General features: G+C 69.7%; 46 protein-coding genes (2 of these 46 cut by a window edge). 5 read left to right on the top strand and 41 right to left on the bottom strand.

Features of this window, described 5'->3' with window-relative positions; translation table 11 throughout:
- The 17 genes from rpsH to AC4FS2_RS00650 form a co-directional block, all read right to left on the bottom strand.
- On the bottom strand, positions 1-21 hold the start of the coding sequence (gene rpsH / locus AC4FS2_RS00730; RefSeq protein ID WP_491154390.1) for a 30S ribosomal protein S8. Its footprint begins 378 nt before the window's first position; 21 of the gene's 399 nt are visible here — the first part of the coding sequence; the start codon lies at positions 19-21; the stop codon falls past the left edge of the window.
- Between the two features lie 74 nt (positions 22-95).
- The gene (gene rplE, locus AC4FS2_RS00725; protein WP_491154392.1) at positions 96-686 is read right to left on the bottom strand and encodes a 50S ribosomal protein L5; all 591 of its coding nucleotides are present in this window, start codon (positions 684-686) and stop codon (positions 96-98) included.
- A gap of 2 nt (positions 687-688) precedes the next feature.
- Entirely contained in the window at positions 689-1,048 is a 360-nt protein-coding gene (rplX, locus tag AC4FS2_RS00720) for a 50S ribosomal protein L24 (RefSeq protein WP_491154394.1), read from the bottom strand.
- Between the two features lie 2 nt (positions 1,049-1,050).
- Entirely contained in the window at positions 1,051-1,419 is a 369-nt protein-coding gene (gene rplN, locus AC4FS2_RS00715) for a 50S ribosomal protein L14 (protein ID WP_484510406.1), read from the bottom strand.
- Between the two features lie 4 nt (positions 1,420-1,423).
- A complete protein-coding gene (rpsQ, locus tag AC4FS2_RS00710) occupies positions 1,424-1,759 on the bottom strand; it encodes a 30S ribosomal protein S17 (protein ID WP_491154396.1) in 336 nt (111 codons plus the stop codon).
- Complete coding sequence (gene rpmC / locus AC4FS2_RS00705; protein ID WP_491154397.1) at positions 1,759-2,070, bottom strand: 50S ribosomal protein L29; 312 nt, start codon at positions 2,068-2,070, stop codon at positions 1,759-1,761. Before rpmC ends, rpsQ begins: the two co-directional genes overlap by 1 nt.
- Positions 2,070-2,489: a 50S ribosomal protein L16 gene (gene rplP, locus AC4FS2_RS00700; protein WP_400852303.1), complete on the bottom strand. Its 420-nt coding sequence runs from the start codon at positions 2,487-2,489 to the stop codon at positions 2,070-2,072. Before rplP ends, rpmC begins: the two co-directional genes overlap by 1 nt.
- Positions 2,489-3,259, bottom strand: a complete 771-nt coding sequence (rpsC, locus tag AC4FS2_RS00695; RefSeq protein ID WP_491154399.1) for a 30S ribosomal protein S3 — start codon at positions 3,257-3,259, stop codon at positions 2,489-2,491. Before rpsC ends, rplP begins: the two co-directional genes overlap by 1 nt.
- Positions 3,259-3,666 carry a 50S ribosomal protein L22 gene (gene rplV / locus AC4FS2_RS00690; RefSeq protein ID WP_491154401.1) on the bottom strand — a complete coding sequence of 136 codons (408 nt, stop codon included), beginning with the start codon at positions 3,664-3,666 and terminating at the stop codon, positions 3,259-3,261. Before rplV ends, rpsC begins: the two co-directional genes overlap by 1 nt.
- 26 nt (positions 3,667-3,692) lie before the next feature.
- On the bottom strand, positions 3,693-3,974 hold the full coding sequence (gene rpsS / locus AC4FS2_RS00685) for a 30S ribosomal protein S19 (RefSeq protein WP_147911206.1): 282 nt from the start codon (positions 3,972-3,974) through the stop codon (positions 3,693-3,695).
- A 13-nt stretch (positions 3,975-3,987) separates the two neighbouring features.
- Complete coding sequence (gene rplB, locus AC4FS2_RS00680) at positions 3,988-4,827, bottom strand: 50S ribosomal protein L2 (protein ID WP_491154403.1); 840 nt, start codon at positions 4,825-4,827, stop codon at positions 3,988-3,990.
- A gap of 25 nt (positions 4,828-4,852) precedes the next feature.
- Positions 4,853-5,149: a 50S ribosomal protein L23 gene (rplW, locus tag AC4FS2_RS00675; RefSeq protein WP_491154405.1), complete on the bottom strand. Its 297-nt coding sequence runs from the start codon at positions 5,147-5,149 to the stop codon at positions 4,853-4,855.
- The gene (gene rplD / locus AC4FS2_RS00670) at positions 5,146-5,811 is read right to left on the bottom strand and encodes a 50S ribosomal protein L4 (protein WP_491154407.1); all 666 of its coding nucleotides are present in this window, start codon (positions 5,809-5,811) and stop codon (positions 5,146-5,148) included. Before rplD ends, rplW begins: the two co-directional genes overlap by 4 nt.
- A 4-nt stretch (positions 5,812-5,815) precedes the next feature.
- Complete coding sequence (rplC, locus tag AC4FS2_RS00665) at positions 5,816-6,475, bottom strand: 50S ribosomal protein L3 (protein WP_491154409.1); 660 nt, start codon at positions 6,473-6,475, stop codon at positions 5,816-5,818.
- Positions 6,476-6,483: 8 nt separating this feature from the next.
- Positions 6,484-6,792 carry a 30S ribosomal protein S10 gene (gene rpsJ, locus AC4FS2_RS00660; protein WP_045246810.1) on the bottom strand — a complete coding sequence of 103 codons (309 nt, stop codon included), beginning with the start codon at positions 6,790-6,792 and terminating at the stop codon, positions 6,484-6,486.
- A gap of 384 nt (positions 6,793-7,176) precedes the next feature.
- Positions 7,177-14,670, bottom strand: a complete 7,494-nt coding sequence (locus AC4FS2_RS00655) for a hypothetical protein (RefSeq protein ID WP_491176069.1) — start codon at positions 14,668-14,670, stop codon at positions 7,177-7,179.
- Positions 14,671-14,861: 191 nt separating this feature from the next.
- Positions 14,862-15,506, bottom strand: coding sequence for a MerR family transcriptional regulator (locus AC4FS2_RS00650; protein ID WP_491176067.1), 645 nt, complete (start codon positions 15,504-15,506; stop codon positions 14,862-14,864).
- Between the two features lie 71 nt (positions 15,507-15,577).
- On the opposite strand from AC4FS2_RS00650, the gene AC4FS2_RS00645 reads away from it, so the two are divergent.
- Entirely contained in the window at positions 15,578-16,825 is a 1,248-nt protein-coding gene (locus AC4FS2_RS00645) for a YhgE/Pip domain-containing protein (protein WP_491154414.1), read from the top strand.
- A 55-nt stretch (positions 16,826-16,880) separates the two neighbouring features.
- Positions 16,881-17,165 (top strand): hypothetical protein, encoded by a 285-nt coding sequence (locus AC4FS2_RS00640; protein WP_491176065.1) that lies wholly within the window; start codon positions 16,881-16,883, stop codon positions 17,163-17,165.
- A 62-nt stretch (positions 17,166-17,227) separates the two neighbouring features.
- Here AC4FS2_RS00640 and AC4FS2_RS00635 read toward each other — a convergent pair whose 3' ends face one another.
- The 16 genes from AC4FS2_RS00635 to AC4FS2_RS00560 form a co-directional block, all read right to left on the bottom strand.
- Positions 17,228-17,443: a hypothetical protein gene (locus tag AC4FS2_RS00635; RefSeq protein ID WP_491154418.1), complete on the bottom strand. Its 216-nt coding sequence runs from the start codon at positions 17,441-17,443 to the stop codon at positions 17,228-17,230.
- Between the two features lie 124 nt (positions 17,444-17,567).
- Positions 17,568-18,107 (bottom strand): LPXTG cell wall anchor domain-containing protein, encoded by a 540-nt coding sequence (locus tag AC4FS2_RS00630; RefSeq protein WP_491154420.1) that lies wholly within the window; start codon positions 18,105-18,107, stop codon positions 17,568-17,570.
- 257 nt (positions 18,108-18,364) lie between these two features.
- Positions 18,365-19,558 (bottom strand): elongation factor Tu, encoded by a 1,194-nt coding sequence (gene tuf, locus AC4FS2_RS00625; RefSeq protein WP_491154422.1) that lies wholly within the window; start codon positions 19,556-19,558, stop codon positions 18,365-18,367.
- A gap of 159 nt (positions 19,559-19,717) precedes the next feature.
- Complete coding sequence (gene fusA / locus AC4FS2_RS00620) at positions 19,718-21,832, bottom strand: elongation factor G (RefSeq protein ID WP_491154424.1); 2,115 nt, start codon at positions 21,830-21,832, stop codon at positions 19,718-19,720.
- Between the two features lie 74 nt (positions 21,833-21,906).
- Positions 21,907-22,377: a 30S ribosomal protein S7 gene (gene rpsG, locus AC4FS2_RS00615; protein WP_150920673.1), complete on the bottom strand. Its 471-nt coding sequence runs from the start codon at positions 22,375-22,377 to the stop codon at positions 21,907-21,909.
- 5 nt (positions 22,378-22,382) lie between these two features.
- On the bottom strand, positions 22,383-22,751 hold the full coding sequence (gene rpsL / locus AC4FS2_RS00610; protein ID WP_484510388.1) for a 30S ribosomal protein S12: 369 nt from the start codon (positions 22,749-22,751) through the stop codon (positions 22,383-22,385).
- Positions 22,752-22,991: 240 nt separating this feature from the next.
- The gene (locus AC4FS2_RS00605) at positions 22,992-23,561 is read right to left on the bottom strand and encodes a hypothetical protein (RefSeq protein ID WP_491176063.1); all 570 of its coding nucleotides are present in this window, start codon (positions 23,559-23,561) and stop codon (positions 22,992-22,994) included.
- Positions 23,562-23,568: 7 nt separating this feature from the next.
- Complete coding sequence (locus tag AC4FS2_RS00600; protein WP_491176061.1) at positions 23,569-24,954, bottom strand: DUF5684 domain-containing protein; 1,386 nt, start codon at positions 24,952-24,954, stop codon at positions 23,569-23,571.
- On the bottom strand, positions 24,951-27,422 hold the full coding sequence (locus tag AC4FS2_RS00595) for a transglutaminase family protein (RefSeq protein ID WP_491176059.1): 2,472 nt from the start codon (positions 27,420-27,422) through the stop codon (positions 24,951-24,953). The genes AC4FS2_RS00600 and AC4FS2_RS00595 overlap by 4 nt, the downstream gene beginning before the upstream one ends.
- On the bottom strand, positions 27,419-28,792 hold the full coding sequence (locus tag AC4FS2_RS00590) for a DUF58 domain-containing protein (protein WP_491176056.1): 1,374 nt from the start codon (positions 28,790-28,792) through the stop codon (positions 27,419-27,421). Before AC4FS2_RS00590 ends, AC4FS2_RS00595 begins: the two co-directional genes overlap by 4 nt.
- Entirely contained in the window at positions 28,789-29,754 is a 966-nt protein-coding gene (locus tag AC4FS2_RS00585) for an AAA family ATPase (RefSeq protein ID WP_491176054.1), read from the bottom strand. Before AC4FS2_RS00585 ends, AC4FS2_RS00590 begins: the two co-directional genes overlap by 4 nt.
- Before the next feature lie 28 nt (positions 29,755-29,782).
- Positions 29,783-35,761, bottom strand: coding sequence for an Ig-like domain-containing protein (locus AC4FS2_RS00580; protein ID WP_491176052.1), 5,979 nt, complete (start codon positions 35,759-35,761; stop codon positions 29,783-29,785).
- The gene (locus AC4FS2_RS00575) at positions 35,761-36,894 is read right to left on the bottom strand and encodes a serine/threonine-protein kinase (protein ID WP_491176050.1); all 1,134 of its coding nucleotides are present in this window, start codon (positions 36,892-36,894) and stop codon (positions 35,761-35,763) included. Before AC4FS2_RS00575 ends, AC4FS2_RS00580 begins: the two co-directional genes overlap by 1 nt.
- A 127-nt stretch (positions 36,895-37,021) precedes the next feature.
- Entirely contained in the window at positions 37,022-37,684 is a 663-nt protein-coding gene (locus AC4FS2_RS00570) for a spermidine/putrescine ABC transporter substrate-binding protein (protein WP_491154440.1), read from the bottom strand.
- 29 nt (positions 37,685-37,713) lie between these two features.
- Positions 37,714-38,205 (bottom strand): DUF6121 family protein, encoded by a 492-nt coding sequence (locus AC4FS2_RS00565; RefSeq protein WP_491176048.1) that lies wholly within the window; start codon positions 38,203-38,205, stop codon positions 37,714-37,716.
- 2 nt (positions 38,206-38,207) lie between these two features.
- Positions 38,208-39,230: an ABC transporter gene (locus tag AC4FS2_RS00560; protein WP_491176046.1), complete on the bottom strand. Its 1,023-nt coding sequence runs from the start codon at positions 39,228-39,230 to the stop codon at positions 38,208-38,210.
- Positions 39,231-39,355: 125 nt separating this feature from the next.
- Between AC4FS2_RS00560 and AC4FS2_RS00555 the strand changes: the two genes are divergently transcribed.
- Positions 39,356-39,967, top strand: coding sequence for a hypothetical protein (locus tag AC4FS2_RS00555; protein ID WP_491176043.1), 612 nt, complete (start codon positions 39,356-39,358; stop codon positions 39,965-39,967).
- Between the two features lie 132 nt (positions 39,968-40,099).
- Here the strand turns inward: AC4FS2_RS00555 and AC4FS2_RS00550 are convergent, their stop codons facing one another.
- The 3 genes from AC4FS2_RS00550 to rpoB all read right to left on the bottom strand — a co-directional run bounded on the left by AC4FS2_RS00550 (position 40,100) and on the right by rpoB (position 48,231).
- Complete coding sequence (locus tag AC4FS2_RS00550; protein WP_491176041.1) at positions 40,100-40,693, bottom strand: hypothetical protein; 594 nt, start codon at positions 40,691-40,693, stop codon at positions 40,100-40,102.
- A 126-nt stretch (positions 40,694-40,819) separates the two neighbouring features.
- On the bottom strand, positions 40,820-44,695 hold the full coding sequence (gene rpoC, locus AC4FS2_RS00545; protein WP_491154448.1) for a DNA-directed RNA polymerase subunit beta': 3,876 nt from the start codon (positions 44,693-44,695) through the stop codon (positions 40,820-40,822).
- Positions 44,696-44,736: 41 nt separating this feature from the next.
- Positions 44,737-48,231, bottom strand: coding sequence for a DNA-directed RNA polymerase subunit beta (gene rpoB, locus AC4FS2_RS00540; RefSeq protein ID WP_491154449.1), 3,495 nt, complete (start codon positions 48,229-48,231; stop codon positions 44,737-44,739).
- Between the two features lie 302 nt (positions 48,232-48,533).
- Here rpoB and AC4FS2_RS00535 point away from each other — a divergent pair, with 302 nt between their 5' ends.
- Positions 48,534-51,173 carry a DUF4062 domain-containing protein gene (locus AC4FS2_RS00535; RefSeq protein ID WP_491154451.1) on the top strand — a complete coding sequence of 880 codons (2,640 nt, stop codon included), beginning with the start codon at positions 48,534-48,536 and terminating at the stop codon, positions 51,171-51,173.
- Between the two features lie 61 nt (positions 51,174-51,234).
- Here AC4FS2_RS00535 and AC4FS2_RS00530 read toward each other — a convergent pair whose 3' ends face one another.
- Positions 51,235-52,800 carry a 5-oxoprolinase subunit B/C family protein gene (locus tag AC4FS2_RS00530; RefSeq protein WP_491176039.1) on the bottom strand — a complete coding sequence of 522 codons (1,566 nt, stop codon included), beginning with the start codon at positions 52,798-52,800 and terminating at the stop codon, positions 51,235-51,237.
- Positions 52,794-53,549: a 5-oxoprolinase subunit PxpA gene (gene pxpA, locus AC4FS2_RS00525; protein ID WP_491176037.1), complete on the bottom strand. Its 756-nt coding sequence runs from the start codon at positions 53,547-53,549 to the stop codon at positions 52,794-52,796. Before pxpA ends, AC4FS2_RS00530 begins: the two co-directional genes overlap by 7 nt.
- A 165-nt stretch (positions 53,550-53,714) precedes the next feature.
- Between pxpA and AC4FS2_RS00520 the strand changes: the two genes are divergently transcribed.
- Complete coding sequence (locus AC4FS2_RS00520; protein WP_491176034.1) at positions 53,715-55,367, top strand: ABC transporter ATP-binding protein; 1,653 nt, start codon at positions 53,715-53,717, stop codon at positions 55,365-55,367.
- Between the two features lie 140 nt (positions 55,368-55,507).
- Here the strand turns inward: AC4FS2_RS00520 and AC4FS2_RS00515 are convergent, their stop codons facing one another.
- The 3 genes from AC4FS2_RS00515 to AC4FS2_RS00505 form a co-directional block, all read right to left on the bottom strand.
- Entirely contained in the window at positions 55,508-56,467 is a 960-nt protein-coding gene (locus AC4FS2_RS00515; protein ID WP_491154457.1) for an ABC transporter permease, read from the bottom strand.
- The gene (locus tag AC4FS2_RS00510; RefSeq protein ID WP_491154458.1) at positions 56,464-57,468 is read right to left on the bottom strand and encodes an ABC transporter permease; all 1,005 of its coding nucleotides are present in this window, start codon (positions 57,466-57,468) and stop codon (positions 56,464-56,466) included. The genes AC4FS2_RS00515 and AC4FS2_RS00510 overlap by 4 nt, the downstream gene beginning before the upstream one ends.
- 150 nt (positions 57,469-57,618) lie before the next feature.
- Positions 57,619-57,671, bottom strand: partial view of an ABC transporter substrate-binding protein gene (locus AC4FS2_RS00505; RefSeq protein WP_491176032.1) — the final stretch only. The gene runs 1,615 nt beyond the window's last position; only the last 53 of its 1,668 coding nucleotides appear in the window; the start codon falls outside the window, past its right edge — the gene reads right to left on this strand; its stop codon occupies positions 57,619-57,621.

Here is a 57,671-nt window from a genome sequence, read left to right as displayed (position 1 = left end):
GACCGGGTCTGTCATCGTCATGTGATGCTTCTTTCGATCATGAGGTTTCGGCTGCCGTTACGCGACAGACGACCTTCTATGAATGGGTGGGGGTCTTACGCCTGGGTGTCGGCCGAGCGGAACGGGAAGCCGAGCTGACGCAGCAGCGAGCGGCCTTCTTCGTCGGTCTTCGCGGTGGTGACGATCGTGATGTCGAAGCCGCGGACCCGATCGATCCGGTCCTGGTCGATCTCGTGGAACACTGCCTGCTCCTGGAGGCCGAACGTGTAGTTGCCGGTGCCGTCGAACTGGCGGTCCGACAGGCCCCGGAAGTCACGGATGCGGGGCAGCGCCAGGTTCACGAGCCGGTCGATGAACTCCCACGCGCGGTCACCACGGAGGGTGACGTGCGCGCCGATGGGCTGGCCCTCACGCAGCTTGAACTGCGCGATCGACTTGCGTGCCTTCGTGACGATCGGCTTCTGGCCGGTGATCTTGGTGAGGTCGTCGACCGCACCATCGATCACCTTGCTGTCGCGAGCGGCTTCACCGACGCCGGTGTTCACCACGACCTTGACCAGGCCGGGGATCTGCATGACGTTGGTGTACCCGAACTCTTCCTGCAGCTTCGGCTGAATCTCGTTCCGGTATTTCTGCTTCAGGCGGGGCTGGATCTTGCCAGCCGCCGCGGCAGTCGCGGTGCTCATATTCAGAGGTCCTTGCCTGACTTCTTCGCGAAGCGCACGCGAACCGTGCGCTTGACGCCATCCTTGACCTGCTCCTCGACACGGTGGCCGACGCGGGTCGGCTTCTTGGTCGAGGGGTCGACGAGGGCGACGTTGGAAATGTGGATGGGGGCCTCGAAGGTTTCGATGCCACCGGTCTTGGTGCCGCGCTGGGTCTGACCCACGCGCGTGTGCTTGGTGACGTAGTTCACGCCTTCGACGATCACGCGGTTCTGCTCGACGAGGACCTCGAGGACCTTGCCCTGCTTACCGCGATCTCCGCCGCGCTCGGGCTTGGAGCCCGAGATGACCTGAACCAGGTCGCCCTTCTTGATCTTCGCCATGATCAGATGACCTCCGGTGCGAGCGAGACGATCTTCATGAACTTCTTGTCACGAAGTTCACGACCGACCGGCCCGAAGATGCGGGTGCCGCGGGGCTCCCCGTCGCTCTTCAGGATCACGGCGGCGTTCTCGTCGAACTTGATGTAAGAGCCGTCGGGACGGCGGGTCTGCTTGACGACACGAACGACGACAGCCTTCACGACGTCGCCCTTCTTGACGTTGCCGCCGGGGATGGCGTCCTTGACCGTGGCGACGATGACGTCGCCCAGGCCCGCGTACCGGCGGTTGGAGCCGCCGAGCACACGGATGGTGAGCAGCTCCTTGGCGCCGGTGTTGTCGGCGACCTTGATTCGGGATTCGTTCTGAATCATGCGATCACTTGGCCTTTTCGAGAATCTCGACCAGGCGCCAGCGCTTGGTGGCGCTGAGCGGACGGGTCTCGTTGATGAGAACGAGGTCGCCGATGCCGGCCGCGTTCGCCTCGTCGTGCGCCTTCACCTTGGAGGTGCGGCGAATGACCTTGCCGTAAAGCGGGTGCTTCACGCGGTCTTCGACCTCGACGACGACGGTCTTGTCCATCTTGTCGCTCACGACGTAGCCACGACGGGCCTTGCGGTAACCACGGGCGTTGACGTCACGGACGTCGCGCTCGGAGCTCTCGTGACCGGCCTGCTCGGGGGCGACCTCAGCGGTCTTCTTGGTGGTGGCCATCACTCAGCCTCTTCCTTCACGGCCTCGTCAGCGGCGTCCGCCTTCTTGGCCTTGCTCTTCTTCGCCTTCGTGGTCTCGACAGGCGCGGGCGTTGCACGGATCCCGAGCTCACGCTCGCGGATCACGGTGTACAGACGCGCGATGTCGCGCTTGACCGCACGGATGCGGCCGTGGCTCTCGAGCTGCCCGGTGGCCGACTGGAAGCGCAGGTTGAACAGCTCTTCCTTGGCCTTGCGCAGCTCCTCCACGAGACGGGAGTCTTCGAACGTGTCGAGCTCGCTGGGTGCGAGCGTCTTGGTGCCGATCGCCATTACGCGTCGCCCTCCTCGCGCTTGATGATGCGTGCCTTCAGGGGCAGCTTGTGGATGGCACGGGTCAGCGCCTCACGAGCGAGTTCCTCGTTGACGCCCGCGACCTCGAACAGGACGCGGCCCGGCTTGACATTGGCGACCCACCACTCCGGCGAACCCTTACCGGAACCCATGCGGGTTTCGGCGGGCTTCTTGGTGAGGGGTCGGTCGGGGTAGATGTTGATCCACACCTTGCCGCCGCGCTTGATGTGACGGGTCATCGCGATACGAGCGGACTCGATCTGACGGTTGGTCACGTACGCGGGGGTGAGGGCCTGGATGCCGAACTCGCCGAACGAGACCTTCGTGCCACCGGTGGCCTGACCCGAGCGTCCCGGGTGGTGCTGCTTACGGAACTTGACCTTGCGGGGGATGAGCATTACGCCGGCGCTCCTTCTGCCACGGGGGCCTCGTTGCGGGGTGCCCGCGGCGGACGGCGGTCGCCACGGTCGCCACGGTCGTCACGACCGCGGGACTTCGGCGCGCTGGCCTGCTCGCGTGCGAGCTCCTTGTTGGTGAGATCGCCCTTGTAGATCCAGACCTTCACGCCGATGCGGCCGAAGGTGGTCTTCGCCTCGTAGAAGCCGTAGTCGATGTTCGCGCGAAGCGTGTGCAACGGCACACGGCCCTCGCGGTAGAACTCCGACCGGCTCATCTCGGCGCCGCCGAGGCGGCCGGAGACCTGGATGCGGACGCCCTTGGCGCCGGCGCGCTGCGCGCCCTGCAGCCCCTTGCGCATCGCGCGGCGGAACGCCACACGTGCGGAGAGCTGCTCGGCGATGCCCTGCGCGACCAGCTGAGCGTCGGCCTCGGGGTTCTTCACCTCGAGGATGTTCAGCTGGATCTGCTTGCCGGTGAGCTTCTCGAGGTCGGCACGGATGCGCTCGGCCTCGGCTCCACGGCGGCCGATCACGATGCCCGGGCGGGCGGTGTGGATGTCGACGCGGACCCGGTCACGGGTGCGCTCGATCTCGATGTTGCTCACACCGGCGCGGTCGAGCTGCGTCTTCAGGAGCTGACGGATCTTGATGTCCTCGGCCACGTAGTCGGCGTAACGCTGGCCCGGCTTCGTCGAATCGGAGAACCACCGCGATACGTGGTCCGTGGTGATACCGAGGCGGAAGCCGTACGGGTTGACTTTCTGTCCCATTACTTGCTCGCCTTCTTTGTGGTGCCGGCGTCGGCGCCGGTCGCAGCGTCTGCGACCGCCGGCGTGGAGAGCACGACCGTGATGTGGCTCGTGCGCTTCTTGATCTGGAATGCGCGACCCTGGGCGCGGGGCTGGAAACGCTTGAGCGTCGTGCCCTCGTCGACGTACGCGTTGGCCACGTACAGGTCGGCGTCATCCAGGTACTCGTTGGTCTTGTCGGCCGTGACGCGAGCGTTCGCCATCGCCGAGGCGACGAGCTTGTAGATCGGCTCGCTCGCGCTCTGCGGCGCGAACTTCAGGATCGCCAGAGCCTCTTCGGCCTGCTTCCCCTTGATGAGCGCGACGACACGACGAGCCTTCTGAGGGGTCACGCGGATGTGTCGCACACGTGCGATGGACTCCACCATTTCTCTCTCCTCTCAGCGCCACCGCGTCAGCGGCGGCGGCCCTTCTTGTCGTCCTTCACGTGGCCGCGGAAGGTGCGGGTGGGGGCGAACTCGCCCAGTTTGTGACCGACCATGGTCTCGGTCACGAACACAGGGATGTGCTTGCGACCGTCGTGCACTGCGATGGTGTGACCCAGCATGGCCGGGATGATCATCGAGCGACGTGACCAGGTCTTGATGACGTTCTTGGTTCCCGCTTCGTTCTGCGACACGACCTTGCGAAGCAGGTGCTCGTCGACGAAGGGGCCCTTCTTAAGACTGCGTGGCATCTTCTGTTCCTACCTACTTGCGCTTCTTGCTGGCGGTGCGACGGCGGACGATCAGCTTGTCGCTTTCCTTGTTGGCGTGACGCGTGCGGCCTTCCTTCTGGCCCCACGGCGACACCGGGTGACGTCCACCGGACGTCTTGCCCTCGCCACCACCGTGCGGGTGGTCGACCGGGTTCATCGCGACACCGCGGACGGTCGGGCGGATGCCCTTCCAGCGGTTGCGGCCGGCCTTGCCCCAGTTGATGTTCGACTGCTCGGCGTTGCCGACCTCGCCGATGGTCGCGCGGCAGCGTGCATCCACGTTGCGGATCTCACCGGAGGGCAGGCGCAGCTGCGCGTAGGGGCCGTCCTTGGCGACCAGGCGCACGGAGGCGCCGGCCGAACGGGCCATCTTCGCGCCGCCGCCGGGCCGAAGCTCGATGGCGTGGATGACGGTACCGGTGGGGATGTTGCGCAGCGGCAGGTTGTTGCCGGGCTTGATGTCGGCGCCGGCACCCGACTCGACGACGTCGCCCTGCTTCAGCTTGTTCGGCGCGAGGATGTAGCGCTTCTCGCCGTCCACGTAGTGCAGCAGTGCGATGCGCGCGGTGCGGTTGGGGTCGTACTCGATGTGAGCGACCTTGGCGTCCACGCCGTCCTTGTCGTTACGACGGAAGTCGATCAGACGGTACTGGCGCTTGTGGCCGCCACCGATGTGACGCGTCGTGATGCGGCCCTGGTTGTTGCGACCACCGGTCTTGGACAGCGGGCGGAGGAGAGACTTCTCGGGCGTCGATCGGGTGATCTCAGCGAAGTCCGCCACCGACGAGCCGCGGCGACCGGGGGTCGTGGGCTTGTACTTGCGAATAGCCATAGTTGGAGTCCTTCTGTCCCGACCGTCAGCCGACAGCCGTGAAGATGTCGATGGTGCCCGACTTGAGCGTGACGATGGCGCGCTTGGTGTCCTTGCGCTTTCCCGTCCCGAAGCGGGTGCGGCGTGCCTTGCCGGTGCGGTTCAGCGTGTTCACCGCAGCGACCTTCACGCCGAAGATCTTCTCGATGGCGAGCTTGATCTCGGTCTTGGTGGCGCGGGTGTCCACGTAGAACGTGTACTTGCCCTCGTCGATGAGCCCGTAGCTCTTCTCGGAGACGACCGGCTTCAGGATGACGTCGCGCGGGTCCTTGTTGACGGTCATGCCGAGACCTCCTCGGTGGAGCCGGCCTTCGACGCGACGAACGCGTCGTAGGCGGCCTTGGTGAAAATGATGTCGTCGGAGACGAGCACGTCGTAGGCGTTGAGCTGGTCGAAGCTCAGCACGTGGACGTACGCGAGGTTGCGGACGCTCTTGATGGCGAGTTCGTCACCGCGCTCGATCACGACGAGGACGTTCCTCTTCGCCGGAGCGAGAGCGGAAACGACGGCCACAGCCGCCTTGGTGGACGGGGCGCCCTCGATGCCGAACGAGTCGACGACGTGGAGACGGTCACCGCGAGCGCGGTCGCTCAGTGCGCCCAGGAGCGCGGCGGCGATCATCTTCTTGGGGGTGCGCTGGCCGTAGTCGCGAGGCTTGGGCCCGTGGACGATGCCACCACCGGTCATGTGCGGCGCGCGGATCGAGCCCTGACGGGCGTTACCCGTGCCCTTCTGCTTGAAGGGCTTGCGGCCGGCACCGGAGACCTCGCCACGACGCTTGGTCGAGTGCGTGCCCTGGCGAGCCGCCGCGCGCTGCGCGACGACGACCTGGTGGATGAGGGGGATGTTCGTCTTGACGTCGAACAGGGCGGCGGGCAGCTCCACGGAGCCGGCCTTTCCGCCGTCTGCCTTCACGACGTCGAGCGCGAGAGTCGAGTCAGCCATGGAATCAGGCACCCTTCACTGCGTTGCGGACGTAGACGATGCGGCCGCGTGCGCCGGGAACCGCGCCCTTGACGAGCAGCAGACCCTTCTCGGCGTCGACGGCGTGCACCGTGAGGTTGAGGACGGTCACGCGCTCGCCACCCATACGGCCGGCCATGCGCATGCCCTTGAAGACACGGCTCGGGGTCGACGAGGCGCCGATCGAGCCGGGCTTGCGGTGGTTGCGGTGCGAACCGTGCGAAGCGGAGACGCCCTTGAAGTTGTGGCGCTTCATGACACCCGCGGTGCCCTTGCCCTTGCTGGTGCCGACGACGTCGACCAGCTGGCCGGCCTCGAAGAGGCCTTCCACGGTGAGCTCCTGACCGAGTGAGTAGTCAGCAGCATCCGCCGTGCGCACCTCGGTGAGGTGGCGGCGAGGGGTGACGCCGGCCGCCTCGAAGTGGGCGGTGAGCGGCTTGTTCACCTTGCGGGGGTCGATCTGGCCGTAGGCGATCTGAACGGCGTTGTAGCCGTCCTTCTCCGGCGTGCGCACCTGGGTGACGACGTTCGGAGCGACCTCGATGACGGTGACGGGAACGAGCTTGCCGTTCGCGTCCCAAACCTGGGTCATGCCGAGCTTGGTGCCCAGCAGTCCCTTCGAAACTTTGGAGTTGATATCAGCCATGTCGGACCTCAGAGCTTGATCTCGATGTTGACGTCGGCCGGGAGGTCGAGACGCATCAGCGAGTCGACGGCCTTGGGCGTCGGGTCGATGATGTCGATGAGGCGCTTGTGGGTGCGCATCTCGAAGTGCTCGCGGCTGTCCTTGTACTTGTGCGGCGACCGGATGACGACGACGACGTTCTTCTCGGTCGGCAACGGCACAGGGCCGACGACCGTGGCGCCGGCGCGGGTCACGGTGTCGACGATCTTGCGCGCGGACGAGTCCAGTCCGGCGTGATCGTACGACTTCAGGCGAATGCGGATCTTCTGTCCCGCCATTGTCTGCTCACTCTCTTTCTCGCGTCTTACCACTGTGTTCATTAGGACCACGGGCATTGGACGCACGGTGGCGCTTGCGCGCCTGGCACTTCGGCACCCTTTCGGGCGATGCTGCACCGCTGTTCTGCTGTCAAACCGCACGCTTTCGCATCCGGCCCGACCCGCCCCGCGCGCGGACGCACGGCTCCGGAGGGAGCACAGGGGGTCGGTGTGTTGTTCTGCTGCCCGCGGCCTAGGTCGTCACGCTTGCGCGCTGCCTATGCACTGCCCTGGCAGTGATCCGGAGCACGCACGTGGCGGCTCCCGGAATGTGGAACTGCCCTAGTCTACGTGCAGCCCGGGCGTGTCGCAAACCCGGGCGTGTCGCATCCGGGACCGCAGGCCTCAGGACGTCGGCGCATCCGCCTCCCGGCGTCGATCCCGCAGGAGCAGTCCCGCCGCTCCCCCACCCAGGGCCAGCAGAGCGAACAGGAGGAGCGCGAGCTCGGGCACGCCGCCGGTGGCCGGCAGCGTCGACACCCGCACGAGCGCGTCGTCGCTGTCGGTGCCGCGATCGTCCGGGTCGCCGAAGGTGTGGTGTTCCACGACGGCGATGTTGCGGATGGTGCGCTGGCCTGCGGTCGGGCTCGCGATGGCGTCGAGCGTGATGGTCGGGGCGCTGGAGGCGCCGAGCCCCGATCCGGCCGGATGAAGCGGCCCGTACAGCTCGCAGCGCAGCGTTCCGCCGTATCCGTTGCTGTTCTGGCCCGTCACGGCGCACGTGCGCCAGTTCGGGAACACGTCGGGGTCGCCCTCCCCCGGCCAGGACACGCCGGTGATGCGGATCTCCGCCGGGATCTCGTCGGTGACGACGATCCCCTCTGCCGCAGAGTCGTCGCTGACGTTGGCCGTCTCCAGCTGGTAGGAGAAGTCCCCCCCGGGCGCCACGCGTTCGACGGCGGTGGTCTTCTCGATCCGCACCTCCGAGTGGCGCGCGGCAGCACAGTCTCCGCCGGCGGGCATCGCGGCTATCCGGAACGTCTGGCTCGGGTTGACGGTGAGGGTCAGGGTGGTGGCGCCGCGCCAGGCGAAGTCGGCCTCGCTGGGATCGACGATGAGTCCGTTGACGACGAGTTGCGCCTGCTGCTCCGGCGTCATGACGGTCGTGGTGCCGGGGAGGTAATACCCGCCACCAGGGGCGTAGTCCGACGCGCGCAGCGGCCGCAGGCCGGCGTTGTCGATCCCGATGCCGGCGGGCGTGGAGGTCACGCCCACCCACGGGAACTCGTCCGTGTGGACCGTCGACCCTCCGGGGTAGGACCGCTCGAACGAAGCCGGATCGGTCGCCGTGCTCGCACCATCCGGCGTCCACGAAAGCTCGACCGGCTCGGCCACGAGATCGGGCGTCTTGACCAGGGTGAAGCCGAGGGTGGGGACATCCGTCACGCAGCGCGTGAACACCGCCGCGGCGATGTCGCGGGTCTGGACCGTGATGTCGTCGCAGTCGTTGCTCGGGTCGCTGTCGCCCACCGCCGTGACGCACGCCTCGTTGACGAGGGCGCTCGCGGGCAGCTCCGGCGTCGGCGCAGGGTCGTCGGGGCCGAGCGCGACCACGTCGGGGGCAGGCAGCGCACCCACCGTCACCGAGAGCCGGATCTGTGCGCTCGCACCCGGCGCGAGCCGCGCCGCGCTCAGCGCCACGCCATTGTCCTCGTCCACGAGCGCCGGCGCGTTGTCGTTCGACCAGCCTGGGGCCGCAGAGAGATCGATCGCGGTGACGATCAGGCGGCTCGGAACGGGGTCGGCGACCCTCACGTCCGTCGCATCCAGGGTGCCGTTGTTCGTCACCGTGAGCACGTAGTCGAACGTGGCGCCGGCTTCCAGCGGTCCTTCCACGCCGTCGGTGGTCTTGACGATCCCGACGTCGTCGAAGGGCACGAGCTCGCACGCGTCGTCGTCGGCGCGGTACCCGCCCGACGCGACGGTCGCGGTGTTGGTGATGGGGACGCCGGGCGCCTCGATGTCGTCGCACTGCACCGGCTCGCCGGTCGGCGTCGCGGTGATGCGCACCTGCGCGGTGATGGTGAACAGGTGCTCCCGGACGCCGTCGGCGGCAGGGTCGAAGGTGCCGGTCACGATCGTCCATGTGCCGGTGCCGTCCCACGAGGGCTGGTCCGGTGCCGGGGTGTCGGCCGTGCCCGCCTCCGCGGTCCATTCGCCGGCCAGCTCGACGCCCTCCGGAAGGTCGGGAACGTCGGTGAGGACGTACCCGATCGGCGGAAGGGGGTCGGCGGCGTCGTCGGGATAACGCACCGCGATGTCGTAGACGACCGACCACAGCCCGGTGTCGGGGTCGAGCACCGCCTCGCCCACGGCGGTCTTCTCCACCTCCGGGAACGCCGGCTCCGAGCACGCGCGCACGTCGGTCTCCACGGTCGCCGAGGTCAGTTGCGCGGTGTTGAGGAACCCGCCCGCCCCGTCGGCCAGGCACGCGGTGGTGCCGCCCTCCACCGCGGCTGCGGTGACGGCGGCCACCACGCGCACGGTGTACGTGTGGGTCGCCCCGGCCGCGATCGCCGTGCCGGAGGCGAGCACCGCCGGTTCGGGCGAGAACGTGAAGTCGCCGGAGGACTGTCCCGACCACGAGGCGCTGCGAATGTCGATGCCGTCGCCGAAATCGAGCGTGTCGGTGAGGTCGTACGCCGCCGACAGCCCCTTCGGGTTGTCTTCGCCGAGCGGGGGCAGGGTCACCTGGAGGTCGTACTCGATGGTCCAGAGGCCCGTCTGCGGGTCCTGCTCGGTGGTCGTCACCGTCTTCGCCACGGACGGGTACACCCGCTCGTCGACGGGGATGCAGTCGGTGGCGTCGATCGGGATGTCGCCGACCTGCAGCAGGGCGGCGTTGAAGAACCCGCTGCCGGCCTCGCCGGTGCAGGCGGCGTCATCCTCGCTGTAGGCATCGGTGAGCTCGACCTGCCACGTCACGCGGTACACGTGGGTCGCACCGGCGGCCAGCGGGACGCCGGTGACGAAGTCCACGCCGCGAGTCACGGGCAGGAGCGGCTGGACCTCCGTGTCGGTGCGCTGGGCCGTCCCGGCGTCGAGGGTGACGCCTTCCGGGAAGGACGGGCTGTCGGCGAGCGAGTAGAAGGTGTCGTAGCCGCCCGAGGTGACGGTGAGGTCATACGTGACGGTCCATCGCGTGGGTGCGTCGGGATCCTGGGTCACCGCGACGCCGACCTTGTCGATCGTCGGCAGGGCGGGTTCGGAGCAGTCGGAGGCCGAAACCTCCTCGCCGGCGACGGTGAGCGTGGTGGTGTTCAGGAACCCGCCGGCCGTCGTGCCGTCGCACGCGAGCTCGCCGCCCTCCCACGCCGCCGCGTCGATGCCGGCACGGGCGACGACGGTGTAGGTCTCCGTGGTGCCCGGCGCGAGTGCGCGGTCCGTCGCGAGGGTGGCCGTGCCGTCGGCGGCGAAGTCGCCCGTGCCGGTGGGACCCGTCCACGTGGCACCCTCGACCGTGATGTCGCCGCCGAACTGCAGGGTGTCGTCGAGGCTGTAGACCGCCGCGAGCGAATCCGAGGCGTTCGCCACCGCGATGTCGTACGTGATCTGCCAGGTGCCGTCCGCCAGCTGCAGCGTCGAGGTCACCGTCTTGGTGACGTCGGCGTCGGGGCGCTCGATCTGAGCGCAGTCGGACGAGGAGGGCTCGGCGATGCCGTTCGTGACCGTCGCGGTGTTCCACACGCCGCCGCCCTCGCCGATGACCGGGCCGCAGGTGAGCGCCTCGTCGCCGACGGATGCCGCCACCGTCACGGTGCGCGAGAGCGTATACGTGTGCGTCGCACCGGCGGGAAGCGTGCCGGTCGCGAGCGGCCCGTCTCCCACCGGATCGGGGCTGCGCACGAACGTGCCACCGCCGACGGCAACGGGATCCGAGGCCGTCCACGTACCCCCGGTGACGCCGGCGGGCAGCTCCCCGGCAATATCGGTGAGATCGTAGGCCAGCTCGATCTGGCTGGGGTTGGCCACGGCGACCCGGTAGCTGAGCGTCCACTCGCCCGTGGTGAGGTTCTGCACCGAGGGCTGCGCGATCTTCTCGACGGTCGGAGCGGCCGGGACGGCGCATCCGGTGTCGCTCGCCTCGCCGCCGGGGTAGGTCGCCTCGGCGGTGTTGAAGAATCCGCCTCCGGTCGTCGAGCACTCCAGCGCCGACGCGTCGACCGGGGTGCGGTTCACCTCGGCCGTGATCACGTACGTGTACTCGTCGGTGCCGCCGGCCTCCAGAGGCACGTCGGTCACATCGGGCGCGCCCTCCCACCCCTGTGTGAGGACGGTGAAGCTGGCGTCGAAGCCGGGCACGTCGGTGAGCGAGTAGGTCGTGGGCAGGGTGCTGCTGGTGTTGGTGACGACGACGGGGTAGCGGATGGTCCATATCCCGTCGGCGGACTGCGCCGCTGCGCCGTCGGACTTCTCGATCGTCACCGGGACGACGACATCGTCGTTGGTCAGCGTGCATGTGACGGCGTCACCGGGCTGGAGGGTCAGCTCCGGAGCCGCCCTCGTCGTGTCGGGATATCCGGTGCAGCTCAGGGTCGTCCAGTCGTATCCGTCCGGCCCCGTCTCGCCGATCGTGTAGGGGACCCCTGCTGTCACAGGCTGCGAGGTGACCGCGGGGGTGCCGCTCGCGCCGCTCAGGTTCGGGCCATCGGGGGTCGTCGCCGTGAGGGTCCAGTCCGTTGCGACCGCGGTGCCGCCGGTGTCGGTGACGACCCGCTTCACCAGGGTGAGGGTGGGGGCGACGTCGTCGTTGACGAAGCGGTACACCGGGCTGCCGAGAGCCGGGACCGTGACCTCCCAGTCTCCCGCGGCGTTCTGCCGCGGGTAGCCGGCCGGATCGGGGTTGGCCTCGACATCCACCCACTCCTCGCCCACGCGCTGCTGCAGACGCGAGAACTCGTACCCCTCGACGGCCGACTCCTCGGTGAGGGTGTACACGTGGTCGGGGCGCACCTGGATGATGCTCGCCGCCGAGACCTCCTCGGATCCCGTCACGGTGGTGGGCGTGAGACCTTCGAGGGTCGCCGGGGTGGCCGTGAGCTCCCATTCGTCGGCCGTGGCCGAGCCGCCATCGTCCTCGACGAGGGTCTTCAGCAGGGTGAGCTGAGCGTCCTGGTTCACGAAGGTGCACTGCACGCGGTAGCCCAGGGGCACGTTCACGCCGCCGTTGATCCCGTCCGAGTAGCCGCTGCCGGGATACCTGTCGCCGTTCTCGTCGACGCGGATGCACGTCGCCGACCCCGTGGACAGGGGGTTGGCCTGCAGGTCGGTACGCTCGTCGACCTGCACGTAGCGGGCGTCGCCGCCGCTCTCGAAGAGCTGGTAGCGGGCGTCCGGGGTGACCTCCTGCGACGTCGCCTCGTCGGCACCGGATGCACCGGAGAACCCGGGGAGTCCCTCGGCAACCGGTGCGTCGGGCAGGAAGGACGCGTTGAGCGTCCAGCTGGTCGGATCGGCGTCGCCGCCGTCCACCTCCTTGGCGAGGGTGAGGCGGCTCTCGCACGTGACGGTGTTGGTGATCGTCGCGGTGTTCTGCGCCTGCGTCAGCGCCAGGTCGTACCCGTCGCCGAGCGGCGTCTGGACGGTCTGTCCGTTGACGCTGGTCACCGCGGAGGTGCCGGTGCACAGGGTGGGGTCGATGAGGGTGAGCTGCTCGGAGAGGGTGACGGCGTCGCCCTGGGCGTATCCGGTCCGCGTGACGCCCCATCCCTGACCGGTCGCGCCCGCGCCGTCCGGCCCGGTGAGCTGCAGCTGCGCGGAGAGATCGCTCGGCTGCGCGCCCTCCTCGTACGTCACGCCGTTGACGATCCAACTCTTGCTCACGGTGATGTCGGCCTCTGGCGAGGGGGCGCGGTTGTAGACGGTGCAGTTGACCGCCTGCGTGCTGGGCACGGTGACCGTGAAGCCGTTCGTCGGCGAGGCAGTGGGCACGACCGGGTCACCGGTGTTCAGATTCGTGCACACCGCGTTCTGCGCGTCCACCGGCTGCAGCGTGAACCCGGGCTGCTGCGCCTCGGTGACGGTCACCGTTGCCGCATCCGTGCCGCCGGGGTACTCCAGTCGGTAGCTCACCGTGCCCGTACCGGTCGCGGTCGTCGTGAGCACCGGCTCGGGCGTCGTGACGCCGGGCGTGCCGATGTCGCTGGTGAATTGCCAGCCGGCGCCGGCGGGCGTCGCCCCCTCGATCGAGTCGGCCGGAGCGGACGCGGGAACGATCTGCTTGGTGACGGTCAGGTCTCCCTCGCAGTTGCCGAGGGCGAGCGTGCGCAGCGCCGTCCCCACAGCGGCGTAATTGGCGGTCTGGTAGTAGTCGGCCGACGTGCCGTTGGAACCGTCGTAGGCGGTGGGGCCGGAGATGGCGCGGAGGTTCAGCGCCGTCGCGGCGCCGCTCGCTCCGTCACCGACGCCGAACGCGATGAGCCGTGTGGGGGACCCGCCTGCCGGCCCGGCCTTCAGGGCGTTGGCGGAGAAGATGCCGTTCTCGGTCTCGCGGAAGCGATTGAAGTTGCCCGGCCCCTGGTAGGGCTGGTTGTAAAGGGTGGGATCGCCGTCGGTGATGATCACGGCGAGGTCGAAGTTGTTCGCCGCCGTGTTCGCCGCAGCCGCCACACCGAGTCCCCGGTCCCAGTTCGTGCCGCCCACCGCCGTCCAGTTCGCGTACCGGTTCTTGAAGGCATCGGCCTGGGTGGCCGTGGCCACGGAGGTCAGGCTCGGGTAGTTCGCGCTGGCCCCCTCCGCCGGCGTGACGGTGGAGAAGGAGAACAGTGACATGCGCGACGGCGTCCCCGCGAGCGAGTCGACGAACGTGTCGGCGGCGGCCTTCAGCTGCCCCGTACTGGATCCGACCGACCCCGATAGGTCGAGGATCAGCGCGACGTCGAGGCCGCAGGAGGCGCTCAGGGTCGGATTGTTGCGCGACTGCTGCCAGATGCCGCCGGATGCCGTCGCCTGCGAGCCCGACGACAGCATGAAGTTGCTGGCGTTCTGCGAGCTGTAGACGTTGCCGGCACGCAGCTGGGTGCCGGTACGGAACTGGTACGCGGTGGCCGTGCCGCCTCCGGTGCCGGGCCCGGTGCGCAGCGACGGGTTGGCGTAGTACCCCTCCGGCACGCTGGCCTGAACCACCCAGTACCGGTCGTCGCGATTGGCCTGGGGGAAGCCGAACGCCCCCACGCCGGTGTTGGGCACGACGAACGAGCAGTCCCCGGCGGCGTCCGACGTGCACTTGGCCCATCCGTCGGCGGTGCCGGCCACCCCGTCGGGGCGCGTGCCGTTCGGCCCGGACGCGCCGCCCTCGTTCAGCAGGAGCACCACGCCGGCGAGGTTCGTCACCCCGGTGATCCCGGTGCGGTCGGAGCCGACCTTCACGGTGATCACGGCCGTGGTGGAGCCCGGTTCGGGCACGGCGAGGACGCCCACATCCGCGGGCTCGTCCGTGGCCTGCGGGGCGGGCTGCGGCTGAGTGGGGGTCGGTGCCGGGGTGGTTCCCTCCGTGGGCGGCACCGGCTCGGCGGTGGGAGCGGCGGGCTCTTCGGGCGGCGCGGGGACCGGCGCCGCGGGCGCAGGCGGCGCGGGCTCAGGCGGCGCGGGCTCCGGCGAGGGCGCCGGGGAAGGAGCGGGCGCCTCCGGCGCGGGCGGCGCGTCCTGCTCGGGCGGGACGGCTGCGGCGGACTCCGCCGGGCCGGCAGGAGGGGTGACAGCGGCCATGGCCGGCGCACCGGCGCCGGTGAACACGAGCACCGCGGTCAGCAGTGCCACGACACCGCCGCTGTACCATGGGCGACCCAGTCCGAGTCGGCGCGGGGCGGCGGACGCCCCCCTGTGTGTGCCTCTGATCATGACCACCTCGTTGACGCATGTCGACGGGGTGACCAGCACCCTTTGGCGCACCGAACGTAAACCGGCGCTCTGGCAACAGGGAAGGGCCCTTCGACCCGGGACCCTGGGATGGGGCCTTAAGTCCTATCGCCGAAAGAAGGGATGAGGTGGTGGGAGCGGAGGAGAAGCGACGACGGCGTGGATGCCCCGTATCAGCGCGTGCTGTCCTCGAGACCCGCGGCGAGATTCTGGTGCGCGAGCCTGCGGAGCGCCGCCAATACCGGCTCCCCCAGCGCCGTACCGAGCACCGCGTACTGGATCGAGGCCCGCGGGTTCTCGCGCGGCAACGCGTCGACTTCGGCACGAGCGATGGCTGCCATGTGCTCTCCGTAGAGCCGAAGTTGCGCCCGGTCGATGGTGACCCCCGACTCCTCCGCTGCGGCCAGCGCAGCGTCCAGCTGAGCAAAGGCCGCCATGCGATCCTCCGACCTCGCGTAGGCAGGCCCGAGATCGGTCAGCGCGGCCCGAGCGCGCGGGGACGCGGCCTCGCCCTCCCCGGGGGTCGCCGCATCGGACGCCGCACTGCCCGCCAGCGCCTCGATGGCCTGCCCGAGCATGTGGTACAGCGAGCCCTCGGGATGGTCGATGATCTCGAGGATCCGCTTCGCACGGTTCAGCGGCAATCCCGCGACGACGGTGAGTGAACGGATCAGCCGGAGCCGCTGCAGGTGTGACTCGTCGTAATCCGCGCGGCGGGCGCTCGTCACCCGGCCGGGCGGAAGCATGCCTTCTCGAATGTAGAACTTCACGGTTGCCAGGGGCACGTCGGCCCGGCTGACCAGTTCAGAAATCCTCATGTTGACTCCTTTGGATATCTGTACTATCTTACTCATAGATAGTTGACTATCTAGAAAAGGAGCGGCTCGAAATGTCCGCTGCACGAGTTCTGACCAACTTCCGAACGTGGCTCATCCCGCTGATGCTCATCCTCGGAATCTCCGCCCTCTTCCCCGCGATCTATCTGTCGAGCACGACCGACCCGCAGGCGAACCTCGAGAACCTCCCCGTGGGGCTCGTCGTCGAGGAACAGTCCGGGAGCGCGCCGGCTCTGGCCTCTTCGGTCGCCGATGCCATCGAGGACGGCGGCGGGGGAAAGATCGCCTTCACTCGGATGACCGACGGGGAGATGTCGCTCGCCATGGAGGAGGACCGGATCGCCGGTGCGGTCGTGCTCCCCGCGGACTTCGACGCTTCCATAGCCACGTTGCTGCCCACCGGTGGGCCCGTATCCGTACCGACCGTGACGATTTTCGCCAACGCCGGTGACGGCGGCCTGAGCAACGGGCTGCTCAGCGGCAACGTGGTCCCGCTGCTTCATGGCGTCGCACAGGAGCTCGGCGCCCGTCTCACGGCCGGTGCTGCTCCGCTGCCTGCGGCCAATGCCGCACTGCTGGCGGAACCGTTCGACATCACCTCGACCGCCTTCGACCCGCTGCCCGCACATGCGGGCCTCGGCACCAGCGCCTTCTACTACGCACTCATCCTTGTTCTCATCGCGTTCATCGGCGCATCCCTGATCGGGCCGCTCGTCGACTCCGCCCTGGGATTCGCGCCGAGCGAGGTGGGCCCCGTCGTCCAGCGACGACCGTTCGTACCGACATCACGTCTGCGGACGTACCTCGGAAAGCTCTCCATCCTGCTGATCGCTTCACCGGTGGCCGCGCTCGTGCTGCAGACGATGGCGACACAGGTGATCGGCATCCCGATCGGGGACCCCTGGGCCCTCTGGCTGTTCTCCAGCGCCGTCATCGCCGCGGTCGGCGCCAGCGCCCTGACCGTCTTCGCAATCTTCGGCCCCGGCATCGGCGCCCTCGTCAACACGGTGTTCTTCATCGCTTTGGCAATGGCCTCGTCCGGCGGAACCGTTCCTCTGGAGGCCACTCCCCCGTTCTTCCAGTGGACCTCGAGCTTCGCACCGTTCCGCCCCATCGTCGACGGCATCCGCTCGCTGTTCTACTTCGACGGGAACCCCGCGGCAGGACTCGCCGACGCGTGGGTGAGCGTCGGGATCGGGGGCGCGATCGGCATCGCGCTCGGGCTGCTCGTCACCACCCTCTACGGCAAGGTTCCGGCATTCAGCCGCAGCCCCCGCCCTTCCACCGTCGCGTCATCCTGACCGCCGGCCCTTCCACCGCACCACACCCGGCTGCTCAGCAGCCAGAAAGAGAATCATGTCTACTAGCGAATACACCCTGGAACGTCGCGCCCGCCGGATCGTCGTCGCGAAGAACGTCTACAAGGCGATCATCGGCCTCTGGGTCCTGGCCGCGGCTGCACAGCTGCTGATCTGGGGGCTCACCACACCGGGCGGCTACTTCTGGCCCGTGTGGTCCCTCCTCGGGATGACCGTCGCCGCCGTCATCGCGGGACTGCTGATCTACGGCCGGACGCCCTTCCGCGTACGGCAGGATCAGGTCGCCCGGGAGATCAGCCGCTTGCAGGCCGACGGCCGCTGACCGAAGCTCCCACACCCGCAGGCTCCCCGCACTCATGCGGGGAGCCTGCGGTGTTGTGTCGGCTACTGGTTGCCGACGTGCTTGTCGACGTTCGCTCGCGTCTCGTCGACCTTGGCCCGGTGCTCCTGCGGAACGACCTTCTTGATGGCGTCGGCCGCGCCATCGAGAACGCGGTCGCTGACATCCTCGGCACGCTCGGACTTCAGCGCTTCCTCGATCTTGTCGCGGTTCTGCTCGAACAACTGCTTGCCCTTGTTGACGATGTCATCCACACCCATGGGTGCTCCTTCCGATCCGTTCTCGCCATTGTGCCCGGTCGGCGGAGATCTCCGGGAGGGCTGGACACGGAACGGCGAAGGCCCCCCGTCCGCGGACGAGGGGCCTTCGTGCGAAATGCGGGTCTCAGCTCTCCTGAGCCTGGCGACGACGGATCATCGCGACGCTCGTGACGGCGATACCGGCGGCGAGCAAGGCGCCACCACCGATCCAGACGCTGGTCATGGATGCCGCGTCGATACCGGTCGCCGGCAGCCCGCCGGCCGCAGCGACGGAGATCGTGACGCTGGCCGGGTCGACCGACGCGCTGTCAGCGGTCAGCGTGTACGTGCCGGTCGCGTTCGAGGGCAGGGTGACCACGACGGATGCGGTGCCGTCGGCAGCGGCCGTCTTCACCTCGGTGGTGGAGGTGACCGCGGTGCGGACGATGGCGAGGTGCTGGTCGGCGACACTCTCACCCGTCAGGGTGAAGGTGACGTCCTCACCGGGAGTGAACCCGCCGAAGACGTAGGTGGCGCTGGCGCCGGGCGCCAGAGCGGCCGCACCCGAGACGACCTGGGTGTCGGGGTAGGCGGCGGATCCAGCGGCCATGGCGGCGGCGGGAACGGCGGTGAAGGCGGCGGCCGCGATGACGACAGCGGCAAACTTTGTGTGAAGGTTCTTCATTCGATACTCCGATGCTGGATTTCGTGCAGAGGACACGAAGCAGGGATACGTAGATCCATCCGCGATCGAACTGGATGGGGGAGGTGGCACCTTTCCCCGCTACTTCTCCGTCAATCTATCGAGATTCTCAGGAAAACCACAACTGACCGCTAACTGAGTCCCAGTTTGTTCATCTGAACGAAACAAACGACAGCCTCCGGATACGACGACAGGGGCCGGGCCCGAAGGCCCGACCCCTGTCGGTGAAGTCGAAAGACTTACTTGAGGATCTTCGTCACCGTGCCGGCGCCGACGGTGCGGCCACCCTCACGGATCGCGAAGCCGAGGCCCTCTTCCATGGCGATCGGCTGGATGAGCTCGACCGACATCTCGGTGGTGTCACCGGGCATGACCATCTCGGTGCCCTCGGGGAGCGTGATGACGCCGGTGACGTCCGTGGTGCGGAAGTAGAACTGCGGGCGGTAGTTCGTGAAGAACGGGTTGTGACGGCCACCCTCGTCCTTCGAGAGGATGTACGCGGTTCCCTCGAAGTTGGTGTGCGGCGTAACCGAACCCGGCTTCACGACGACCTGGCCGCGCTCGACGTCGTCACGCTTGGTGCCACGAAGAAGCAGACCACAGTTCTCGCCGGCCCACGCCTCGTCGAGCTGCTTGTGGAACATCTCGATACCGGTGACCGTCGTCTTCTGCGTCGGGCGGATGCCGACGATCTCGACCTCGGAGTTGATCGCCAGCGTGCCACGCTCGGCGCGACCGGTGACGACCGTGCCACGGCCGGTGATGGTGAAGACGTCCTCGATCGGCATGAGGAACGGCTTGTCCTTGTCACGCACCGGGTCGGGGATGGACTCGTCGACGGCTTCCATGAGCTCGACGATCGAGTTGACCCACTGCTCGTCACCCTCGAGAGCCTTGAGGCCCGAGACGCGGACGACGGGAGCGTTGTCGCCGTCGAAGTCCTGGCTGGAGAGCAGCTCGCGGACCTCGAGCTCGACGAGCTCCAGGATCTCCTCGTCGTCGACCATGTCGGCCTTGTTCAGCGCGACGAGCAGGTACGGCACGCCGACCTGCTTGGCGAGCAGAACGTGCTCACGGGTCTGAGCCATCGGGCCGTCGGTCGCGGCGACCACGAGGATCGCGCCGTCCATCTGTGCGGCACCGGTGATCATGTTCTTGATGTAGTCAGCGTGGCCCGGGGCGTCGACGTGGGCGTAGTGACGCTTCGGGGTCTCGTACTCGACGTGCGAGATGTTGATGGTGATGCCGCGCTGGCGCTCTTCGGGCGCCGAGTCGATCGACGCGAAGTCGCGCTGAACGTTGGTCGACGACGGGTACTTGTCGGCGAGCACCTTCGAGATCGCGGCGGTGAGCGTGGTCTTGCCGTGGTCAACGTGACCGATGGTTCCGATGTTGACGTGCGGCTTGGTGCGCTCGAACTTGGCCTTAGCCACTGGGTCCTCCTCAGGACGTTCGTGTAGGACTTCCGGGCACTGGGTTGCGACCGGACAGCTACGGGGATGGTTCTCAGATTACTAGAGAGTCGGTATTGAGTTTGCTGGATGCCGGGGGCCCGTCGCCAGGCTCGGGAACCCCCGACATCCGGGCGAGTGTTACTCGCCCTTGGTCTTCTGGATGATCTCGTCAGCGACCGCGCGAGGAACCTCGGCGTAGCTGTCGAACTCCATCGAGTAGACGGCGCGGCCCGAGGTCTTCGAGCGGAGATCGCCGATGTAGCCGAACATCTCGGATAGCGGGACGTTGGCCCGGACGACCTTGACGCCGGCGGCGTCTTCCATCGACTGGATCTGGCCACGACGGGAGTTCAGGTCGCCGATGACGTCGCCCATGTACTCCTCGGGCGTGCGCACCTCGACGGCCATGATCGGCTCGAGGATGACCGGGTTCGCCTTGCGCACGGCCTCCTTGAAGCCCATGGAACCGGCGATCTTGAACGCCATCTCCGAGGAGTCGACGTCGTGCGCGGCGCCATCGGTCAGCGTCGCCTTGACGCCGACCATGGGGTAGCCCGCGAGCACGCCCACAGCCATCGCATCCTGGAAGCCCTGGTTGGTCGGCTCGATGTACTCGCGCGGGATCCGGCCACCACTGACCTTGTTCTCGAACTCGTACGTCTTGTCGGCCGTGACCTCGAGAGGTGCCAGCGCGAACTGGATCTTCGCGAACTGACCCGACCCACCGGTCTGCTTCTTGTGCGTGTAGTCGTGACGCTCGACGGCCTTCTTGATCGTCTCGCGGTACGCCACCTGCGGCTTGCCGACGTTGGCCTCGACCTTGAATTCCCGCTTCATGCGGTCCACGAGGATGTCGAGGTGCAACTCGCCCATGCCGCGGATGACCGTCTGACCGGTGTCGGAGTTCTGCTCGACGCGGAACGTCGGGTCCTCCTCCGCGAGTTTCTGGATCGCGAGACCCAGCTTCTCCTGATCGGCCTTCGTCTTCGGCTCGATGGCGACCTCGATGACCGGCTCGGGGAACGTCATCGACTCGAGCACAACCTGGTGCTGCGCATCGGAGAGCGTGTCACCGGTAGTGGTGTCCTTGAGCCCGATGACGGCATAGATGTGCCCGGCGGTGACGGCGTCGACCGGGTTCTCCTTGTTCGCGTACATCTGGAAGATCTTCCCGATGCGCTCTTTCTTGCTCTTGGTCGAGTTGACCACCTGGCTCCCCGAGTCGAGGTGACCCGAGTAGACGCGGATGTAGGTCAGGCGACCGAAGAACGGGTGCGTCACGATCTTGAACGCGAGCGCCGTGAACGGCTCATCGCGGTCGGCGTGACGCTCGATGATGGTCTCTTCGTTCTTCGGGTCGTGCGCCTCGATCGCGGGCACGTCGAGGGGAGAGGGGAGGTAGTCGATGACGGCGTCGAGCATCGGCTGCACGCCGCGGTTCTTGAACGCCGATCCGCAGAGCACGGGGTAGAGCTCCGAGTTGACGGTCATCTTCCGGATGGCGGCCTTGATCTCGGCGACGGTGAGACCCTCGCCACTGAAGTGCTTCTCGAGCAGGGCCTCGTCGGACTCGGCGACCGTCTCGAGCAGCATCTCGCGATACTTCGCGACGACGTCGGCCATGTCGGCCGGGATCTCCTGCACGTCGTACTTGGCGCCCATGGTCACATCACCCTTGGCGTCACCGGCCCACACCAGGGCGCGCATCTCGACGAGGTCGACCACGCCGACGAAGTCGTTCTCGGCGCCGATGGGGAGCTGGATGACGAGCGGCTTCGCCTTGAGCTTGTTGACGATCGTGTCGACGGTGAAGTAGAAGTCGGCACCGAGCTTGTCCATCTTGTTGACGAAGCAGATACGGGGCACGTCGTACTTGTCGGCCTGGCGCCACACCGTCTCGGACTGGGGCTCGACGCCCTCCTTGCCGTCGAACACCGCGACGGCGCCGTCGAGCACGCGGAGCGAGCGCTCGACCTCGACGGTGAAGTCGACGTGACCGGGGGTGTCGATGATGTTGATCTGGTTCTTGTCCCAGAAGCACGTCACGGCGGCGGACGTGATCGTGATCCCGCGCTCCTGCTCCTGCTCCATCCAGTCGGTCGTGGACGCGCCATCGTGCGTCTCGCCGATCTTGTGGTTGGTTCCGGTGTAGTACAGGATGCGCTCGGTCGTCGTCGTCTTGCCGGCATCGATGTGCGCCATGATGCCGATGTTGCGGACCTTGGTGAGGTCGGTGAGCACTTCTTGTGCCACGGGGGTTTTCCTTTACATCTTGTGGGGTGCATCCGGCCGGGGACAGTGTCCCCGGCCGGATGCAGAAAAGCTGTTTACCAGCGGTAGTGCGCGAAGGCGCGGTTCGACTCGGCCATCTTGTGAGTGTCTTCGCGGCGCTTGACCGCGGCACCCAGGCCGTTCGAGGCATCCAGGATCTCGTTCTGGAGGCGCTCGGTCATGGTCTTCTCACGACGGCCCTTGGCGTAGCTGACGAGCCAGCGCAGGGCGAGCGTGTTGGCGCGGTGAGGCTTGACCTCGACCGGCACCTGGTAGGTGGAACCACCGACGCGGCGGCTCTTGACCTCAAGGGTGGGGCGCACGTTGTCGAGCGCCTTCTTGAGGGTGGCGACCGCATCCTGGCCGTTCTTGGTCTCGACGCCGCGCAGCGCGGTGTACACGATCGATTCGGCGATGGACTTCTTGCCGTCGACGAGGATCTTGTTCACGAGCTGGGTGACGACGGGAGCGCCGTACACCGGATCGTTGACGACGGGACGCTTGGGGGCGGGACCCTTACGAGGCATCTAACTCAACCCTTCTTCGCGCCGTAGCGGCTACGGGCCTGCTTGCGGTTCTTCACGGCCTGGGTGTCCAGGGCGCCGCGGACGATCTTGTAGCGCACACCGGGAAGGTCCTTCACACGGCCGCCACGCACGAGCACGAGCGAGTGCTCCTGCAGGTTGTGGCCCTCGCCGGGAATGTAGGCGGTGACCTCGGCGCCGTTGCGGAGCTTGACACGGGCGACCTTGCGCATCGCCGAGTTCGGCTTCTTGGGCGTGGTCGTGTACACGCGGGTGCAGACGCCTGCCTGCTGCGGGTTCGACTTCAGTGCGGGAGCCTTGGTCTTCGAGACCTTCGGCGCACGCCCCTTGCGAACCAACTGCTGAATGGTTGGCACGTTCTCTCCTTGATAATGCTGCACGGTGACAGCCATGTGGTTTCACCACAGACCCGCCCGCGCGCCCGGAAAACCGGCGCGATCTTTGGTGGGTATGCCGTGGGGGTGGCCTGTTCGCAGGCCGTTCCCTGAGATGCCGCGCGTACCCGCCTGCAGCGAGCCGGGGCACGACGCAGAGCGCGCATGTGCGCACACCCGACTAATGATACGCGCGTCCGGGAGGGGTGGCAAACGCGGGATTCAGCCGAGAGCGAGCAGAAGCATTCCTCCCGCGGCCGCGAGAGCCGCGAGCGCCGCCACGCACACGACGATCGTCACCCAGCGGCGACGGCGCCGCCGCATCCGTTGGGCCGCCCCCACCGCGGTGGCGTCCCTGCCGACGGGATGCTGCGGCGCGCGGGGGGCCGGAGCGCGACGTTCGACGATCTCCGGCTGGGAGAGGCGGGGACGGTAGATCTCGCGGGACTCCGGCTCGGGGATCCGCGCGGTGCGCCGCCCCTCGGGGCCGGTGGCTCCGGGCGTCGCGGTTCCGGGCGTCGCCTTCCCCGGTTCCGCATCCGCGGGGCGGGGCCGGAGCGCTGTGGCGTCCGGCTCCGGCTCGGGCTCCGGCTCCGGCTCCGGCTCCGGATGCACGGGTTGCTCCGCCGGCAGAGCGGTCCGGCGCCGGCCTGCTGGGGCGGGGGCGCGCGCGACCAGCGCCGTCGCGTCGTCGAAGCCGGCGTCGGGTTCCGGGTCGGGCGACGAGCCCGGCCACGCCCGCAGGCGCCCCGCCCAGATGGTGACGTCGTCCTCGTCGGCCGGTTCGGTCATGTCCGGCTCAAGAGTCGATGCGGCGAAGGCGCACTTCGGCGTCGCCCAGGAAGAACCTCTCCCCCGCCTCGAGCTCCTGCCCCGGCTGCGCCTCGACCTCGGTCCCCATCAACGTCGCGAACAGGACCCCGTTGGTCGAACCGAGGTCGGTCACGTACCAGGTCTCGCCCCGCAGTTCGAGTCGCGCGTGCGTCTTGGACACGGTTCGGGTCTCGTCGGGGATCGACACCAGCTGCGCGTCGGGGTACGACGGGTCGGGGGCCGGCCGGCGGCCGAGGATGACGACATCCGACGCGATGTCGATCGGTGCGCCCGACGGCGGCACCAGCTTCCACGGCGTCCGCCGGCGCTTGGCGATCATCGTCTGATCGATGGGGTCGTCCTCGTCCTCGTCCGCAGGCTCCCCCGCACCGAGGTCGTCGTCGGGGATCTCCGACTGCGCGTACAGCGCCGAGACTGACGAGCGCGCCGAGCGCGGCGCGCCCGCGTCCGGCGAGCCGACGACAGCCGAGATGGCTTCGGACAGCTCCGGGAAGCTGTCATCCGCCCGGTGGTACGAGCGCTCCCGAGCCCAGGGCTCGGATTCGTCGGCCACCGGCGGCGCCGCGGGGACGCTCTCGACCGGAGCGGGAGCCGGCGGGCGGGGCGGTGCGGATCGGGTGCCGGGTACCGAAGAGATGGGCACGACCGGGGCCGCGGGCGCTGCGGGCGGCGGCGACACCGGGGGCGGCGTGAACGACCCGGAGGGGCGAGGGGCCGGCGGCGCGATGCGGTCTTCGGGATCGACGGCGCTGTCCTCCACCTCCCGGGCGAGGGCAGGCCGGGCGGGAGGGGCGGGCGGGGGCGGCACGGGTGCCCACGACGCCGGTGCTGCGGCGGCTGCGGGCCGCGCTGCCGGTGCGGGTGCGGGTGCAGGCCCGAGCGGGGGCGCCGGCGGCGCCGGCGCGGACGGCGTCCATCCGCCCACGAGCGGCGGAGCCGCAGGAGCCGCGGGCTCCGGGGTGCGGGACGGCGCGGCGACCGGGCCGCCGATCCACCGCGCCGAGCCGAAGCCGAGCACGCTCGCCCAGATGAGGAACAGCAGCGCCGCGAGCACGGTCATCCCCGCGCCGTACCCGAACGAACGATTGATGCGGTGCGCGGCCATCACGATGAGCACGTAGACGGCCAGCTGGCCGAGCACGGGGATCAGGATCAGCAGGATCAGCCAGGGCGAGAATCCGCCCAGCTGAAGGAGGATCGCCTGGTTCAGGATGGGCACCCAGCCCTTCCATCCCTCCTCGCCGGCCTTGCGGAACAGCGCGGACAGGGCGAGAGCCATCCACACGTACAGGATGACGGTGAGTACGACCGAAGTCAGTACCAGCGCGATCGTGATGGTTTCGGTGTTCATGATGTGATGCGCCCGCGACCGATGGTCCGGCGCCTCCCCCTCTCAACGATGCGCGACACCCGCTTCGACGCCTGCGGCGCCACAAGACGGACGAACGATTTCAAAGATACGGCCGCGAGGATGCTGCGCCGAAAACCCCCGCCGCGGGTCAGCGAGCGACGCTCGGTCTCGACGATCCGCCAGAACTCCTCCGCGTCGTCCGCCGTCGTGGTCTCCTGCGAGAAGACCGCACGGTCGGCGACGGCCGCGAGCTGAGCCCCGGAGGCGGTGCCCAGGGCTGCGGCGAGCTCGGGTCGGGTGCCCGCGGGCGGCGTCGCGCGCCCCGCATCCACTCCGGCGTCGACATACTCGTCCCAGCCGCCGGCGATGCTCTGCGCGGGGTCGGCCGCGCGGCGGCGACCCCGGCGGCGGACCGCCTTGGCGGCGAGAACGAGCAGGAAGGGGCCCAGCACCAGGAGCAGGACAAGAGCGACGATCCCTGCGACGCGCAGGATCGGCCACAGCCAGGCCAGGTCCCAGCCCGCCGTCTCGTCCTCGTTCTCATCGCGTGCGCTGTCGTCCTGCACCGGCTCGGGCGGGACGACTTCCTCGACACTGTCGGGGCGCACCTCGGTGACGTTCTCGGGGTCGCGCTGCTCGGTCACCTCGAGGCTCGGGGCCTGGCTCCACTGGGGGGTGACGTCGATCGGGATCCAGGCCCCCTCGTCGGAGAGCACCTCGGTCCACGCGGAGAGATCCTGACTTTCGCATGCGCCGTCTTCGCACGTGATGACACCCGGGTCCGCCGCGCTGAGACGCGCGCCGACGACGACGCGGGCAGGGAAGCCGAGCTCACCGGCGATGAGCGCGGTCGCCACGGCGAACTGCTCGTCGTCGCCGACGGCGGCGACGTAGTTTCCGGATGCGACCGCCCGAGGATCGGTCTCGCGGTCGAGGAGCCGGGAGAACATGGTGTCGATGCGGGCGAGGGAGTGCCCCGCGGCGCTGGGCTGGAACCGGTAGTCGGCGAGCGCCGACATCCACGGCGGAGGCGCGTCGTCCGGGACGGACAGCGCGTGGCTGAGGAATCCGCGATCACGGAGGAGTTCCACGAGCCCCGAGAGCGCGGCGCCGTCAGAACCGGTCGCGTGCTGTTCGACCCACTGCCTCAGGTTCTCCGGCGCCTCCGGGCCCGAACGCTCCCCTCCGGGGGCATTGATGCCCGCGAGATCCCGTGGCGCCGGTTCGACCGCACGCAGCCGGTAGGAGTCGCCGGGACGGAGACCACCGCCGGCCGTCTCGACGCCGGCTTGGGCTGCGCCGCTGTAGTAGAAACGGTCGGCCAGGGCGGCGGCGCGTTCGCCCGCGAACTCGACGGAGGCCAGGCGACCCGCCGTGGGCACCCAGATCCCCTGGAGGCCCTCGACGACGACTTCGACGTCCACGGCGGCCCCGGGTCCGGGGTCCAGCGTCGAAGGGACGCGGACGAACGGGGCGGCAGCATCCGCCTCGCCGCCCGCGCGATACGTCTCCCCGTCGTAGACGTCGAGCGTCGCCAGGCGCACACGCTCGGGCAGTTCGCCCTCACCCGACACGCGGAAGAGAACGTCGTCCGAGCCGTCGGCGGAGAAGTGCGCGCGATACTCCGCCAGCGGGCTCACGGCCGCGGCGATATCGCGTTCGGGGCCGGCGACCGACCGCAGCACATCGCGATCGGCGCCCCGTGCCGCCCACGGCACGACGGCGACGGCGGCGATCAGCGCGACGGCGACCATGCCCGCTCCGAGCGCCGTGCGGCGCCGATCGGTGCGGGAGGGACGCCGCGACACCCGCACGCCGCTCGCGGAAGCGGCGCGGTGAAGCGCGCGGACCCGTTCATCGTGCGTCCGCCAAGCGAGCCAGAGGAGAGCGGAGATGAGGCCGGATGCTCCGAGGATCGTCTCGACCGGCGCGGACAGGGCGATCGGCCCGACCCGCCACGGGTCGCTCACGACGGTGCGTCCGAAGAAGAGCCCGAAGGCCAGCATCCCGAAGCCGACGGGGACCGCGGCGAGCGCCCAGCGGTCGGCGCGCCACGCCAGGAGGAGCGCCCCGCACGTGCCGGCGAGGAACACGACGAGGGCGGGCACGAGAAGGTTGCGGTAGGCGCCGACGGGGAGATCGACGGTGAGGAGGTCTTTCCAGCCGAGGACGACGCCGGCCGCGGCATCCCCCAGCCCGCGGAGGATGTCGAAGGGGCCGCCGAGGCGGGAGGGCACGGCGACGGGGACGCACAGCAGCGCGAATGCCGCGGCGAGGAGGCCAGCTGCCGTCCACGGCCCCCAGCCGCGCACCCGCACGATCGCGGCGATGCCGGCACCGACGACGGACGCCACCGCCACGAGAAGCACGAACGGCGCGGAGGCGTACACCGGCCAGGCGGCGACCGCGGCGGCGAGCACCGTGATCGCGACGTAGATCGACCCGCCGATCACCCGCCGGGCGTTCACGAGGTCGCCCCGCGCAGGAGCAGTCCGGAGAGGTCGTCGAGCGTGCCGATCGTGAGGATCGAGATGCCCGAGAGCGCTTGCATCCGCGGATGCGCGCGCTCATCGCAGACGACGGCGACGACGGTGGTGTCCACGGGGAACGCGAGCGCCGCCGAGCGGAGGCGGCCCAGCGCCACCAGCGAGCCCACGACGACGAACGCGATCGACAGCCGCTCGTTCGCCTCCGAGGCGAGACGGCAGATGTCCTCGACGCTCATCGTGTTCTCGAACTGCTGGACGGCGCTGAACCCGTCGAGCATCGTCCGCGGGGAGACGGTCGGGATGTGGGAGATCGCGCGCAGCCGCCCCCGCACCACCCGCGGGATCTCCGACCCCGTGACGATGTCGAGGTCGCGCGCGTCGCGGACGGCGCGGAGGCCGAGAGAGGCCGCTGCGCCGACGGCCACCTCGAACTCGTCGGCGTCGGCGTACTCCTGCTGCGCGGTGGCGAGCACCACGGCCATGCGCGAGCGCCGCGACTCCTCGAACTGCCGCACCATGAGTTGGCCGGTCTTCGCGGTGGATTTCCAGTGGATCTGCCGGCGGGCGTCACCGGGGGCGTACTCGCGGATGGCGTGGAACGACATGTCGGCGTTCACGAGGCGCCGCGTCGGGTTTCCCTCGAGGTCGCGGATGAGGCCGGCGCTGGTGGACGGAAGGGCCACGGTGCGCGGATGAACGAACACCTCATGGACGTCGCGGAAGGCGTGCTCGCGGCGGACCAGTCCGATCGGGTCGCTGCGGACGGTCGTGACCGGCCCGACGCGGATGATCCCCCGCGGAAGGGCGGGGATCTCCAGCGGCTGAGCGACGGTGTGCCCGGGACGCAGCAGCGGCACCCCGAATTCCACCAGGCCCCGGCCGACGGGGATGTCGAGGCGCCCCGGTAGCGCGATGCGCCGCCCGTGATTGCGGACGACGATCTCCCCCTCCAGCCCCTGCCCCGCGACGATCCGCTCGTGCGCGAGGGTGAGGTCGACGTCGTACGCGCGCGCACCGAAGAGGAACGGCACGCTCATGAGCAGGAGAAGGAGCGCGACCGCCCCCGCAACCATCCACTCGACCCAGCCGAAGACGATCCCGAGCACGAGCCCCGCCGTTGCCGCGACGACCACGAGCGCGCCGGCCGGCCGCACCGTATGGGCGCTCCAGCGCACCGCGGCGGCGGTTCCGGCGAGAATCGCCCGCCAGGCCGCGGTCCCCCACACCGCCGCGCGCACGAGTGCGCGCCGCCGTCGCGCCGTCGTCGTGGCCGACGTCACCGACGAGCGGGTCGTGGTGCCGGTGGACGAGACGGAGGTGCGGGTGACGCGCGACTCGGTCGGACTCATACGGCCTCGCGTTGCGTGGGCGGTGCCACATCCAGCAGCACCTGCCCGATCACGGCCTCCTGAGTGACGCCGTCGAACTCCGCCTCGGGGTGCAGGATGAGCCGGTGGGACAGCACCGGGACGGCGAGCGCCTTCACATCGTCGGGGGTGACATAGGTGCGCCCCTGGGAGGCGGCGCGGGCGCGGGACGCGCGCGTGAGGGCGAGGGCACCGCGGATGCTGACGCCCAGACGCACCTCGTCGGCGGAGCGCGTGGCATCCACGAGCCGGGCGATGTAGTCCAGCACGAGCGCATCGACGTACGTCTCGGCGGCCAGGTCGGCCATTCCCACGAGCGCCTGCGGCGTGATCACCGGTGACAGCTCGGCGATCGCCATCGGCGCCCCATCGAGGATGCGCACCGTGGCGGCGTGGTCGGGGTAGCCGACCGACGTGCGCATCATGAACCGGTCCAGCTGCGCCTCGGGCAGCCGATAGGTGCCGGCCTGCTCCACCGGGTTCTGGGTGGCGAGGACGAGGAACGGCACACCGACCGGGCGGGTCACGCCGTCGACGGTGACGCGGCCCTCCTCCATCACCTCCAGGAGCGCGGACTGCGTCTTCGGGCTCGCGCGGTTGATCTCGTCCGCCAGGACGATGTTGGCGAAGATCGGGCCCGAGTGGAACTCGAACTGACCGGTCTTCTGGTCGTACACCGTGATGCCCGTGATGTCGCCGGGGAGGAGATCGGGGGTGAACTGGATGCGGGTGTTCGTCCCCTGCACCGACTGCCCGATCGCCCGGGCGAGCGAGGTCTTTCCTGTTCCGGGTACGTCCTCCAGGAGCACGTGGCCGTCGCTCAGCATCGCCGTGAGCACGAGCTCGACGACGTGACGCTTGCCGAGCACGGCACGCTCGACGTTGTCGGCGATCTGCCCGAACGTCATGGCGAACCAGGTCGCCTGCTCCTGGGTGAGGGTCATCGGTGCGGTCCTCCTGGGACGGGGTGGGTCATGGTGTGGGCACCACGGGCGGCTCGGCGGGCGGGGGGACGGGATTGTTCGGGTCGCAGCTCACGGAGAACTGCTGGTTCTGCACCCCGTTGAGGCTCCACCCGAGGGCGCTCCAGTCGACGCTGACCCGGATGCCGTCCACGCGGGTCGCCCCGACGGGGACGAGCCACGTGTCGGCGGTGTGCGGGAGCACCTGGTTGCTGGCGTCGTAGTAGCGAAGGTTCGCGTTGGTGAAGGTGATGGCCGCGGACTGCCCCGACGGCGCATTCGACGACTGCCCGGAGCGCTGGAGGTCGGACCCGCCGATGCAGGTGGCGGACCACCGGGCGTTCACCTGGAACGGGGCGCTCCCGCTGGCCGGTCGCACGGGTGCCCATGCCGTCGTCGGCCCCCACCACTCGTGGACATAGCGCACCTGGATGCCCGGGTCGGTGCCGTAGGGGGTGGGAGGGAAGCCGGTGTTGAACTCGGGGCTGTTGCGCCTCGGCGGCGTCTCTGTCGAGGTCGGTTGCTCGGTGATGCTCCACCGGGCCTCCTGCCCGCTGATCGTCGGCTGCGGGTCGACGCGGAACGTCCAACCCTGTGGGGCTCGGTCGCTCTGGACGGCACGCACGGACGCCTCGGCCTGCGCGGTGCCGAACGCCCGGTCGCCGTACACCGACTCGGCGCACACGAAGAACCGGTACTCATCCCCGTCTGGCAGCCCGGAGAAGCTCGCCTGCTCGCCGCCCGATCGTGGATCGCATCGGAACCGCTCGTTGTACGGGACGATCCCGTAGCGCAGCTGCGACCCTGAGCCGTTCACCCGCGCTGCCGCCTGCGCGGTGACGGTGGACGTGCCGTCGCCGTCGGATCGGGAGCTCAGCGCGAGGCTGAGATCCAGAGGCGCGCCGACGCCGTTGGCCTCCACGGTGTAGGCGTCGCCGTTGGGGCGGCCCCCGAGGCCCGGCGGCAGCGAGTACCGCGAGACCGGTGTGATCGTGACCGCGGTGGCCACGTTCGTGCCGACGCGGTACCGCGGCAGGTCGACGCTGTCCTGGTTGCGCCCGATGGGAACGTTCTGCGTCTCACCGGTGGCGCTGGCGATCTGGAGCGAGCCGGTCTCGGCGGCGTCGATGCCGGTGATCGTCAGCTCGATGAGGCCGCCGTCGTTGCCGTTGGGCACAGGCGCCCACGACACGTTGGCGGGACGACCGGGGGTGTCGTACGCCCACGCTGTCGTCCGGACGCTCGCGCGCGACTCGCCCACGCCGTTGACGGCCCACGCCTCGTACACGCGCTGCTCGCCGTTGGGCGCCGGGATGACCGGGCACGTGCCGTCGGCGGAGCATCGGGCCACCTCCACGCCGGCGCTCCGCACCACGAAGCCCGTCAGCGCCGGATAGGCCAGCCGCGACTCGCCCGCATCGACGCGCAGCGTCACCGTTCCGTCGCCATAGGCGGTCTGCCGCACGCTCGCGGGCGCCTTCGGGAACCCCTGCAGGTCGAGCAGGATGCGTCCGTCCCGCTCGGAGGCGGTCGTCCGCCCCTGGGCGTCACGTACCGAGAAGGATGCCGTGCACGTGGCGCCCGGCGCATCCCCGGTCCAGGATGCGGCGACCGCGGTGGCCGACGCGACCCGGAAGCTGACGCCCACGCACGCCCCGGTGGGCCGCACGTCGACGACTTCGAGGGGGGTCCGCGGCAGCGGGTTCACTTCGCCGCCGGCGCCGATCACGGCGATCGTGCAGGACGACCCAGAGGCCTGGGAGCACTGCTGGGTCACCGCGCCGCCCTGCGGGAGTGCCGACGGGGCGGCACCGACCCTCAGCGCGAGGCGGGCGGGGGCGACCGACGGGTGACTGGTCACCCCGACGAGCGCCGCCGTCTCGGTGCCCGGCACCGCCCGGTCGGCGCCCACCACCGTGACGATCGATCCCGACAGCGACACCGCGAACGCGGCACCGGCCGGCTCGAGGCTGTACTGGATCGCGTCCCAGTCCTCCCGTGCCAGCTGCCACGTGGTCATGTTGCGCAGGTCGAAGGTCGCCGTCTCGCCCGGACCGACGGTGAGCGACCCCGGGCGAAGCTCCGGCTGCGGATCACGGGCGACGACGGTGAGCGGCACCGACACCGATGTCCACTCCTCCGTGCCCTCGAGGCGCACGGGCACCTGGCAGGAGTCGGTCCACGGCGCCCCCGCGCCGGCGTCGTACCGCACACCCGTGCCCGACTCGCGGGCGCAGCCGGCCTCGGCGCGTGCCCCGGAGGCGCGCACGTCGTCGCCGACCTCGAGGGTCGCCCCGCGCGGCAGCGCGACGAGGTCGGCCATGTCGAACGAGACCGATTCGAGCTCGGGCACCTCCTGCGGCGGGGTACCGGTGCGCAGGGCGAGGTCGAGGTCGTCGTCGCCGGGCACGCGCAGGAACGCGTAGGTCGTGACCTCCTCCTCGCCGACAGTGCCGGTCACCGCGAACGGGATGACGCGCGTGCGGGCGGGAAGCGCACCGCTGAGGCGACGTCCTTCCACCTCGACGCCTTCCGGCTCGCCCCACAGGCTCACGTCGAGGTCGGCGACATCGCCGCGCGACCACGCGGCCTTGCCGGTGAGGACATCGACGCCCGACTCGAACTCTTCGCGATTCTCCACCGAGAGCACGGTGTCGGAGACGATCGGATAGTCGGGCACGCTCTCGCGCACGACCCGCACGACGACCAGTCCACGACCGGTGTTGCCCGAGTCGGACTCGACGTCGTAGAGGAACGACATCGTCGCGGGCTCCTCGCCGGCGGCGAGCACCACCTCCGTGTCGCTCACGGAGAGGATGTGCTCCTCGATGCGGGCGTGCTCGGGGTTCGCGCTGCCGTCGGTGAGCACCTCGGGCAGATCGGGACGGACGTCGGTGAGGCTCAGCGTGCCCTGTGTGGGGTCGATGTCGTTGGCCAGCGGACTCACCCGGATGGTGTTGTCCTCCCCCGCCTGCACCTCGACGTAGTCGGTGAACGTCACGGGGCTCGGGTTCGCCTCGATGTCGAGGACGCCGATGCGGACGGTGCCCTCGCCCGTCGCCCCCGCCGCGTCCTCGACGCGGTAGCGGAACGAGACCTGTCCTCGGTCGCCCGGCAGCGCGTTGTACACGATCGAGGCGCCGTCGGCGGAGATGTTCGCCGATCCGCGTTCGGGCTGTTCCAGGATGCGGTCGAGGGTCACCACATCGCCGTCCGGATCCATCCCGAACCCGTCGAACTCGACGCTGGTCGTGCCGCCGCTGAGCACCCGGCCTTCGAGCGTCCGCGGCGATGGGGCGCGGTTCTCGTCCTCGGGGAGCACCCGGATGCGGACGCTGGCGGTGTCGCGGAGCGCGGGCGATCCTGTGGTGTATACGGAGTAATCGACGCCGTAGTCGCCGGGTTCGAGCGGCGCGAGGTAGCGCAGCACGCCGCCGGAGGAGAACGCGAGCGCGTCGGCATCGGTGGAGGTCACCGTCGAGGGGTCAAGGCTCGGCCGGCCTCCCGCCGGGGAGATGTCGTTGTCGAGCACGGGGATGTCGATCTGTGCACCGGCACGCACGGTGACAGCGTCGTCCACCGCGATCGGTGCGATCTCCGGCGCGGGCGGAAGCAGGTACACCGTCGCCTCGCCGCCGACGCGAGCGCCGGCGTCCTCGGTGCCGTCGCTGACGGTATAGGTCACGGTGCCGAGGCGGCCCGGGGCGCCGGAGGCGGTGGTGCCCGAGACCCGCAGGTTGTTCTGGCCCACCGCATCCACCGACAGCGTGGCACCGTCGTCAGCCGTGGCGACCACTTCGCTGAGGAGCAGCACGCGACGGGTCGGGTTCGACACGGCGGCGAACACGTCGAGCGTCGCATCCTGCTGCGGGTGGACGAACGCCACGACCGGGGAGGTCGCCAGCTGGGCGGGCGCGTCGGCGGGCAGCACCGTGATGCGCGCGGTGCCGGTGGCGTCTGTCCGCCCGTCGGTGACGGTGAACCCCACGCGGTAGGTGCCCGGGTCGGCGGCGGTGAAGTCGAACGTCGTCGTTCCGCCGAGGACGGTGGCGGTGGCGGCCGCATCGTCGAGCACGCGCACCGAGGTCACCGCGAGGGTGCCGGCCGTGCCGGTGACGTGCGGGGCGACATCGACGATGAGGCCGGCGCCCACGGTGTCGATAACGGCGAAGGACTGCACGGCCAGGGCGGGGTCGGGGCTGACCCGTACCAGCAGGGGCTTCGTGGACATCTGTCCGGAGGTATCGGCGACCGTGGCGTTCAGTTCGATCAGCTGCTCACCCCCCGACCCGTCATCGGCGTGCTGGTAGACGATGTCGCCGGCGGGGGTGGATGCCACGGTGCCGATGCCTGCCGGGTTCTCGACCGAGAGCAGCAGCAGCGGATCACCGTCGGGGTCGACCCATCCCGGGAGCACGGGGACGGTGACGGTTCCGCCGCGCGCGACCTCGGGGGTCGGCCAGGGCACCAGGCACCCCTCGACGCCGCACCACTGCGGGGCGCCGTCGCCTTCGGACACTGTGAGGGTCACGCTCGCGGGCTCCGACCGCAGACCGTCGGCCGCCGTGCCGTCGGTGACGACGTACTGGAAACTCGCGGAACCGGATGCGCCGGGCTCCAGGCGCACCGCGAGTCGCTGGCCGTCGTCGGTCACCGTGACGACGCCGAAGCCCGGGTCGAGGCCTGCGACGGATGCCGGATCGACGCTCAGCACGTCTTCGTTGGGGTCGTGGTCGTTGAGGAGCACCGGCAGGGTCGCCAGGCGCCCGGCGCGCACGCCGAAGGCGTCGGCCTCGGCGATCGGCGGCTTGGGGTCGAGCACGACGCTGAGCTGCTCTTCGCTGGGCACCGCGGCTGGATCGAGACGGTCATCCAGCGACCAGTCCTGGCTGGAAGCGACGAGCGCGCCGTCCGGTGCCGTCCACACCCAGCCGGTGCGGGTCTCGTTGAGGATCACCGCTTCCCCGGTGGCGACGAAGACGGGCCGCCGCTCGTCGGGGATGGTCTCGCCGCCGTAGTCGAGCGCGGTCTCGCCGGAGCGGGAACTCCACAGCGTCCCGCCGCCGTCTGCGGGGCCGAGCCACGCGGCGAGCACCTCTCCGTCGTGCACGATCGGGTCGGCAGGCGTCCCGAGGACCGTCGCGCCCCGCTCCACCTCTGCGGTGACCGCGCCCTCGGTCGAAACGGTGACCAGCCCGGTCTCGTCCGCGAGATAGACCGCGTCGCCGTTCGGATCGGCCGCTCCGACCCGGACGTCGCCGGCGAGCCCGACGTCGACGGGCTCGTTCCGTCCGCGCAGCAGCACCTCCCCGCTCTCCCGGTCGACCACGGCCCACACCTCTCCCGCCGCGGTGACCGCAGGACTGGCGACCTCGGCAGCCAGCGGGTCGCGCCCCCGCACCTCGCCGGCGCGCAGGTCGTAACGCAGCACCGACTCATCCGCCGACGAGTACGCGAACAGCATCCCTTCGCTGTTCACGGTGAGCGCATCGGCGGTGTACGGCGGGGCGTCCTCATCCTCGCCGTCGCTTGCGAACGGGTCGAGCTGCGCGGCGTCGCCGGCGGACAGGCGACCCGCGTGCACGGTGCCCGCGTCGGTGCGGTACGCGACGAAATCGCCCGCGGTGACGACGTCGGTGGTTCCGGCTGGGGTGGATTCCGAGGAGCGCAGTGCCTCGTCATCCAGGTCGCGCGGTAGAGCCTCGTCGATGCGGGTGAGCTTGCTGAAGCTGTCGGAGAAGAGAAAGGCCCCGTCGGCCGACTGGGCCACGGAGCTGGGGTTGCTGACGCTGCGCACGGTGTCCAGTTCGCCGATGGACGTGTTCACCCGCGCGTAGCGCCGTCCCTCGCCGGTCTGGAGCGCCCACACCGAGGTGTCCACCTCGGGGGTCTCCTGCGCGTCGAGTCCCGGCCACACGATGCTCACGCCCACCACGAGAGCGAGGGCCGCACCTCCCGCTGCCAGGGCGGCGATGGATCGCCGACGCATCAGAGGATCCCCGTGGCGAACAGCGCCGCCACTGCGACGGCGGATGCGGCGATCAGAGCCGCACCCCCGAGAACCCAGGGCACGACGGCGCGGACGCGTCGGTCCTGGCCCGCGATGTCGGTGTCCTCGTCGCGCGCGAGGCCTGCGACGCCGGTGGCCGAGCGCACCTTGCGGCGCCCGCTGTGCTCGACGGTGCTGCGGACCGTGCCGCGCAGCGACGTGTCGGAGAAATCCACCGAACGACCTCCGGGCGACCACCCGTCCGCCGCCACCTCGAGCGGCGTGACTGCAAGCCCCAGTTCGGCCTGCACGCGTCGCAGCGCCTCACCGACCTCCAGAGCACTGGCGTACCGTTCGCGCGCGTCACGGTTCATCGTGCGCGCCAGGACCGTCTGCAGAGAACCCGGGACGTCGGCGCGGGGGATCTCCGTGTAGCTCGCCCGGGCGATCCGGCGACGCAGCTGCTCCCGCGTGTTCTGCCCGCGCTCGAGCCGCTCGAAGGGACTGTGCCCGGCCAGCAGGGAGTACACGGTCGCGCCGAGGCTCCACACCTCGCTCGAGATGGTGCCCGCCGTCTGCTCGGCGACCACCTCCGGGGCGCTCCACGGCACGCTCATGGCGAGCACCTCATCGGCGCTCTGGCGGGCCAAGGCCGACGCGATCCCGAAGTCGGCCAGCACGGGCGTGCCGAAAGTGGTGGTGAGGATGTTGCTGGGCTTGACGTCGCGGTGCACCAGGCCGGCGCGGTGCGCGGTCTCCAGCGCGCTGGCCATCCTCACGCCGATCGCGAGCACCTCGGGCACGGGGATGCGTTCCACCCGATACCGCTGGGCCAGAGAACCGGGGCAGTACTCCATCACGATGTACGGCCGCCCGTCGGCGGAGATGCCCGCCTGGTACACGGTGACGATCGACGGATGCGCCGACAGGTGCGCGAGAACGTCCGCTTCGGCGTTGAACATCCGCAGCAGATCAGGGTCGCGCACGTCGCTGGGCAGCACCTTCACCGCGACGCTCCGGCGGGGCATGTCCTGCTCGTACAGGAACACGTCGGCGAAACCGCCGGAGCCCAGCGGCCGGATGTACGCCAGCCCCGGAAGAATCGGAGGCGCGGCGGGCAGGCGTGTCGGCAACCCCGCCTCCCCCGGTCGGTATCCCCATCACGCCGTCGGCGGCGCGTAACAGTGCAAGCCCGGTCATGGTAACAAATCCGCGGGGTGCACCTGGTCGCGGGACGCGGCATCCCCCGCCGGCGGGGGCTCAGAGGGTGGGCAGCCCGGGGTCGTTCGGGTCGAACGGCGAGTCGAGCGATCGCGTCAGCTCTTCCAGCATGGCGGTGATCTGGGGTTCGACGTGCTCCGTCACCGCGGCCTGGATGCGCAGCCGATGGTGGAGCAGGATCGCACACACCTCCCGTCCGATCATGTTGGCGTAGTCGTCGGCGAGCCCGACCTCCTGGCGGAGCGCCGCCTTCGCCTCCTCGCTCAGCGGCGGAAGGGCAGGGATCGCTTCCTCCTCCTCGGCGGCCATCCCCGAGACCGTGAAGAGGAACGGCGCACCGGGAGAGGGCTCGGGGTCCAGCGGCAGCCCCTCGAACTCCGGCTCCAGGCCTTCGGCCGGACGGTAGCTGCGCGCGCGATTGCGGGCGGACTGCTGGTCGAGTTCGGCCTGCAGCATCGGCAGGTTCCTGGCCGTGTACTCCGCGACCGCCGTGTCGACGATCGTCTTCACCCGGGTGGACAGCCCGTGCTGCACCCCGTGGGGCACATCGGCGCCGAGCCCCGCCGCCGAAAGGACCGGCGAGCCGAAGCAGCGGCGACACGGTGCGATCCGGCCGCGGTGCGTGGACGGCTCCCACCGGGGCAACCACCGCAGCCAGGCGTCCACCGCCTGGCTGACCTGGGTTTCGAGCGAGCGCTCCACGGAGATCTACGCTAGTCCCCGCCGGAGGCTCACGACGGGTCCTCGTCGCGCTCCCACGGCCAGCGCGGCCGCCGCCCGTGTGAACGGACGAGCGCGATACCGCCCCATCCGGCGAGGAGACCCGTGACGGCGATGACCACTCCCGGCCAGCCGATCGCGACTCCCCCGGCGGCCGCGAACGATGCTGCCGGGCCGTTGCCGCTGATCAACGCGCCCACGGCGACGCCGATGACTTCACCGAGGTAGGCGGCGAGGCCGGTGACGATGCCGGTTCCGTACGCGGGATGCTCCGCCCGCAGGCCGAAGAACCACAGGGCCGCAGCGAATCCGCCCGTGGCCAGCAGCATCCCCACGACCCCGGGAATCTGGCCGAGACCGGGCGTGGCGATGACGTCGGCATCCAGTGCGAGGCTCGTGAGACCGAGGCCCGCGATGGCGAGGGCGACGAAGCCGACGACGGCGAACGCCAGGGCGACCGCCGGCGGTACCGGTCCACCCTCCGCGCCGGCGTCGCGGGTCATCGTCAGGCGCGGTGCAGCTGCGGGCCGGCCTCGAGCGTGCGCTCGTACTCGCGCTGAGCTTCCTCGTTCAGCTCGGTCATGCGGCGGCCGCGGGCTGCCACCCACGCACCGAACCAGATGGTGAGTTCGCGACCCAGCACGAAGGCGACGATGGCCAGCGGTGCGAGGACCGCACCCTCCATGAGTTCCGCACCCTCACGGGCGGTCAGCATCCAGAAGGGCGCCTCGAACAGCTCGCCGAGGAGGTGACCGGCGTACGCGGCGAGTCCGACGAGGATGCCCCACACGACCCAGTGACCCCAGCGGCCGCGGTTGATGACCGCTCCGAGCAGCCAGAACGCGATGAAGAAGACGACGACCGGCACCCACAACGCCCACGTCGTGAGGGCGGCGAGCGTGGCATCGGCCAGCCCGGACACCTCGATCTCACGGTTGAGCAGCTGCAGACCGAGGGTCGCGGCGAGGTACAGGACGGCGAAGACGAGCGCGGCGAGCAGCCCGATCGCGCCGGCGGCTCCGCGGTTGCCGCGGGGTCGCGGAGCCTCGGGGGCCTGGACGAAGATCGGCTGCGCCCCGCCGTAGGGCGCCGACGAGGTTCGGGCGGAGTCGGGAACCGGCTCGCTCGGCGTCCCCACGGGTACTGCGGCGACGGTGGGGGTGTCGTCGGCGCGCGCTTCGGCAGCGCGGGCGTCGGCGCGGGCTTCGTCGGCGCGGGCCTCGGCGGCACGCGCGTCGGCTTCAGCCTCGGCCTCGGCGGATGCGGCGTACATGGCCCACCGGGCATCATCGGGGTCGTCGTCTCGCTCTTCCACGACCACGGTCTCCTCGACGACGACCGTCTGCGGCCGGTCGTCGACGGGACGCTCAGGGGATTCGGACGACTCGGACGACTCGGCGGGCACGTCGGCGCGCGCGGCCTCAGCCTCGGCGAGGCCTTCGCGTGCGCGGCTGACGACGTCGGCGTCGCGCTCCGCATCTGTCGGTTCGTCGACCGGGTCGCCGTACGACGACTTGGGATCACTCATCGCCCAGCACTCCTCACGCGGGGTGCATCCCCGCGTTCGAAGGGTAACGCGCGCTTGCCATCCGCTCGGGGAGGCGTGCCGTCGTGTGTCGATGTCCATCCGCGGCCAGCCGCTAGGGTGTGGCCATGATGGTCGCCGATCGACGCTCGTGGGTTCGTGCGGCGCTGGTCGGGGCGATCGCGGCCGGGATGCTCGCGCTGGCCGCCTGCGCCCCGGAGGGCGGCTCTGCCGGCTCCTCGTCGCGCCCATCGCCGGGGGAAAGCGCGAGCGCCGATGCCACCGCATCCCCGACCCCGTCGCCGTCCGCGACTCCTCCGGCGGCCGTCCCGGACGACTGCCGCGCCATCCTGTCCGAGTCCGTGCTGGCCGAACTCGGCGAGACGCCGCTGAACGACCCGGCACTGGGCATGAGCACCGGCGTGCAGCCGGACGGATCGCTCGTGTGCGTGTGGCGCGACCCGCGCGCCGACACGACGATGCTGACGACGACGATCTCCGCGATGAACCGGGGTCCCGCCCTGGACCTGCTCAACGGTCTCGCCGACCAGGAGCACTTCACGTGCTATTCCCCCGAGGGCGGTACGCGCTGCGAGAAGACGTGGATCAACGAGCAGTACCCCGTCACCGACGGCCGGACGCTCTTCTGGCGCGACGGCATCCTCATCGACACGCAGTTCTCGAACCTCGCCCCGTCGGGCTACACCGACAGCATCATCGCGTCCCTCTTCCCTTCCTGACCTCCCCCGTCCCTCCCGCCCGTCCCTCCCGCCCGTCCCTCCCGCTCCGCGAGAAACGACATTTCCGGCGAGAAAGGGCGCGCTGCGCTATGTCTCGCCGGAAATGTCGTTTCTCGGCGCAGGGCGAGCCGCCTAGAAGACGCGGGAGGCCACCTGCGCGGCGTAGTCCTCCGGCATCCAGTCGGTGAGGACGCTGGACAGCCACACGTCGCCGCGGAGGTCGTGGATCTCCACCACGGTGCCGCTCGTCCGCTCGCAGTGCACCGCCTCGCCGTCGGCGGTGCACGCGAAACCTTCCGCGGTAAGGGCCGCGTGCGCGATCGCGGCCGCACCCTGAGCGACCGTGGCCACCGTGGTGGATGCCGATCTCCCCTCGTTCACGCGCCAGGCGCACGTCAGGCGCACCTGGGGAGTCAGCGCCGTTCCGAGCGTCGTGGTGGTCGCCGGCGGAGCGGTGTTCTGCGACAGGAGCGCCTCGGGCGTCCACGTCAGCTCGGACCACAAGCGGTCGGGGTACAGCCCGCGGCAGTCGGTCGCGGGCGCCTCGGGGGTCGCGCCGGCGCCGTCACTGTCGGCGACCGGAGCGGAGGTCGCGCCGCGGAGGGTGCTGCCGACGACCTCGACCACCACCGGCAGCCCGGGGGCAGCCAGCCACACGAGCGCGCCGATCACGCCGGCGCAGATCATCCCCACCGGCCACGCGATCCACAGACTGCGTCCGCTCACCCGAGCCATGGCACCCCTCCCCACTCACGGTAATCGGGCGGCCCATCCTCCCCCGGATGCCACGCCCGCGGGAACGACGAAGGCCCCCGGCGCGATGCCGAGGGCCTTCGAAGGATCAGATCGTGATCAGTTGTACGTTCCGGGCGTGAAGTCGTCCGTCGAGAAGCTGTCGAAGTCGACGTAGCTCAGGTCGGCGTCGCTGTACGCGCCGTCCGAGGCGAAGATGCGGTTGGGGTACCGCTCGCTCTTGGCCTCTTCCGTCGCCTCGACCGTGACGTTGCGGTACTTCGCAAGTCCGGTTCCGGCGGGGATGAGCTTTCCGATGATGACGTTCTCCTTGAGGCCGACGAGCGGGTCGCTCTTGCCCTCCATGGCCGCCTGCGTCAGGACGCGGGTGGTCTCCTGGAACGATGCCGCCGACAGCCACGACTCCGTCGCGAGCGACGCCTTCGTGATACCCATCAGCTCCGGTCGACCCGACGCGGGGCGCTTGCCCTCGGCCACGGTCTCGCGGTTGATGTTCTGGTACTTCTTGAAGTCGACCAGCTCACCCGGAAGCAGCGTCGTGTCAGCGTGGTCGACCACGGTGACCTTCCGCAGCATCTGGCGCACGATGACCTCGATGTGCTTGTCGTGGATCGGCACACCCTGGGAGCGGTACACGCCCTGGACGCCGTTGACGAGGTACTTCTGCACCTCGCGGGCGCCCTGCACGCGCATGACCTCCTTGGGGTCGAGCGTTCCGACCAGGAGCGGCTGACCGACGGTGACGTGCTGGCCGTCCTCCACCAGAAGCGTCGCGCGCTTCAGGACGGGGTACACGACCGCCTCGTCGCCGTTGTCGGGCGTGAGGATGACCTTCTTGGCCTTGTCGGTCTCGTCGATCGTGATGCGGCCATCGGCCTCGGCGATCGGCGAGGCACCCTTCGGGGTGCGCGCCTCGAACAGCTCCTGCACACGGGGAAGACCCTGCGTGATGTCTTCCGCCGACGCCGACCCACCGGTGTGGAAGGTACGCATCGTCAGCTGGGTGCCGGGCTCACCGATCGACTGGGCCGCGATGATGCCCACGGCCTCGCCGATGTCGACGATCTTGCCGGTGGCCAGCGAACGGCCGTAGCACTTCGCGCAGACACCGACCGCCGAGTCACACGTCAGGACCGAGCGGACCTTGATGTTCTCGACGCCGGCCTCGACCAGCTTGTTGATGAGCACGTCGCCCACGTCGTCGCCCGCCTCGGCCACAACCGTGCCCTGCGCGTCGACCACGTCGGCGGCGAGGGTACGGGCGAACACCGAGTTCTCGACGTTCGCGTCCTTGACGAGGGTGCCGTCGGCGCCCATCGCAGCGATCGGGAGCTCGAGACCCTTCGACGTACCGCAGTCCTCCTCGCGGATGATGACATCCTGCGAGACGTCCACGAGACGACGGGTCAGGTACCCCGAGTCGGCCGTACGGAGGGCCGTGTCGGCCAGACCCTTACGGGCACCGTGCGTCGCGATGAAGTACTCCGCCACCGACAGACCCTCGCGGTACGAGGAGATGATCGGACGGGGGATGATCTCACCCTTGGGGTTGTTCACCAGGCCTCGCATACCGGCGATGTTCCGGATCTGCAGCCAGTTACCACGCGCACCCGACGACACCATGCGGTTGATGGTGTTGTCCTCCGGGAAGTTGTCGCGCATCGCCTTCTGGACCTCGTCGGTCGCCTCGGTCCAGATCTTGATGAGCTCCTGGCGACGCTCCGAGTCGGTCGTCAGACCCTTCTCGTACTGCGCCTGGACCTTCGCGGCCTGCTTCTCGTAGCCGGCGACGATCTCCTTCTTGTTCGGCGGGGTGAGAACGTCGCTCAGCGCCACGGTCACACCCGAACGCGTCGCCCAGTAGAAGCCGGCGTCCTTGATGCGGTCGAGGGTCGCGGCGACCTCCACCTTCGGGTACTCCTCGGCCAGCTTGTTGACGATCTGCGACAGCTTGCCCTTGTCTGCCTGCTCGCGGACGAACGGGTAGCCCTTGGGGAGGGTGTCGTTGAAGATCGCCTGACCGAGCGAGGCGTCCACGATGCCGTGACGCTCGTAACCCTCGGGCGCCTGGCCCTCGAGGAACGAAAGACCCGGGATGCGGATGCGGACCTTGGCCTGCAGGTCGAGGGTGCCCTCGTCCTTGGCCAGGATCGCCTCACCGACGGAGCCGAACACGCGGCCCTCACCGGCTGCGCCCTCCTTGAGGGTCGTCAGGTGGTGCAGACCGATGATCATGTCCTGCGAGGGCAGGGTCACCGGGCGGCCGTCCGACGGCTTCAGGATGTTGTTGGACGCCAGCATGAGGATGCGGGCCTCGGCCTGCGCCTCGACCGACAGCGGCAGGTGCACAGCCATCTGGTCACCGTCGAAGTCCGCGTTGAACGCGGCGCACACGAGCGGGTGCAGCTGGATGGCCTTGCCTTCCACGAGCTGAGGCTCGAAGGCCTGGATGCCGAGGCGGTGCAACGTGGGCGCGCGGTTCAGCAGAACCGGACGCTCGCGGATGATCTCCTCGAGCACGTCCCAGACCTCGGGACGGGTGCGCTCGACGGCACGCTTGGCGGCCTTGATGTTCTGCGAGTGACCGAGGTCGATCAGGCGCTTGATCACGAATGGCTTGAACAGCTCCAGCGCCATCTGCTTGGGCAGACCGCACTGGTGCAGCTTCAGCTGGGGACCCACGACGATGACCGAACGGCCCGAGTAGTCCACGCGCTTGCCGAGCAGGTTCTGGCGGAACCGGCCCTGCTTGCCCTTGAGCATGTCGGACAGCGACTTCAGCGCACGGTTTCCCGTACCGGTGACGGGGCGACCACGGCGGCCGTTGTCGAACAGTGCGTCGACGGCCTCCTGCAGCATCCGCTTCTCGTTGTTGACGATGATCTCGGGAGCACCGAGGTCGATCAGGCGACGAAGGCGGTTGTTGCGGTTGATCACGCGACGGTAGAGGTCGTTGAGGTCGGAGGTCGCGAAGCGCCCACCGTCCAGCTGGACCATCGGGCGCAGCTCCGGCGGGATCACCGGAACGACGTCGAGCACCATCGCGGCCGGGCTCATGCCCGTCTGCAGGAACGAGTTGACGACCTTCAGACGCTTGATCGCGCGGATCTTGCGCTGTCCCTTGCCCTCGGAGATCTGCAGGTGCAGGCTCTCCGACTCGGCGGCCAGGTCGAAAGCCTCCAGGCGACGCTTGATCGACTCGGCGCCCATGTAGGCCTCGAAGTACTGACCGAAGCGGTCCTGGAGCTCGTGGAAGACGTCGTCCTCGGGCTTGAGCGTGCCGACCTCGAGCGAGCGGAAGTCCTCCCACACGCGCTCGAGCTTGGCGATCTGCTCATCGGCGGCCTTGCGGGCCTGCGACATGTCCTTCTCGGCGGCGTCCTTGACCTTCTTCTTCTGGTCGGCCTTGGCACCTTCCGCCTCGAGAGCGGCGAGCTCCTCCTCCAGCTTGGCCATGCGAGCAGCGATGCGGGCATCGCGGCGGTCACCCAGCGTCTTCAGCTCGAGGCGGATGTTGTTCTCCTGCGTGGGGAGGTCGCGGTGACGCGCCTCCTCGTCGACGGAGATGACCATGTACGCGGCGAAGTAGATGACCTTCTCGAGGTCCTTCGGCGCCATGTCGAGCAGGTAGCCCAAGCGCGAGGGGACGCCCTTGAAGTACCAGATGTGCGTGACGGGCGCGGCGAGCTCGATGTGGCCCATGCGCTCGCGGCGGACGGAGGACTTGGTGACCTCCACGCCGCAGCGCTCGCACACGATGCCCTTGAAGCGGACGCGCTTGTACTTTCCGCACGCACACTCCCAGTCACGGGAGGGTCCGAAGATCTGCTCTCCGAAGAGGCCGTCCTTCTCCGGCTTGAGCGTGCGGTAGTTGATGGTCTCAGGCTTCTTGACCTCGCCGAACGACCAACGACGGATGTCGTCAGCGGTGGCCAGGCCGATTCGAAGCTGATCGAAAGTGGTTGATTCGAGCACTACGTCTCCTGTGTCGGAATTCTGTTCGTTGCCTGGCCGGATCAGATCTCGTCGATGGACGAGGACTCGAAGCGGCTGGAGATGTTGATGCCGAGTTCTTCGGCAGCACGGAAGGCGTCATCGTCGGTGTCGCGGAGGTTGACCGCGGTGCCGTCGGCCGAGAGGACCTCGACGTTCAGGCAGAGCGACTGCATCTCCTTCATGAGCACCTTGAACGACTCGGGGATGCCGGGCTCCTGGATGTTCTCGCCCTTGACGATCGCCTCGTACACCTTGACGCGGCCGAGGATGTCGTCGGACTTGATCGTGAGGAGCTCCTGGAGCGCGTATGCGGCGCCGTAGGCCTCGAGGGCCCACACCTCCATCTCACCGAAACGCTGACCGCCGAACTGCGCCTTACCACCGAGCGGCTGCTGGGTGATCATCGAGTACGGACCGGTCGAGCGGGCGTGGATCTTGTCGTCCACGAGGTGGTGCAGCTTCAGGATGTACATGTAGCCGACCGAGACGGGAGCCGGGAACGGATCGCCGGAGCGACCGTCGAACAGCAGCGTCTTGCCCGAGGAGCCGATGAGCCGGTCGCCGTCGCGCGTGGGAAGCGTCGAGTCCAGCAGACCGGCGATCTCCTCCTCGCTCGCACCGTCGAACACGGGGGTGGCGACCTTCGTACCGGGGGCGGCCTCGAAGGCCTCCTCCGGCAGACGGACGGCCCACTCCGGGGTGCCCTCGACCTTCCAGCCCTGCTGGGCGATCCATCCGAGGTGAAGCTCCAGCACCTGGCCGAAGTTCATCCGGCCCGGGATACCGAGCGGGTTCAGCACCACGTCGACCGGGGTGCCGTCGGAGAGGAAGGGCATGTCCTCGACGGGGAGGATCTTCGCGATGACACCCTTGTTGCCGTGGCGTCCGGCGAGCTTGTCACCCTCGGTGATCTTGCGCTTCTGGGCGATGTAGACCACGACGCGGCGGTTGACGCCCGAGCCGAGCTCGTCGTCGCCGTCCTCGGCGTTGAACTCCTTGACCGCGATGATCGTGCCCTGCTCACCGTGAGGCACCTTCAGCGACGTGTCGCGGACTTCGCGGCTCTTCTCGTTGAAGATCGCGCGCAGCAGGCGCTCCTCGGCGCTCAGCTCGGTCTCGCCCTTGGGCGTGACCTTGCCGACGAGGATGTCACCGGGACGAACCTCGGCGCCGATGCGGACGATGCCGCGCTCGTCGAGGTCCTTCAGCAGGTCGGGGCTGACGTTGGGGAGATCACGGGTGATCTCCTCCTTGCCCAGCTTGGTGTCGCGAGCATCCACCTCGTACTCCTCGATGTGGATCGAGGAGAGGGTGTCGTTCTTGACGAGCTCCTGGCTGAGGATGATCGCGTCCTCGAAGTTGTGACCCTCCCACGTCATGAACGCCACCAGGAGGTTCTTACCGAGCGCGAGCTCGCCCTCCTGGGTCGCCGGGCCATCCGCGATGACCTCGCCGACCTCGATGCGCTCACCCGCGGAGACCACAACACGCTGGTTGTAGGAGGTGCCCTGGTTGGAGCGGTCGAACTTCCGCAGGAAGTAGTCCTGCGTGCCACCCTCGTCCAGCTGCACGGTCACGACGTCGGCCGAGACCTCCATCACGACACCGGCCTTCTCGGCGGTGATGACATCCCCCGCGTCGACGGCGGCGTAGCCCTCCATACCGGTACCGACCAGCGGCGAGTCGCTGCGCACCAGCGGCACGGCCTGACGCTGCATGTTCGCACCCATCAGGGCGCGGTTCGCATCGTCGTGCTCGAGGAACGGGATGAGCGACGTCGCCACCGACACCATCTGGCGCGGCGAGACATCCATGTACCCGATCTCGTCGGCGGGGATGAGGTCGACCTCGCCGCCGATCTTGCGGGCGAGGACGCGGTCCTCCTGGAAGTGACCGTCGGCCTTCAGCGGCGCGTTGGCCTGGGCGACGATGAAGTCGGCCTCTTCGCTGGCGGTCAGGTAGTCGATCTGGTCGGTGACCCGGCCCTTCACGACGCGGCGGTACGGGGTCTCGATGAAACCGAACGCGTTGATGCGAGCGAACGATGCGAGCGAGCCGATCAGGCCGATGTTCGGGCCTTCCGGCGTCTCGATCGGGCACATGCGGCCGTAGTGCGAGGGGTGGACGTCACGCACCTCGACGCCGGCGCGCTCACGGGACAGACCGCCAGGGCCCAGCGCCGACAGGCGGCGCTTGTGGGTCAGACCCGCGAGCGGGTTGTTCTGGTCCATGAACTGCGACAGCTGCGAGGTGCCGAAGAACTCCTTGATCGCGGCGACGACGGGGCGCACGTTGATCAGGGTCTGCGGGGTGATCGCCTCGATGTCCTGCGTGGTCATGCGCTCGCGGACGACGCGCTCCATGCGGGACAGACCGGTGCGGACCTGGTTCTGGATCAGCTCGCCGACCGCGCGGATGCGGCGGTTGCCGAAGTTGTCGATGTCGTCGATGTCCAGACGGATCTCGGCCGGCTTTCCGGCGCGGGTGCCCGAGAAGGTGGCATCCCCGCGGTGCAGGCGGACGAGGTACTTGATCGTGGCGACGATGTCGTCGACGGTCAGCACCGAGTCGCTCAGCGGGAGCTCGAGGCCCAGCTTCTGGTTGATCTTGTAGCGACCCACCTTGGCCAGGTCGTAGCGCTTGGAGTTGAAGTAGAAGTTGTCCAGCAGCGCGCGGGCAGCCTCAGCGGCGACCTGCTCGCCCGGACGGAGCTTGCGGTAGATGTCGCGGAGCGCGTCTTCCTTGGTGAGGATCGTGTCCTTGGACAGCGTGTCTTCGATCGAGTCGAAGCCGGCGAACTCGGCGAGGATGTCTTCGCTCGTGAGGCCCAGGGCCTTGAGGAACACGGTGACCGACTGCTTGCGCTTGCGGTCGATGCGGACGCCGACCTGATCGCGCTTGTCGATCTCGAACTCCAGCCATGCACCACGGCTGGGGATGATGCGAGCCGACACGATGTCCTTGTCGGACGTCTTGTCGGGGGTCCTGTCGAAGTAGACGCCCGGCGAGCGGACGAGCTGCGACACCACGACACGCTCGGTGCCGTTGATGATGAACGTTCCCTTGCCGGTCTGCAGCGGGAAGTCGCCCATGAAGACCGTCTGGGTCTTGATCTCACCGGTCTGGTGGTTCATGAACTCGGCCTCGACGTACAGCGGCGCGGCGTACGTCTTGCCGCGCTCCTTGCACTCCTCGATCGAGTACTTCTCCGGCTCCAGGTACGGGTTCGTGAACGAGAGCTGCATCGTCTCGCTCAGGTCCTCGATCGGCGAGATCTCCTCGAAGATCTCCTCGAGGCCGCTGATCTCGGGCACGTCGGTGCGACCGGCGGCCAGAGCCTCGGCGACGCGTGCCTTCCACGCTTCGTTGCCGACGAGCCAGTCAAAGGACTCGGTCTGCAACGCGAGAAGGTCTGGGACCGTCAGCGTGTCGGAGATTTTTGCGAACGAAAGCCGGGATGCTCCGCGGCCGTTCTTAGGGGTGGTGGGGTTGGATGCGTTGCGCGCAGCAGCCAAGGGAATAACCTCCGCAGAGCCCGGGCAGGACTCGTGATTTCCTTGTCGTCAGGGTGGAGTGCTCCCGGCCCCGAAACCTGACACGACGCACACCGCGAGAGCGGGGACGTGCAGGAACAGCCGACCACCATATGAGGGCAGGGGAAAGGGGAGCGCAAAAGACGACTATACGTCGGATGACGCGCCGTGTCCAGCCGGAATCTTGACGGGTTCCCCGACGTGCGGTATAACCGCGCTCTACGGCCCGCGGAATGGGGAGAACCCCCCTCCCGGCGACCGGCCTGCGGGTGCACAATGTGCCGATGGGGGACCGCGTCGCCGCGCACATCCGCACTCCGGATGCGCGCCTGCGTGTGTTCGTCTCCTCGACGCTGCGCGAACTCGCCGACGAGCGCCGGGCGGTGCGGGCGGCCGTCGAACGCCTGCGCCTCGCGCCGGTGATGTTCGAGCTCGGGGCGCGTCCCCATCCGCCGCGCGATCTGTACCGCGCCTACCTGGACCAGAGCGATGTGTTCGTGGGCATCTACGGCGACAGCTACGGCTGGGTCGCGCCCGGCGAGCAGATCTCCGGCCTCGAGGATGAGTACCGGCTCGCCCCGCGAGAGATGCCGAAGCTCATCTACATCAAGCAGACCACCACGCGGGAGCCCCGCCTGGAGGAGCTCATCCACCGCATCCGCTCGGATGACACCGCCGCATACCTCCCCTTCCGGGGTGCGGAGGAGCTCGAGGAACAGGTGGCCACCGACCTCGCGATGCTGCTCGCCGAGCGTTTCGACAGTTCCCGCGCGGCCGACCCGACGGCGGCGGGCGCGGCTGACCCGACGGCGGCGGCCGCGGTGGCCACGCGGCTGCCCGTGCCGTACACCCGCACGGTCGGCCGCGACGACGCGATCGCGGAGGTGCGGAAGCTGCTCGCCGCTCCGGACGGGCGTCTGGTGAGTCTCGTCGGCACGGGGGGCATCGGCAAGAGCCGCCTGGCGATCGAGATCGCGCACTCCTGCGGCGACCTCTTTCCCGACGGCGTGCACTTCGTCCCGCTCGAGGGGGTGCTGGAGCCGGCCCTGCTCATCCCGACCATCGCGTACGCGCTGGGCGTGCGCGACAACGGCGAGGCCGCACTCGAGGAACGCATCGGCCTGGCTCTGGCCGACCGCACGGCGCTGCTGGTCCTGGACAACTTCGAGCAGCTGATCGACTCCGCCCCGGCGCTGGTGCGTCTGTACGAACTCGCGCCGCGTGCGCGTTTCCTCGTCACCAGCCGGGTCGTCCTCCGCATCCGGGGGGAGCGCGTCTTCGAAGTACGCGCCCTGGAGGCCCCCGACCCGACGGCGCCCGCGACGCTCGAGCGGGCGATGCGCTCGGCCGCCGTCGCGCTCTTCGTCGACCGAGCCCGCGCGGCGCGGCCCGACTTCGAGCTGACCGAACACAACGCCGCCGACATCTGCGCCGTCTGCGCCCGCCTCAACGGCCTGCCTCTGGCCCTGGAGCTGGCCGCGGCGAAGGTGCGGACGCTCACTCCCGGTGCCATCGCGCGTCGACTGGAGCGGAGCCTTCCGCTCCTCACCGCCACGGCGCGCGACGTTCCCGACCGACACCGCACCATGACGGCGGCGATCGACTGGAGCGTCGAACTGCTGACGGAGGAGCAGCGCGCACTCCTCGAGGATCTGGGGGTCTTCGCGAAGCGCTTCACCTTGGAGGCCGTGGAAGCGCTCGGAAAAGACCGGATGTGGGGAGGGCAGGAGATCGAGGCCCTTGGCGCGCTCGTGGATGCCTCCCTCGTCGCGCAGACCGATGTGGACGGACGGTCGGTGTACTCCCTCCTGGCCGTGGTGCGCGAGTATGCGGTCGCCCGGTTGAAGCGCCGGGGGGCCGCGTCCCAGATGCGGGCGGCTCACGCCGATTATTACCTGCGCCTGGTCGGCGACCTCGCACCCGGGCTCCGCGGGGAACGGCAGGCCGAGGTGGTCGCGCTGCTGGGGCTGGAGCTGCCGAACCTGCGTGCGGCCGTCCGCCACCTCGTCCACATCGACCGGCTCGACGACGCCGGCGCCTTCGCCTGGGGCCTCCTCATCTATTGGTGGATCGCCGGGTTCTTCGCCGAGGTGCGGGTGTGGATGCTGGAGCTCCTGGGCAAGGACCGGCCCATTTCCCCGCACACGCGTGCCGTCGCGTGGTTCTTCGCACTGTGGGGCGAGATGTGGCAGCACCCCTCGGAGGAGGTGGTGGCGGGCCTCGGGGAGTGCCTGCGCCTGTTCACCGAGTCGGGCGATGAGGATGCCGCCGCCATGGCCATCGCGGCGCGCGCGACCGCGCGCCTGCAGCTGCCGACTCCCGACCTCGACACCGCCGACACCGAGCTGACCGACGCGATCGCACGGCTGCGCGACCTCGGCAACGGCTGGGCGGAGGCGATCACCGAGGTCGCGGTCGGACGCCTGGCGTGGCTGCGCGGATCGCCCGACGCGGCGCTCACGCACTTCGACCGCGCGACGGCGGTCGCCGAGGCCGGATCGGACCTCTTCACCGTCTCCGTCGCCGGCGACCACCTCGCGCGCATGCAGCTCGTGCGCGGGGAGATCGATGCCGCTGAGGGTCGCTGCATCCGGACCCTGGGGGTGTCGATCCGGCTGCACTACGAGGAAGGCGTCGCCTACGGCCTCGAGGGCCTGTGCGCGGTCGCCGCGGCCCGGGGCGACGCCGAGCGGGCGGGGATGCTGAGCGCGGCCGCGGCGGCGATCCGCCACCGCATCGGGGTGTTCGACGTGGAGCCGTTCACGGTGTACGCGCCGCAGCTGGCCGCGGCGCGTGAGAAGGACGCGGACGCGGTGGCCCGCGGTGAAGCCCGCGGGGCGGGGCTCAGCGTCCCGGAGGTGGTCGCGCTGGCCCTTCCCGAGGCCGACTACGGCGCGGTGGCCGACGTCCTCCAGCGCTGGTGAGGCCTGCGGGGGCGGGGCGGAGCCGCGGCGGGACGGCGGCGCGGGGCGGGGCGGGGCGGGATCAGGGCAGCGGACGGGCGTGACGGAACCGTAGACGGGTGCCCGGCCGGGCCTGGGCGAGAGCGTCGAGGGCCGCCTCCGTCGCCACGGCGATCACCGGATAACCCCCGGTCACCGGCCCGTCGGCGAGCAGGATCGTCGGGCGACCCGACGGCGGCACCTGCACGGCCCCCGGGACCATTCCCTCGCTTGGCAGCTCGCCGTCTCTGATGCGCTCCAGCTCGGGGCCGTCCAGCCGCATCCCGACACGGTCGGCCGCGCCGGAGACGGTCCACAGGTGCTCGAACAGCGCCCGGTGTGCGGATGCGGCGAACCAGTCGGCCCGCGGGCCGGGGGCCAGTTCGACCTCGATCTCGCTGTCGTGCGGCGGACCCCACGGCGCGAGGTCGGCGACGGGCACGGGCGTGCGCGGCTCGGCGCCGATCGCGATCGTGTCGCCGGCGCGGAGCGGGGCGGGTCCGAGCCCGGCGAGCACGTCGGTCGCGCGAGAACCGGCAACGGCAGGAACGTCGACGCCACCGCGGAGAGCGAGGTATCCCCGCGCTCCGGAGGCGAACCAGTCCACGTGCAACTCGGCGCCCGCGCCCCAGTGCACGGCCGTGTGCGGGTCGACCGCGTGCCCGTCGAGCGTCATCGGACCCGTCGCCCCGGCCAACGCGACCCAGACGTCGCGTTCGGCGACGGCGCGGAACCCGCCCACCGTGATCTCGATTCCGGCGACGTCCTCCGGGTTGCCCACGAGCCGGTTCGCCCGGCGCAGAGCCGCCCGATCCAGCGCGCCCGAGCGCGCGATCCCCAGCGAGGCCCGGCCTCCGCGGCCGAGGTCCTGCACCGTGGCGAGGAGCCCCGGCTCCCGCACGCGCACCCCCGCCGCATCCCCCGCCGAGAAACGACGTTCCGGATGAGAAACGACGCGCGGCGTTGTTTCTCGCCCGGAATGTGGCGTCTCGACGAAGCGCACGCGGGTGGCGGGGGGCAAGAGCACCGGGGATGCGGCGGACGGGTCGAACAGCGGAGCATCCGTCGTGCCGATCAGCCGCCAGCCGCCCGGGGTTTCGCGCGGGTACGCACCCGTGAAGGCACCGGCCAGGCCCACCGCGCCGGCGGGCACGCGGGTCCGCGGCGACGCGAGCCGCGGGACGTCGAACGGCCAGGCGTCGCTGACGAGGTACGCGAACCCCGCTGCGAAGCCCGTGGACGCGACCGACCACTCCGCGCCCCGGTGCCGGGCGACGAGTTCGGATGCGGGAACTCCGAGCATCTCGGCCGTCTCCGCCACGTCGGGACCGTCGTAGCGGATCGGCACCTCCACGAGCGGCGCGGGGTCGAAGGAGCGATCCCCGGCAGCGCGCTCGGCTTCGTCGCGGATCCATGAGCGCACGGCCGAAGGGGAGATCACGGACGGGTCGAACGGCACGAGCACCGTCCGGGCGGCGGGCACGACATCGACGATCCCCGCCGGGCGCGACGACGCGAGGACCGTCGACAGGGCCAGCACCTCGGCGAGCGATCCCGTTTGGGCAAGCACGGCGCGCTCCCCCATCGACCGGAGCTCGATCGTCACCACGGGGCACGCACCTCGACGCCCGCGGCATCGAGCGCGGCCCGGACGGCTCGTGCCATCGCGAGGGACGCAGGGGTGTCGCCGTGCAGGCAGAGGGATGCCGCATGCGCCGTCAGCGGAGTCCCGTCCACCGCGTCCACGACCCCGTGGCGCGCGAGCCGGACAGCGCGCTCGGCGACGACGACGGGGTCATGCAGGACATCACCGGTCTCCCCACGGGACACCAGCCCGCCTGCCGCCGTGTAGCCGCGGTCGAGGAACGCCTCGCGGACGAACGGGAGGCCCACCTCCCGTGCTGCTCGTTCGATCTCTCCGGCCAGGCCCAGGATCGGAAGGGCCTGTCCCAGGCGGGCGGAGAGCTCCGCGACGGCGGCGGCGACCGCATCCGCCTGCCCGGCGTCGACCGTGACCGCGTGGTACAGCGCGCCGTGCGGCTTGACGTAGCGCACGTCGGCGCCGGCTGCCACGAGCGCCGACAGCTGCACGGCGACCTCGGCGCGAAGCTGAGCCGGGGACGTGTCGCGGCGGACCCGGCCGAAGTTCTCCGCGTCGACGTACGAGGGATGGGCACCGACGGCCACGCCGTGCCGACCGGCGCGCTCCACGGCCGCGCGCATGGATGCGGCGTCCCCCGCGTGCCCTCCGCACGCGATGCTTGCGCTGGAGATCACCGCGAACATCGCCTCGTCGTCGGCGGTCGGCACGCCCGCGATCGTCTCGCCGAGGTCGGCGTTCAGGTCGATCACGCGCATGGGCCCACGCTACCGGCGCGGACCGGCCCGGACGGGCCGCCCCCGGCGCGGACCGGCTCGGCCGGCGCGGGGTTCGGGTTACGGGCAGAGGCGGCGCGGGTTACGGCTGCGGAACGATGTGCGGGGCGGGATGCGGCGACCCGCCGCGGGAGGCAGGATGGACGGATGACCCCCGCTCCCGGAGCACCGCTGCTGTCCGTTCGTGACCTGGCCGTTGACTTCGCCACGCTCGACGGGCCCGTGCGCGCCGTCGATGGCGTCGACTTCGACATCGCCGCCGGGGAGACGATCGCGATCGTCGGCGAGTCCGGGTCGGGAAAGTCGACCACGGCGATGGCGATCATCGGCCTTCTCGCCTCCGGCGGATCCGTCGCCCGCGGCAGCATCCTGCTCGACGGCGAGGACCTCACGCACTTCTCCGAGGGCCGCATGCGCGAAGTGCGGGGGCGTCAGATCGGCCTCGTGCCGCAGGACCCCATGTCGAACCTCAACCCGGTCGCGAAGATCGGCACGCAGGTGGCCGAGACCCTCCTCGCGCACGGGCTCGCCAACCGCTCCGACGTGCAGCGGAAGGTCGTCGAGACTCTCGAGGCGGCGGGGCTTCCGGATGCGGCGACCCGCGCCAAGCAGTATCCGCACGAGTTCTCCGGCGGGATGCGCCAGCGGGCGCTCATCGCGATCGGGCTGGCCTGCAGCCCGCGGCTGCTCATCGCGGACGAACCGACGAGCGCGCTCGATGTCACGGTGCAGCGCACGATACTCGACCAGATCGAGCGGATGACCGCCGAGCTCGGCACCTCCGTGCTGCTCATCACGCACGACCTGGGGCTCGCCGCCGAGCGGGCGTCGCGGGTGATCGTGATGCACCGCGGCCGCGTGGTCGAGCAGGGCCCGGCGCGGCAGATCCTGGAGGCTCCGCAGCATCCGTACACCCAGTCGCTCGTCGCCGCCGCCCCGTCGGTGGCGGCCGTGCGGCTCCGGCCGGAGGAGTTCCGCGGCCGCAAGCTGGAGACGGTCGAGGCGGCCGCCGCCGATCACATCGTGGAGATCGAGCACCTCAGCAAGGTGTACCCCACCCGCGGGCGCGGCGACGACTTCCGCGCCGTCGACGACGTCTCGCTCGCCATCCCGCGCGGTCAGACGGTCGCGATCGTCGGGGAGTCGGGATCGGGCAAGACGACGACAGCGCGGATGCTGCTGAAAGTGGTCGAGCCGACCAGCGGGTCGATCCGGTTCGAGGGGCAGGACGTCGCCGCCCTGAAGGGTGCGGCGCTGCGGGATTTCCGCCAGAAGGTGCAGCCGATCTTCCAAGATCCGTACTCGAGCCTCAACCCCATGTTCACGATCGAGCGGATCATCGAGGAGCCGCTGTCGTTCTACAAACGCGGTTCGGCCAAGGAGCGCTCGGCGCGTGTGCGGCAGCTGATGGATGACGTGGCCCTGCCGCAGTCGATGCTGCGCCGCTATCCGTCGGAGCTGTCCGGCGGGCAGCGTCAGCGCGTGGCGATCGCGCGCGCCCTCGCCCTCTCCCCCGACCTCATCGTGTGCGACGAACCCGTCTCGGCACTGGACGTGCTCGTCCAGGACCAGGTGCTCACCCTGCTCCGCGACCTCCAGACCGAGTACGGCCTGAGCTACCTCTTCATCTCTCACGACCTGGCGGTGGTCCGCCTCATCAGCGACTACGTGTGCGTCATGAAGGACGGGCGCCTCGTGGAGGCAGCATCCAGCGAGGAGATCTTCACGAACGCGCGTGACCCCTACACGCGGCGCCTCCTCGCCTCGATCCCCGGCAACGAGCTCGGCCTGACCGGCTGACCCGCCCCGCCGCCCGGCCGTCCCGCCCGCCCCGAACCGCGAGACTGCATCCCCGCCACGAGACAGCCGGCGACGGATGCGGTCTCGTGGCGCAGATGGAGTCTCGCGGTCCTCCCGCCCCGCGCACGGGGACCGCGGGGTCAGCGGGCGCGGGTGCGGGGGTCCATCGCCTCGCGCAGGGACTCGCCGAGGAGCGTGAAGCCGAGCGCGGTGACGGCGATGCAGATGCCGGGGAGGAAGGCCAGCCACGGCGCGATCGCCAGTTCGGACTGCGCGTAGGTGAGCATGCGCCCCCACTCGGCCGTCTGCGGCAGCCCGCCGCCGAGACCCAGGAACGACAGCGCGGCCGCGTCGATGACGGCCGTGGCGAGGGTCAGGGTCCCCTGGACGATGACCGGACCGACGCTGTTGGGCAGCACATGGGTCATGGTGATCGACCGGCGTGACAACCCGAGCGTCTGCGCGGACAGCACGTAGTCCGCGCCGCGCTGCTGCAGCAGCGACGCACGCAGGAGCCGGGCGAAGACCGGTATCTGGGATGCTCCGATCGCGATCATGATCGCCAGCTGGCTCTGCCCGAGGATCGCGGCGATCGACACGGCCAGCAGCAGGTTCGGAACCGAGAGGAGGATGTCGACGAATCGCATCACGACGTTGTCGACCCACCCGCCGAACATCCCGGCCAGAAGGCCGAGCAGCATCCCGCCGACGAGGCCGAAACTGGTCGAGACGATGCCGATCGTCAGCGAGGCCTGCGCGCCCCAGATCAGCTTCGACAGCACGTCGCCACCGAAGCGGTCGAGGCCGAGAGGGAACTCGGCCATCTCACCCGGGCCCGGAATGTCGGTGGGCGTGATGAACCGCTGGCCGGGGAGCGACTCGGCCGGGTACGGGGCGAGGATCGGGGCCAGCAGCGCGACGAGGAGGAACAACGCGACGATGACGGCGCCCACCCAGGCGGTGGGGTTGCCCCGCAGTCGCCGGAAGACGTCACGCCAGAACCCGCCGCGCGTCTGGGCGCGGAGGAGCCCGGCGTCGACGATCGCGTTGTCGTCGACGGGTCCGCCGCTGGGGGCGGGGGGCAGGATGCTGGAGCTCACTGCACTCTCACTCTCGGGTCGATCACGCTGTACGACACGTCCACGAGCAGGTTGATCAGCGCATACAGGATCGCGATGAAGATGATGAACCCCTGCAGCACGGGGAAGTCGCGCGTGAAGATGGCCCTCGCGAGGAACTGCCCGATCCCCGGGAAGGCGAACACCGTCTCGGTGAGCACCGCCCCGGAGATCAGCAGACCCGCCTGCAGGCCGACGGTCGTGACCACCGGGAGCATCGCGTTGCGGAGGATGAAGCGGTTGCGGAGCGTTCCACGGCCGATGCCCTTGGCCCGGCCGGTGCGGACGTAGTCGGCGTTCTGGACGTCGAGGACGGATGCGCGCGTGATGCGCACGATGATCGCGAGCGGGATCGTGCCGAGGGCGAGCGCCGGCAGGATGAGGTGCAGGAACGCGTCCCACGCCGCATCGAACTCGCCCGTGATCAGGCCGTCGAGCACGTACAGATTCGTGTAGTGGGTCGCGTCGATCCGGGGGTTCTGCCGCCCGTCGGAGGGCAGCCATCCCAGCTGCACCGCGAAGATGTATTTGAGGATGAACGCGAGGAAGAAGACCGGGATCGTGATGCCGACGAGGCTCAGCACGACGGCGATGTGGTCCCACGCCTTGCCGTGCTTGCGCGCGGCCCAGTAGCCGAGCGGAATGCCGACCCCGACGGCGATGATCAGCGCCGCGATCGACAGCTCCAGGGTCGCGGGGAACCGCCGGACGAACTCCTCGAGCACGGGTCGCCCGGTCTGGATCGAGGCGCCGAAGTCGCCGGTGGCCAGGCGCCCGAGCCACGTGAAGTACTGCACGTACAGCGGCTCGTTGAATCCATAGAGCTCGTTGATGCGCTCGACGGCTTCGGGGGTGGCGCGCTCACCGAGGAGCGCGACGGCCGGTCCGCCCGGAAGCGCCCGAACCCAGAAGAACAGCAGGACGGACAGGCCGAACAGGGTCGGGATGAGCAGGAGCAGACGCCTGCCGATGGTGCGTAGCACGAGGACTCCGAGGTAGGGCCCTCCGCCTTGCCTGAATCGGCTGCCTCGCGACGCGTTAGGGCAGCCGATTCACGCAAGTCGGACGACGGGAGTGCGAGGATGCTGCGACCCGGGCGCCGCGTGGCGGTCCGGGTCGCAGCATCCGGGGTGTCACTCCGACAGTTCGATCAGGTTGTAAACCTCGTCCTGCACCGGGCTGGCCG

Source organism: Microbacterium sp. Z10_103 (assembly GCF_058310455.1).
The sequence above is the reverse complement of the archived record's forward strand: the minus strand, read 5'-3'. Positions and strand labels throughout refer to the sequence as shown.

What these genes read in the sequence shown, in the direction of transcription:
- rplE (WP_491154392.1), bottom strand. Translation starts at nt 686, where the DNA reads ATGAGCACCGCGACTGCCGCGGCGGCTGGCAAGATCCAGCCCCGCCTG.
- rplX (WP_491154394.1), bottom strand. Translation starts at nt 1,048, where the DNA reads ATGGCGAAGATCAAGAAGGGCGACCTGGTTCAGGTCATCTCGGGCTCC.
- rplN (WP_484510406.1), bottom strand. Translation starts at nt 1,419, where the DNA reads ATGATTCAGAACGAATCCCGAATCAAGGTCGCCGACAACACCGGCGCC.
- rpsQ (WP_491154396.1), bottom strand. Translation starts at nt 1,759, where the DNA reads ATGGCCACCACCAAGAAGACCGCTGAGGTCGCCCCCGAGCAGGCCGGT.
- rpmC (WP_491154397.1), bottom strand. Translation starts at nt 2,070, where the DNA reads ATGGCGATCGGCACCAAGACGCTCGCACCCAGCGAGCTCGACACGTTC.
- rplP (WP_400852303.1), bottom strand. Translation starts at nt 2,489, where the DNA reads ATGCTCATCCCCCGCAAGGTCAAGTTCCGTAAGCAGCACCACCCGGGA.
- rpsC (WP_491154399.1), bottom strand. Translation starts at nt 3,259, where the DNA reads ATGGGACAGAAAGTCAACCCGTACGGCTTCCGCCTCGGTATCACCACG.
- rplV (WP_491154401.1), bottom strand. Translation starts at nt 3,666, where the DNA reads ATGGTGGAGTCCATCGCACGTGTGCGACACATCCGCGTGACCCCTCAG.
- rpsS (WP_147911206.1), bottom strand. Translation starts at nt 3,974, where the DNA reads ATGCCACGCAGTCTTAAGAAGGGCCCCTTCGTCGACGAGCACCTGCTT.
- rplB (WP_491154403.1), bottom strand. Translation starts at nt 4,827, where the DNA reads ATGGCTATTCGCAAGTACAAGCCCACGACCCCCGGTCGCCGCGGCTCG.
- rplW (WP_491154405.1), bottom strand. Translation starts at nt 5,149, where the DNA reads ATGACCGTCAACAAGGACCCGCGCGACGTCATCCTGAAGCCGGTCGTC.
- rplD (WP_491154407.1), bottom strand. Translation starts at nt 5,811, where the DNA reads ATGGCTGACTCGACTCTCGCGCTCGACGTCGTGAAGGCAGACGGCGGA.
- rplC (WP_491154409.1), bottom strand. Translation starts at nt 6,475, where the DNA reads ATGGCTGATATCAACTCCAAAGTTTCGAAGGGACTGCTGGGCACCAAG.
- rpsJ (WP_045246810.1), bottom strand. Translation starts at nt 6,792, where the DNA reads ATGGCGGGACAGAAGATCCGCATTCGCCTGAAGTCGTACGATCACGCC.
- AC4FS2_RS00655 (WP_491176069.1), bottom strand. Translation starts at nt 14,670, where the DNA reads ATGATCAGAGGCACACACAGGGGGGCGTCCGCCGCCCCGCGCCGACTC.
- AC4FS2_RS00650 (WP_491176067.1), bottom strand. Translation starts at nt 15,506, where the DNA reads ATGAGGATTTCTGAACTGGTCAGCCGGGCCGACGTGCCCCTGGCAACC.
- AC4FS2_RS00645 (WP_491154414.1), top strand. Translation starts at nt 15,578, where the DNA reads ATGTCCGCTGCACGAGTTCTGACCAACTTCCGAACGTGGCTCATCCCG.
- AC4FS2_RS00640 (WP_491176065.1), top strand. Translation starts at nt 16,881, where the DNA reads ATGTCTACTAGCGAATACACCCTGGAACGTCGCGCCCGCCGGATCGTC.
- AC4FS2_RS00635 (WP_491154418.1), bottom strand. Translation starts at nt 17,443, where the DNA reads ATGGGTGTGGATGACATCGTCAACAAGGGCAAGCAGTTGTTCGAGCAG.
- AC4FS2_RS00630 (WP_491154420.1), bottom strand. Translation starts at nt 18,107, where the DNA reads ATGAAGAACCTTCACACAAAGTTTGCCGCTGTCGTCATCGCGGCCGCC.
- rpsG (WP_150920673.1), bottom strand. Translation starts at nt 22,377, where the DNA reads ATGCCTCGTAAGGGTCCCGCCCCCAAGCGTCCCGTCGTCAACGATCCG.
- AC4FS2_RS00605 (WP_491176063.1), bottom strand. Translation starts at nt 23,561, where the DNA reads ATGACCGAACCGGCCGACGAGGACGACGTCACCATCTGGGCGGGGCGC.
- AC4FS2_RS00600 (WP_491176061.1), bottom strand. Translation starts at nt 24,954, where the DNA reads ATGAACACCGAAACCATCACGATCGCGCTGGTACTGACTTCGGTCGTA.
- AC4FS2_RS00590 (WP_491176056.1), bottom strand. Translation starts at nt 28,792, where the DNA reads ATGAGTCCGACCGAGTCGCGCGTCACCCGCACCTCCGTCTCGTCCACC.
- AC4FS2_RS00585 (WP_491176054.1), bottom strand. Translation starts at nt 29,754, where the DNA reads ATGACCCTCACCCAGGAGCAGGCGACCTGGTTCGCCATGACGTTCGGG.
- AC4FS2_RS00580 (WP_491176052.1), bottom strand. Translation starts at nt 35,761, where the DNA reads ATGCGTCGGCGATCCATCGCCGCCCTGGCAGCGGGAGGTGCGGCCCTC.
- AC4FS2_RS00565 (WP_491176048.1), bottom strand. Translation starts at nt 38,205, where the DNA reads ATGACCCGCGACGCCGGCGCGGAGGGTGGACCGGTACCGCCGGCGGTC.
- AC4FS2_RS00560 (WP_491176046.1), bottom strand. Translation starts at nt 39,230, where the DNA reads ATGAGTGATCCCAAGTCGTCGTACGGCGACCCGGTCGACGAACCGACA.
- AC4FS2_RS00555 (WP_491176043.1), top strand. Translation starts at nt 39,356, where the DNA reads ATGATGGTCGCCGATCGACGCTCGTGGGTTCGTGCGGCGCTGGTCGGG.
- AC4FS2_RS00535 (WP_491154451.1), top strand. Translation starts at nt 48,534, where the DNA reads ATGGGGGACCGCGTCGCCGCGCACATCCGCACTCCGGATGCGCGCCTG.
- pxpA (WP_491176037.1), bottom strand. Translation starts at nt 53,549, where the DNA reads ATGCGCGTGATCGACCTGAACGCCGACCTCGGCGAGACGATCGCGGGC.
- AC4FS2_RS00520 (WP_491176034.1), top strand. Translation starts at nt 53,715, where the DNA reads ATGACCCCCGCTCCCGGAGCACCGCTGCTGTCCGTTCGTGACCTGGCC.